Source organism: Pseudomonas sp. BF-B-30, assembly GCF_019956305.1.
GTDB classification, from domain to species: Bacteria; Pseudomonadota; Gammaproteobacteria; order Pseudomonadales; family Pseudomonadaceae; genus Aquipseudomonas; species Aquipseudomonas jessenii.
The window spans coordinates 1-55,292 of the sequence record NZ_JAHBDG010000034.1; the positions used below are offsets into that span (position 1 = coordinate 1).

At 61.9% G+C, this 55,292-nt stretch carries 50 protein-coding genes and 3 pseudogenes; 24 read left to right on the forward strand and 29 right to left on the reverse strand.

Annotated elements, in window-relative coordinates; all coding sequences use genetic code 11:
• From KGB29_RS18425 to paaF, 15 genes are all read right to left on the reverse strand, one after another.
• Positions 1–1,062 (reverse strand): aldehyde dehydrogenase family protein (locus KGB29_RS18425; RefSeq protein ID WP_223616469.1); only part of this gene is annotated, 1,062 nt, incomplete at its 3' end.
• A 56-nt stretch (positions 1,063–1,118) separates the two neighbouring features.
• Positions 1,119–2,372, reverse strand: a complete 1,254-nt coding sequence (locus KGB29_RS18430; protein WP_150814177.1) for an OprD family porin — start codon at positions 2,370–2,372, stop codon at positions 1,119–1,121.
• A 34-nt stretch (positions 2,373–2,406) separates the two neighbouring features.
• Positions 2,407–4,053: a cation acetate symporter gene (locus KGB29_RS18435; protein WP_150814176.1), complete on the reverse strand. Its 1,647-nt coding sequence runs from the start codon at positions 4,051–4,053 to the stop codon at positions 2,407–2,409.
• Positions 4,050–4,358 (reverse strand): DUF485 domain-containing protein, encoded by a 309-nt coding sequence (locus tag KGB29_RS18440; RefSeq protein WP_150814175.1) that lies wholly within the window; start codon positions 4,356–4,358, stop codon positions 4,050–4,052. Before KGB29_RS18440 ends, KGB29_RS18435 begins: the two co-directional genes overlap by 4 nt.
• A 182-nt stretch (positions 4,359–4,540) precedes the next feature.
• Positions 4,541–5,617: a 1,2-phenylacetyl-CoA epoxidase subunit PaaE gene (paaE, locus tag KGB29_RS18445; protein WP_150814174.1), complete on the reverse strand. Its 1,077-nt coding sequence runs from the start codon at positions 5,615–5,617 to the stop codon at positions 4,541–4,543.
• A gap of 34 nt (positions 5,618–5,651) precedes the next feature.
• Positions 5,652–6,185: a 1,2-phenylacetyl-CoA epoxidase subunit PaaD gene (paaD, locus tag KGB29_RS18450; protein WP_057713978.1), complete on the reverse strand. Its 534-nt coding sequence runs from the start codon at positions 6,183–6,185 to the stop codon at positions 5,652–5,654.
• A complete protein-coding gene (gene paaC, locus KGB29_RS18455; protein ID WP_150814173.1) occupies positions 6,172–6,933 on the reverse strand; it encodes a 1,2-phenylacetyl-CoA epoxidase subunit PaaC in 762 nt (253 codons plus the stop codon). Before paaC ends, paaD begins: the two co-directional genes overlap by 14 nt.
• A gap of 8 nt (positions 6,934–6,941) precedes the next feature.
• A complete protein-coding gene (gene paaB, locus KGB29_RS18460) occupies positions 6,942–7,223 on the reverse strand; it encodes a 1,2-phenylacetyl-CoA epoxidase subunit PaaB (RefSeq protein WP_007943393.1) in 282 nt (93 codons plus the stop codon).
• A 28-nt stretch (positions 7,224–7,251) separates the two neighbouring features.
• Positions 7,252–8,241 carry a 1,2-phenylacetyl-CoA epoxidase subunit PaaA gene (gene paaA, locus KGB29_RS18465; protein ID WP_057713980.1) on the reverse strand — a complete coding sequence of 330 codons (990 nt, stop codon included), beginning with the start codon at positions 8,239–8,241 and terminating at the stop codon, positions 7,252–7,254.
• Positions 8,242–9,465: 1,224 nt separating this feature from the next.
• Positions 9,466–10,791, reverse strand: a complete 1,326-nt coding sequence (gene paaK, locus KGB29_RS18470) for a phenylacetate--CoA ligase PaaK (protein ID WP_057713982.1) — start codon at positions 10,789–10,791, stop codon at positions 9,466–9,468.
• Positions 10,792–10,890: 99 nt separating this feature from the next.
• Positions 10,891–12,102, reverse strand: a complete 1,212-nt coding sequence (gene pcaF, locus KGB29_RS18475) for a 3-oxoadipyl-CoA thiolase (RefSeq protein WP_150814172.1) — start codon at positions 12,100–12,102, stop codon at positions 10,891–10,893.
• Entirely contained in the window at positions 12,095–12,544 is a 450-nt protein-coding gene (gene paaI / locus KGB29_RS18480; RefSeq protein WP_057713984.1) for a hydroxyphenylacetyl-CoA thioesterase PaaI, read from the reverse strand. Before paaI ends, pcaF begins: the two co-directional genes overlap by 8 nt.
• On the reverse strand, positions 12,537–14,054 hold the full coding sequence (gene paaH / locus KGB29_RS18485; RefSeq protein WP_150814171.1) for a 3-hydroxyacyl-CoA dehydrogenase PaaH: 1,518 nt from the start codon (positions 14,052–14,054) through the stop codon (positions 12,537–12,539). Before paaH ends, paaI begins: the two co-directional genes overlap by 8 nt.
• Before the next feature lie 3 nt (positions 14,055–14,057).
• Entirely contained in the window at positions 14,058–14,849 is a 792-nt protein-coding gene (gene paaG / locus KGB29_RS18490) for a 2-(1,2-epoxy-1,2-dihydrophenyl)acetyl-CoA isomerase PaaG (RefSeq protein WP_150814170.1), read from the reverse strand.
• Positions 14,850–14,891: 42 nt separating this feature from the next.
• Positions 14,892–15,665: a 2,3-dehydroadipyl-CoA hydratase PaaF gene (gene paaF / locus KGB29_RS18495; RefSeq protein ID WP_150814169.1), complete on the reverse strand. Its 774-nt coding sequence runs from the start codon at positions 15,663–15,665 to the stop codon at positions 14,892–14,894.
• Between the two features lie 348 nt (positions 15,666–16,013).
• Between paaF and paaY the strand changes: the two genes are divergently transcribed.
• The 3 genes from paaY (at position 16,014) to feaR (ending at position 18,708) form a co-directional block, all read left to right on the forward strand.
• Positions 16,014–16,610: a phenylacetic acid degradation protein PaaY gene (gene paaY / locus KGB29_RS18500; protein WP_150814168.1), complete on the forward strand. Its 597-nt coding sequence runs from the start codon at positions 16,014–16,016 to the stop codon at positions 16,608–16,610.
• 164 nt (positions 16,611–16,774) lie between these two features.
• Positions 16,775–17,698, forward strand: a complete 924-nt coding sequence (gene paaX, locus KGB29_RS18510) for a phenylacetic acid degradation operon negative regulatory protein PaaX (RefSeq protein WP_007972019.1) — start codon at positions 16,775–16,777, stop codon at positions 17,696–17,698.
• Positions 17,699–17,793: 95 nt separating this feature from the next.
• Positions 17,794–18,708 carry a transcriptional regulator FeaR gene (gene feaR / locus KGB29_RS18515; protein ID WP_150814167.1) on the forward strand — a complete coding sequence of 305 codons (915 nt, stop codon included), beginning with the start codon at positions 17,794–17,796 and terminating at the stop codon, positions 18,706–18,708.
• 141 nt (positions 18,709–18,849) lie between these two features.
• On the opposite strand, the gene tynA is transcribed toward feaR, so the two are convergent.
• A complete protein-coding gene (tynA, locus tag KGB29_RS18520; protein WP_150814166.1) occupies positions 18,850–21,138 on the reverse strand; it encodes a primary-amine oxidase in 2,289 nt (762 codons plus the stop codon).
• A gap of 233 nt (positions 21,139–21,371) precedes the next feature.
• On the opposite strand from tynA, the gene KGB29_RS18525 reads away from it, so the two are divergent.
• The 3 genes from KGB29_RS18525 (at position 21,372) to KGB29_RS18535 (ending at position 25,418) form a co-directional block, all read left to right on the forward strand.
• Positions 21,372–21,872 (forward strand): sigma-70 family RNA polymerase sigma factor, encoded by a 501-nt coding sequence (locus KGB29_RS18525; protein WP_057713991.1) that lies wholly within the window; start codon positions 21,372–21,374, stop codon positions 21,870–21,872.
• A 40-nt stretch (positions 21,873–21,912) separates the two neighbouring features.
• Positions 21,913–22,896, forward strand: a complete 984-nt coding sequence (locus KGB29_RS18530; RefSeq protein ID WP_150814165.1) for a FecR family protein — start codon at positions 21,913–21,915, stop codon at positions 22,894–22,896.
• 98 nt (positions 22,897–22,994) lie between these two features.
• Positions 22,995–25,418, forward strand: coding sequence for a TonB-dependent siderophore receptor (locus KGB29_RS18535; protein ID WP_223616470.1), 2,424 nt, complete (start codon positions 22,995–22,997; stop codon positions 25,416–25,418).
• Between the two features lie 100 nt (positions 25,419–25,518).
• On the opposite strand, the gene KGB29_RS18540 is transcribed toward KGB29_RS18535, so the two are convergent.
• Positions 25,519–26,670: an MFS transporter gene (locus KGB29_RS18540; RefSeq protein WP_218544050.1), complete on the reverse strand. Its 1,152-nt coding sequence runs from the start codon at positions 26,668–26,670 to the stop codon at positions 25,519–25,521.
• Positions 26,671–26,835: 165 nt separating this feature from the next.
• Between KGB29_RS18540 and KGB29_RS18545 the strand changes: the two genes are divergently transcribed.
• Complete coding sequence (locus KGB29_RS18545; protein WP_150814162.1) at positions 26,836–27,828, forward strand: diaminopimelate epimerase; 993 nt, start codon at positions 26,836–26,838, stop codon at positions 27,826–27,828.
• Positions 27,829–27,947: 119 nt separating this feature from the next.
• Here KGB29_RS18545 and codA read toward each other — a convergent pair whose 3' ends face one another.
• From codA to KGB29_RS18565, 4 genes are all read right to left on the reverse strand, one after another.
• Positions 27,948–29,192 carry a cytosine deaminase gene (codA, locus tag KGB29_RS18550; RefSeq protein WP_057713996.1) on the reverse strand — a complete coding sequence of 415 codons (1,245 nt, stop codon included), beginning with the start codon at positions 29,190–29,192 and terminating at the stop codon, positions 27,948–27,950.
• Positions 29,193–29,415: 223 nt separating this feature from the next.
• Positions 29,416–30,237: an alpha/beta fold hydrolase gene (locus KGB29_RS18555; RefSeq protein WP_150814161.1), complete on the reverse strand. Its 822-nt coding sequence runs from the start codon at positions 30,235–30,237 to the stop codon at positions 29,416–29,418.
• Positions 30,238–30,447: 210 nt separating this feature from the next.
• Positions 30,448–30,804, reverse strand: coding sequence for a 6-carboxytetrahydropterin synthase QueD (queD, locus tag KGB29_RS18560; RefSeq protein WP_008021670.1), 357 nt, complete (start codon positions 30,802–30,804; stop codon positions 30,448–30,450).
• A gap of 75 nt (positions 30,805–30,879) precedes the next feature.
• Positions 30,880–31,959 (reverse strand): patatin-like phospholipase family protein, encoded by a 1,080-nt coding sequence (locus KGB29_RS18565; RefSeq protein WP_150814160.1) that lies wholly within the window; start codon positions 31,957–31,959, stop codon positions 30,880–30,882.
• A 227-nt stretch (positions 31,960–32,186) separates the two neighbouring features.
• Between KGB29_RS18565 and KGB29_RS18570 the strand changes: the two genes are divergently transcribed.
• Genes KGB29_RS18570 through KGB29_RS18585 form a run of 4 tightly spaced genes read left to right on the forward strand, consistent with a single transcriptional unit; the run spans position 32,187 to position 34,800 of the window.
• A complete protein-coding gene (locus KGB29_RS18570; protein WP_102671823.1) occupies positions 32,187–32,495 on the forward strand; it encodes a PepSY domain-containing protein in 309 nt (102 codons plus the stop codon).
• Positions 32,495–32,815, forward strand: a complete 321-nt coding sequence (locus tag KGB29_RS18575) for a PepSY domain-containing protein (RefSeq protein ID WP_057714000.1) — start codon at positions 32,495–32,497, stop codon at positions 32,813–32,815. The genes KGB29_RS18570 and KGB29_RS18575 overlap by 1 nt, the downstream gene beginning before the upstream one ends.
• Positions 32,816–32,818: 3 nt before the next feature.
• Positions 32,819–33,487: a response regulator transcription factor gene (locus KGB29_RS18580; protein ID WP_057714001.1), complete on the forward strand. Its 669-nt coding sequence runs from the start codon at positions 32,819–32,821 to the stop codon at positions 33,485–33,487.
• Positions 33,484–34,800, forward strand: coding sequence for a sensor histidine kinase (locus KGB29_RS18585; protein ID WP_150814159.1), 1,317 nt, complete (start codon positions 33,484–33,486; stop codon positions 34,798–34,800). Before KGB29_RS18580 ends, KGB29_RS18585 begins: the two co-directional genes overlap by 4 nt.
• Positions 34,801–34,920: 120 nt before the next feature.
• Here KGB29_RS18585 and KGB29_RS18590 read toward each other — a convergent pair whose 3' ends face one another.
• From KGB29_RS18590 to KGB29_RS28950, 3 genes and pseudogenes are all read right to left on the reverse strand, one after another.
• Positions 34,921–36,597 carry an MFS transporter gene (locus KGB29_RS18590; RefSeq protein WP_150814248.1) on the reverse strand — a complete coding sequence of 559 codons (1,677 nt, stop codon included), beginning with the start codon at positions 36,595–36,597 and terminating at the stop codon, positions 34,921–34,923.
• 305 nt (positions 36,598–36,902) lie between these two features.
• On the reverse strand, positions 36,903–37,658 hold the full coding sequence (locus tag KGB29_RS28945; protein WP_371319477.1) for a methyl-accepting chemotaxis protein: 756 nt from the start codon (positions 37,656–37,658) through the stop codon (positions 36,903–36,905).
• A gap of 102 nt (positions 37,659–37,760) precedes the next feature.
• A pseudogene (locus KGB29_RS28950) lies at positions 37,761–39,050 on the reverse strand (HAMP domain-containing protein); the annotation flags it as partial.
• A gap of 360 nt (positions 39,051–39,410) precedes the next feature.
• On the opposite strand from KGB29_RS28950, the gene KGB29_RS18600 reads away from it, so the two are divergent.
• From KGB29_RS18600 to KGB29_RS18610, 4 genes and pseudogenes are all read left to right on the forward strand, one after another.
• Positions 39,411–40,727 carry a Na+/H+ antiporter family protein gene (locus tag KGB29_RS18600; RefSeq protein WP_056722503.1) on the forward strand — a complete coding sequence of 439 codons (1,317 nt, stop codon included), beginning with the start codon at positions 39,411–39,413 and terminating at the stop codon, positions 40,725–40,727.
• Positions 40,728–40,912: 185 nt separating this feature from the next.
• Positions 40,913–41,683 (forward strand): annotated as a pseudogene (locus KGB29_RS28955) (cache domain-containing protein); the annotation flags it as partial.
• A 315-nt stretch (positions 41,684–41,998) separates the two neighbouring features.
• Positions 41,999–42,589 (forward strand): annotated as a pseudogene (locus KGB29_RS28960) (methyl-accepting chemotaxis protein); the annotation flags it as partial.
• Between the two features lie 148 nt (positions 42,590–42,737).
• On the forward strand, positions 42,738–42,893 hold the full coding sequence (locus KGB29_RS18610; RefSeq protein WP_150814244.1) for a metallothionein: 156 nt from the start codon (positions 42,738–42,740) through the stop codon (positions 42,891–42,893).
• A 27-nt stretch (positions 42,894–42,920) separates the two neighbouring features.
• On the opposite strand, the gene KGB29_RS18615 is transcribed toward KGB29_RS18610, so the two are convergent.
• The gene (locus tag KGB29_RS18615; RefSeq protein WP_150814243.1) at positions 42,921–43,199 is read right to left on the reverse strand and encodes a hypothetical protein; all 279 of its coding nucleotides are present in this window, start codon (positions 43,197–43,199) and stop codon (positions 42,921–42,923) included.
• Positions 43,200–43,232: 33 nt separating this feature from the next.
• On the reverse strand, positions 43,233–43,460 hold the full coding sequence (locus KGB29_RS18620) for a DUF6555 family protein (protein WP_057714008.1): 228 nt from the start codon (positions 43,458–43,460) through the stop codon (positions 43,233–43,235).
• A gap of 145 nt (positions 43,461–43,605) precedes the next feature.
• On the opposite strand from KGB29_RS18620, the gene KGB29_RS18625 reads away from it, so the two are divergent.
• The 5 genes from KGB29_RS18625 (at position 43,606) to mnmH (ending at position 47,977) form a co-directional block, all read left to right on the forward strand.
• Positions 43,606–44,385, forward strand: coding sequence for an AraC family transcriptional regulator (locus tag KGB29_RS18625; protein ID WP_057714009.1), 780 nt, complete (start codon positions 43,606–43,608; stop codon positions 44,383–44,385).
• Positions 44,386–44,491: 106 nt separating this feature from the next.
• Positions 44,492–44,665 carry a DUF1427 family protein gene (locus KGB29_RS18630; RefSeq protein WP_079246732.1) on the forward strand — a complete coding sequence of 58 codons (174 nt, stop codon included), beginning with the start codon at positions 44,492–44,494 and terminating at the stop codon, positions 44,663–44,665.
• Positions 44,666–44,692: 27 nt separating this feature from the next.
• Positions 44,693–45,649, forward strand: coding sequence for a zinc-binding alcohol dehydrogenase family protein (locus KGB29_RS18635; RefSeq protein WP_150814242.1), 957 nt, complete (start codon positions 44,693–44,695; stop codon positions 45,647–45,649).
• Between the two features lie 190 nt (positions 45,650–45,839).
• Positions 45,840–46,874 (forward strand): selenide, water dikinase SelD, encoded by a 1,035-nt coding sequence (gene selD, locus KGB29_RS18640; RefSeq protein ID WP_150814241.1) that lies wholly within the window; start codon positions 45,840–45,842, stop codon positions 46,872–46,874.
• Positions 46,874–47,977 carry a tRNA 2-selenouridine(34) synthase MnmH gene (gene mnmH / locus KGB29_RS18645; protein ID WP_150814240.1) on the forward strand — a complete coding sequence of 368 codons (1,104 nt, stop codon included), beginning with the start codon at positions 46,874–46,876 and terminating at the stop codon, positions 47,975–47,977. The genes selD and mnmH overlap by 1 nt, the downstream gene beginning before the upstream one ends.
• Positions 47,978–48,114: 137 nt before the next feature.
• Here mnmH and KGB29_RS18650 read toward each other — a convergent pair whose 3' ends face one another.
• Positions 48,115–48,786: a histidine phosphatase family protein gene (locus tag KGB29_RS18650; protein WP_150814239.1), complete on the reverse strand. Its 672-nt coding sequence runs from the start codon at positions 48,784–48,786 to the stop codon at positions 48,115–48,117.
• Positions 48,787–49,153: 367 nt separating this feature from the next.
• Between KGB29_RS18650 and KGB29_RS18655 the strand changes: the two genes are divergently transcribed.
• Together KGB29_RS18655 and hemB are read left to right on the forward strand one after the other, a co-directional pair.
• Complete coding sequence (locus KGB29_RS18655) at positions 49,154–49,864, forward strand: glutathione S-transferase family protein (RefSeq protein WP_150814238.1); 711 nt, start codon at positions 49,154–49,156, stop codon at positions 49,862–49,864.
• Positions 49,865–50,020: 156 nt separating this feature from the next.
• A complete protein-coding gene (gene hemB / locus KGB29_RS18660; protein ID WP_090456805.1) occupies positions 50,021–50,995 on the forward strand; it encodes a porphobilinogen synthase in 975 nt (324 codons plus the stop codon).
• A gap of 124 nt (positions 50,996–51,119) precedes the next feature.
• Here the strand turns inward: hemB and KGB29_RS18665 are convergent, their stop codons facing one another.
• The gene (locus KGB29_RS18665; RefSeq protein ID WP_150814237.1) at positions 51,120–52,655 is read right to left on the reverse strand and encodes an FAD-dependent oxidoreductase; all 1,536 of its coding nucleotides are present in this window, start codon (positions 52,653–52,655) and stop codon (positions 51,120–51,122) included.
• Between the two features lie 137 nt (positions 52,656–52,792).
• Between KGB29_RS18665 and KGB29_RS18670 the strand changes: the two genes are divergently transcribed.
• Positions 52,793–53,884: a DUF1615 domain-containing protein gene (locus tag KGB29_RS18670; protein WP_090456802.1), complete on the forward strand. Its 1,092-nt coding sequence runs from the start codon at positions 52,793–52,795 to the stop codon at positions 53,882–53,884.
• Between the two features lie 77 nt (positions 53,885–53,961).
• Here the strand turns inward: KGB29_RS18670 and KGB29_RS18675 are convergent, their stop codons facing one another.
• A complete protein-coding gene (locus KGB29_RS18675) occupies positions 53,962–54,324 on the reverse strand; it encodes a hypothetical protein (RefSeq protein ID WP_150814236.1) in 363 nt (120 codons plus the stop codon).
• 261 nt (positions 54,325–54,585) lie between these two features.
• Between KGB29_RS18675 and KGB29_RS18680 the strand changes: the two genes are divergently transcribed.
• A complete protein-coding gene (locus KGB29_RS18680; protein ID WP_057714019.1) occupies positions 54,586–55,209 on the forward strand; it encodes a glutathione S-transferase family protein in 624 nt (207 codons plus the stop codon).
• The last annotated feature ends 83 nt before the right edge of the window (positions 55,210–55,292 follow it).

Sequence of the window (55,292 nt, forward strand, 5' to 3'; positions counted from 1 at the left end):
GGCCACGTCTTTCTGCTGATCGTGGGAAGCCAGTGCGCCCATGCGTACGCCTTCCACCGACGGGTCGCCGACCACCACTTTGGCCAGGCGATCACGCAGGCGCGTAGCCACGGCATCAATGTGCTTGGCCGGCACGATGGCGCGGCGGATGGCGGTGCATTTCTGCCCGGCCTTGGTGGTCATTTCCCGGGCGACTTCCTTGATGAACAGCTCGAACTCTTCGTCATCCGGGGTTACGTCCGGGGCGAGGATCGCGCAGTTCAGGGAGTCGGCTTCGGCGTTGAACGGCACCGAATTGCGGATCAGGTTCGGGTTGACCCGCAGCTTGGCCGCGGTGTCGGCGGAACCGGTGAAGGTCACCACGTCCTGGCCTTGCAGGCGGTCGAGCAGGTCGCCGGTGCTGCCGATGATCAGTTGCAGGCTGCCCGCCGGCAGCAGGCCGGACTCGTCCATCAGGCGCACCACGGCTTCGGTCAGGTAGCTGGTGGCGCTGGCGGGCTTGACGATGCACGGCATGCCGGCGAGGAAGCTCGGGGCGAATTTTTCCAGCATGCCCCAGATCGGGAAGTTGAACGCGTTGATGTGCACCGCCAGGCCGCCGCGAGGCACCAGAATGTGCGTACCGGCGAAGGTGCCCATTTTGCTCAGCTGCATGGCCGGGCCTTCGTGGACGATGTTGCCCGACGGCAGCTCGCGGGAGCCGAGGCTGGCGTAGGTGAACAGTGTGCTGTTGCCGCCTTCGATGTCGATCCAGCTGTCGGCGCGGGTCGCGCCGCTGTGGTGGGAAATCGCGTAGAGCTGTTCCTTGCGCTCGCTCAGGTACAGGGCCAGGGCCTTGAGACGCTGGGCGCGCTGCTGGAAGTCCAGCGCCATCAAGCCGCTGATGCCCTGGCGACGGCCGTGCTCGATGGCTTCGGCGAAGTCCGGACGCTCTTCGTGGGTGCGGGCGATTTCATGGCCGTCGATGGCGCTGCGCAGGACCTGCGCGCCGTGTTGGCCGATCCAGCGACCGGCGATGAAGCTTTGCAGGGTGGGGGCATGCAGTGCAGGTGAAGAGGACATCACGATTGCTCCTGGTTATGAGGGTTGTGGCGCGGTGGCGACCGCGCCTTTCGGAATTACCAAAGCGCCAGGGTGTAACCGACGATCAGCCGGTTCTCATCGAGGGCGGTAGTCAAGCCATTGCCGGAACGGAAGGTCACGTTGCGCCAGCGCAGGCTGACGTTCTTGAACACACCGCTCTGGACGACGTAGCTGATATCGGTGTCGCGCTCCCATTCGCGACCGTTGTCGACGGTGCCTGCCTTGACGTGGCGACCGTCGGTGTAGCGGGTCATGAAGGTCAGGCCGGGAATGCCTTGGGCCGCGAAGTCATAGTCGTAACGCAGTTGCCAGGAGTCCTCGTCGGCGCGGGTGAAGGTGTTGAACGTCACCAGGTTGACCACGTACGGATCGCCGCCGTTGAGGAACGGAAAGGCGCTGTCGCCGGACAATTGCTGGTAGGCGGCACTGACCTTGTGGGCACCGTGGGACACCGTGAACATGCCGTTGAAGTTACGGTTGTCGATGCGCCCGGCCTGCTCGGCGCCGTCGCCCCGGCTGTCGAAATAACGCAGGTCGCTGCGCAGGTTGAAGCCGTTGCCCAACGGTTGCGTATGCACCAGCCCGGCGAATTGCTGGCGATAGATCTGTTCGAGCTTGCCGTAGTAGTAGCTCGCATTCAGTTGCGGGCTGAACGCGTAGGTGCCGCCGCCGAAGTCGAAGTGATCGCTGGTGGCGGCGCCGAAGCCGATGTCATCGTTGCTGGAGGAGTCACGCAGGTTGGCCTTGGTCAGGCGTCCGGCATTCACCGTCAGGCCGTCGATTTCCTGGCTGGTCAGCAAGCCACCTTCAAATGTCGAACCAAGCAGGCGTGTGTCGTTGTAGGTGGCCACTGGCAACAAGGGTTGCAGGGTGCCGAGTTTCAACACGCTTTTGGATACTTTCAATTTGCCGGTCAGGCCCAGCTCACTGTACTCGTCGTCGGGCTCATGGCTCTGCGGGCCAAACGGCAGCAGCCCGGTGCCACGGTGGTCGGGACTGGAGTCGAGCTTGAGCCCCAGTTCGCCCAGCGCGTCGAGACCGAAACCGAAGGTGCCGTCGGTGAAGCCGGACTCGATGCGCGCAGTGAATCCCTGGGCCCATTCTTCGGCCTTGGATTGCGGCGCGTTGTCCTGACGGAAGTCGCGGTTGATGTAGTGGTTGCGCATATCAATGCGGGCCTTGCTGTCGCCGATGAAGTCGGCCATGGCGCTGGGGGCGATCATGGGCAGACTCAATGCAGCGGCCAGCGAAAACAGTGATTCACAAGACGTGGTACGTGCGGGTTTCATTATTTTTATTCCCTGCCAACTGATCGGTCGTCGTTTAGTGTTTGCTGGCGCCAGTGGCACCGATGCCGGTCATCGAGCGGATGAACTGCGCCAGATAACGGCGACGCTCAAGGGCTGCACGGGGCGAGGTGTCGGTGACGGAAAACAGCCATGCACTAAAGAACGCCAGGCTCATGGAAAACAGGGCCGGGTTGGAGTACGGGAACAGCGCCTTGTCGTGATGCATCACGTTGACCCACACCGCCGGGCTCAGCACCAGCAGGACAATCGCCGAGACCAGTCCGGACAGACTGCCGAGGACGGCGCCGCGGGTGGTCAGGCCTTTCCAGTACATCGAAAGGAACAGCACCGGGAAATTCACCGATGCGGCGATGGCCAGCACCAGGCCCGAGAGGAAGGCAATGTTCTGCGACTCGAACAGCAGGCCGAGAACGATCGCCAGCACACCGATGCACAGGGTGGCGATTCGCGACACGCGCATTTCCTGTTGTTCGCTGGCCTGGCCTTTGCGCATCACGCAGGCATACAGGTCATGGGACACCGCCGAGGCGCCGGACAGCGCCAGCCCGGCAACCACCGCCAGGATGGTGGCGAAGGCGACCGCCGAGATGAAGCCGAGGAACAGGTTGCCGCCTACCGCGTGGGCCAGGTGCACCGCGACCATGTTGCCGCCGCCGATGATCGCGCCGCTGGCGTCACGGAACGCCGGATCGGTGCCGACCATGACGATGGCGCCGAAGCCGACGATGATCAGCAGCAAGTAGAAGTAGCCGATGAAACCGGTGGCGTAAAACACGCTTTTACGCGCTTCCTTGGCATCGCTGACGGTGAAGAAACGCATCAGGATGTGCGGCAGGCCGGCGGTGCCGAACATCATGCCCAGCCCCAGGGAGATCGCATCGATCGGGTTGGACAGCAAGCCGCCGGGGGCCATGATTGCGTTGCCCTTGGCATGCACGGCGGTGGCACCGGCAAACATCGCCTCAGTGCTGAAGCCGAAGTGCTTGAGCACCATGAACGCCATGAAGCTGGTGCCGAACAGCAGCATCACCGCCTTGATGATCTGCACCCAGGTGGTGGCGAGCATGCCGCCGAAGGTCACGTAGAACACCATCAACACGCCGACCAGCATCACTGCATAGAGGTAGTCGATGCCGAACAACAGCTCGATCAGCTTGCCGGCGCCGACCATTTGCGCCACCAGGTACATCAGGGCCACGGTCAGGGTGCCGAAGGCCGAGGTCAGGCGCACCGGGGTTTGTTCCAGGCGATAGGACACCACGTCGGCAAAGGTGTATTTGCCCAGGTTGCGCAGGCGCTCGGCAATCAGGAACAGGATGATCGGCCAGCCGGCCAGCACGCCCAGGGCGTAGAGCAAGCCGTCGTAGCCATTGAGGAACATCATCGCGGAGATGCCGAGGAACGAGGCTGCCGAGATCATGTCGCCGGCAATCGCCAGACCGTTCTGGAAACCGGTCATGCCGCCGCCAGCGGTGTAAAAATCGCTGGTGGAGCGGGTACGCAGTGCCGCCCAGCGTGTCACGCCAAGGGTGAACAACACGAACACCAGGAACATGCCGATGGCGTTCCAGTTCAACGGTCGGGATGCGCCGTCGGCGGCCATCGCAACATCAGTGACAGCCGCCAGCGGCAGCAGGAACAGTGCAAGAAGGCGGTTCATCGGGCGCACTCCTGCTTGAGTTTTTCATTCAGCGGATCGATCACGTTGTTGGCGCGATAGACATAGAAACCGGTCAGCGCAAAGGCCAGCCCGACGATGACGACACCCACCAGCATGCCCACGGTGGTCACGCCGCCGCTCAGGGATTGGCCGAGGGTAGAAGGGGAGAAAGCCACCAGCAGCACGAAGCCGTAATAGATCACCAGCATGGCCAGGCTCAGCGACCAGTACAGCTTCTGTTTGCGACGAACCAGCTGGATGAAGTCCGGGTGCTGGCCGATGAGTTCTATTTCCTGGGGTGTCATGACGCGCGCTCCTTTGTTGTTTTTGTTTTGGGTGAAACAGTTTCGGGTTGGAACCGGATCAATGTGGGAGCGGGCTTGCTCGCGAAGGGGTCATCACATTCAACATGGATAGCGCCTGATACTCCGTCTTCGCGAGCAAGCCCGCTCCCACAGGTTTTGTGGTTGTTCCTGTAAACGGGGTTTCAGAGCTGATCGAAATCCAGCACCACCTTGTCGCTGATCGGGAAGGCCTGGCACGACAGCACGTAGCCGGCGGCCACTTCGTAGTCTTCCAGGGCGTGGTTGCTGTCCATTTCCACTTCGCCCTCGATGACCTTGCACTTGCAGGTCGAGCACACGCCGGCCTTGCACGAGTAGGGCAGTTCCGCACCTTGCTCGTTACCCGCATCGAGGATGCTCTGGCTGTTGCGTTGCAGGTCGAACGCCAGGGCGCGGCCATCGCTGATGACGGTGATCTGGCTGACCGCTGAATCCACTTGGCGCGCCGCCTCACGGGCTTCGCGTTTTTGCTGGCTGCCGACGGCGGCGAACAGTTCGAAGTGAATGCGTTCGGGCGCCATGCCCTTGGCCTTGAGGCTGTCGCGCACGGTCTCGGTCATTTCCTGCGGGCCGCAGATGAAGGCGGCGTCGAGGGCCTTGACGTTGAGCCAGCGGCTGAACAGCTGCTCGCATTTCTCGGCGTTGATCCGGCCGTTGTACAGGTCGACATCCTGCTGCTCGCGGCTGAACACGAAGATCAGGTTCAGGCGTTGCAGGTAGCGGTTTTTCAGGTCTTCGAGCTGTTCGCGGAACAGCGCACCGGAGCTGGAGCGGTTGCCGTACAACAGGGTGACGCGGCTGTGGGGCTCGGTTTCCAGAGTGGTCTTGATGATCGACAGGATCGGCGTGATGCCGCTGCCTGCCGCCACGGCCAGGTAGTTGCCATGGCGCGCCGGGTCGAGTTCGACGCAGAAATGCCCGGCGGGCGGCATCACTTCCAGGGTGTGCCCGGCTTTCAGCTGTTCGTTGGCAAATGCCGAGAAGCGTCCGCCGGTAACACGCTTGACGGCGATGCGCAGTTCACCGTCGTTGACCCCGGTGCAGATCGAGTAGGAGCGGCGTACTTCTTCGCCGTCCAGTTGGGTGCGCATCACCAGGTGTTGGCCCTGGGTAAAATGGAAGCTGTCTTGCAGGTCCTGCGGAATCTCGAAGGCGATGGACACCGCGTCACGGGTCTCGGCGCGCACGTCCTTGATGGTCAGGCTGTGAAATTTGCTCATTGTTGTTCTCCAGCTGGGACGGCCGATTCGCCGCTCAGATGCACTTGAAATAGTCGAACGGTTCCCGGCAATCGACGCAGCGGTACAGGGCCTTGCAGGCGGTGGAGCCGAACTCGCTGAGCACCTCGGTGTGGGCGCTGCCGCATTGCGGGCACACAACCTGCGGGTTCTCGCCGAGCAGGCTGCGCTTGCTGGTGCTGCCCTCGGGCGGCGCGATGCCGTAAGCGCGCAGGCGTTCGCGGCCGCTGTCGCTGATCCAGTCGGTGGTCCAGGCCGGGGTCAATTTGCGCTCCAGCTGCGGCGCCTTGAACCCGGCGAGCTCCAGGGCTTCGCGAATGTCGCTCTCGATCACTTCGGTGGCCGGACAACCGGAGTAGGTCGGCGTGACCACCACGTGCAAGTGACCGGCCTGCCAGTCCAGGTCGCGGACAATGCCGAGGTCGACCACGCTGACCACCGGCACTTCCGGGTCCATGACCTCTGCCAGGATCGCCCACGCGGCGGCCAGGTCGGTCGGTTGAGCCGGCCGGGCGCCGAGGTCGCTGGCGATCAGCTCACCAGGTTGCATCGGGGTACGCTCGTGGCAGGCACTGCATTTCGGCCAGCAGAATCCCTAAGTGTTCGGTGTGCAGGCCCTTGCGTGCATTCAGGTAGAAATAGCTCGGCGCCGCTGGAACGGGCAGGGTGGCGCTGCTGAAGATCTGCTCGACTTTGGCTTGCCACTGGGTGGCGACGCTGGCGATGTCCGGGGTGATGCCGGCGGCGCACAGACGCTGTTCGCTGTCATCGGCGGCGATCAGTTCAACGGTGAAGCGCCAGACTTCGGGAATCGCTGCGAGCATGCGCCGATTGCTTTCCTCGGTGCCGTCACCCAGGCGTTCGATCCATTCGCCGGAGCGACGCAGGTGATAGGTCACTTCCTTCACGGCTTTGGCGGCGATCCCGGCGATGCGCTCATCGCTGGACTGGCTCAGGCCCTGCAGCACCGGCAAATGCCAGGCGTCATAGAGGAACTGCTTGAGCATGGTTATCGCGAAGTCGCCATTGGGTTGTTCCACCAGCAGCAGGTTGCGATAGGCGCGCTCGTCACGACGAAACGCCAGGTGATCGGCATCGCGGCCGTCGTCCAGCAGTTCGGCGGCGTACTCCAGCCAGTTGCGCGCCTGGCCCACCAGGTCGAGGCCGACGTTCATCAGCGCCAGTTCTTCTTCCAGCGCCGGGGCCTTGCCGCACCATTGGCACAGGCGCTGGCCCTGGATCAGGGCGCTGTCGCCGAGGCGCAGCAGGTATTCGATCAGATCGGTCTTGTTATTCATGGTCGACCTCACATGTGCCCGACTTCGGCCGGCAGCTCGTAGAAGCTGGCGTGGCGGTAGACCTTGTCGTCCGACGGATCGAACAGCGGGTCTTTTTCATCCGGCGACGAGGCGGTGATCAACGCCGAAGGCACGACCCACAGGCTCACGCCTTCGCTGCGACGGGTGTAGAGCTCGCGCGCGTTTTCGATGGCCATGGTGGTGTCGGCGGCGTGCACGCTGCCGACATGCTTGTGGTTCAGACCGTGCTTGCTGCGCACGAAGACTTCGAAGAGGGTCCACTCGGACATTTCAGTTACTCCACATCAGGTGGCCGGATCAGGCGGCGTTCTTGTTTTGTTTTTTGCGGGCGTGGGCGACGGCGGCTTCACGAACCCAGGCGCCGTCTTCGATCGCCTTGCGGCGGGTGGCGACGCGTTCCTGGTTGCACGGGCCGTTGCCCTTGAGCACTTCGTAGAATTCGTTCCACTGGATTTCGCCGAAGTCGTAGTGGCCGCGTTCGGCGTTCCACTTCAGGTCCGGGTCGGGGCAGGTGCAGCCCAATAGCTCAAGCTGCGGGATGGTCTGGTCGATGAAGCGCTGGCGCAGTTCGTCGTTGCTTTGGCGCTTGATTTTCCAGGCCATGGATTGCGCGCTGTTCGGCGAGTGTTCGTCGCTCGGGCCAAACATCATCAGCGACGGCCACCACAGGCGGTTGATCGCGTCCTGGACCATGTCTTTTTGCGCCTGGTTACCGTGGCGCATCATGGTCAGGAGGATTTCGTAGCCCTGGCGCTGGTGGAAACTCTCTTCCTTGCAGATGCGGATCATCGCCCGGGAATACGGGCCGTAGGAGGTGCGCTGCAGCACCACCTGGTTGACGATCGCCGCGCCATCCACCAGCCAGCCCACCGCGCCCATGTCGGCCCAGTTCAGCGTCGGGTAATTGAAGATGCTCGAGTACTTGGCCTTGCCGCTGTGCAGCTTGGCGATTTCTTCATCGCGGTCGGCGCCCAGGGTTTCCATCGCGCTGTACAGGTAGAGGCCGTGGCCGGCTTCGTCCTGGATCTTGGCCATCAGTTGCAGTTTGCGTTTGAGGCTTGGCGCGCGGGTGACCCAGTTGCCTTCGGGCAGCATGCCGACGATTTCGGAGTGGGCGTGCTGGGAAATTTGCCGGATCAGGGTCTGGCGGTAGGCATCTGGCATCCAGTTCTTGGCTTCGATCTTGATTTCTGAATCGATTTTTTCCTGGAAGGCGCGTTCCTGTTCGGACATTTCCGAGAGGTCCTTGATGCGCTTTACGCCGGTTTCTACGAGCTGTGCGTACATTTTTGAGTTCCCGCCTTGAATCTGTTCTGGGGCATGGAGAACTTTATAAGCGATACAGAATTTAATATCAAACACAAAATGACGTGTCGTAATTGTTTTTTGTATCGCTTTGGGATGAATGGGGGAGGGAGGTCGGCGTACATATCCATTTCTTCGGTAACGGCCACTGGCGGTTTCGCCCTTACGGCGACTCACTTTTTTTTCAAACGCCAAAAAAAGTAAGCAAAAAAAGGCTCGCCCCGAGCGTCCGGCCCCTCGCTAAGGCTCGGCGTTCCTTCGCTCCGGCATTCATCCGGGTGCATTGCCCTCCGGTTTGCTTCGCTGCACCTACATGCAATGTGTTCGACTGCGTCGAACGGCGCGGCGCGCCAATCCCCGGATGAACACCTCCACTCAGCCTGCCGAGGGGGCGGGTGGATCAAGATCAAGAGCTGCAGGCGAGCTAACGCTCGGCCTGATGAGTGGTGAAGAGCGTGGGGCGACGCGGCCCTGCTTTTGCTCTGCTCTTCTGTGGGAGCGAGCTTGCTCGCGATGGCGGCCTGACAGCCGACTTGGTTTTTGCAGATGTCCCCAACCCCTGTGGGAGCGGGCTTGCCCGCGAAGGCGGCCTGCCAGCCGACCAATCCCTTGCAGACCTACCCGGATCAACTGTAGGAGCGAGCCTGCTCGCGAAGACGGCCTGCCAGCCGACCGAAATCTTGCAGATGTACTCGATACCTGTGGGAGCGAGCTTGCTCGCGATAGCGACCTGCCAGTCGACCAGGTACATCACAGCCGAACGAACCCAGCAAACAGGCCGGCCGGTAGGCCGCCTCGGGCGCTGTTGCGGTGTACGCCCCCTCGTGAGGCCGAGTGGAGGTTCTGCGCAGTGGGCAACCCGGCAGGGATGCCGGGTTAGCCGCCCCCGGCCATGGATGGCCGATGGCGGCGGGCCCACGGAGCAGGACCGGAGCGAGGGCATGCCGAGCCTAAGCGAGGCACCGAACGAAAGGGGCAAGAGCCCTTGGTTACTTGGGGCTTTTCCAAGTGACCCGCCGTAAGGGCGGAACCCTAAGCGGCCGTTACCGCAGCATTGGATATGTACACTCTCAAAAATCCATGTCGCCTGACACAAAGCCATCGCGAGCAAGCTCGCTCCCACAGGAATAGTGGTCGGCGCCAAAGTCGGTAAAGCCCTGGCAAAAAAAAGCCCCGCAAAAAGCGGGGCCATAAAGGGTGCAGCAGTCATGCTTTCGGACGTTTATCCACCACGTGGCAAGCCTTGCCCTCGGATCGCTTGATCGAATGGAACGGCTGCAAAACGATCCGTGAACTGATCCCGATGTACGTCTTGATATGCCGGCTCAATTCCCCGCAAACAGCCTTCTGCTGTTCATCGCCCAGGTGCTGGTGCTCAGCCTTGAGCTCGACATGCACATCAACGCTGTCCAGGTTGCCATTGCGATACAGATGAATCTCATAACACTCGGCAAGTTGTTTGACTTTCAGAACCTGCTCCTCGATCTGCGTCGGAAACACGTTAACGCCGCGGATGATCAGCATGTCATCGCTGCGCCCGGTGATCTTGTCGATGCGCCGCATGGGACGCGCGGTGCCCGGCAGCAGGCGCGTCAGGTCGCGGGTGCGGTAGCGGATCATCGGCAGGGCTTCTTTGCTCAGGGAGGTGAACACCAGTTCGCCCATCTGCCCGTCCGGCAGTACTTCGCCCGTGACCGGGTCGATGATTTCCGGGTAGAAGTGGTCTTCCCAGATGGTCGGGCCGTCCTTGGTTTCGGCGCATTCCATGGCCACGCCCGGGCCCATGATTTCCGAGAGGCCGTAGATGTCCAGGGCGGTGATGCCCATGCGTGCTTCGATGGCGCTGCGCAGTTCGGCGGTCCACGGCTCGGCGCCGAAGATGCCCAGGCGCAGGGCCAGTTTGTGCGGGTCGATGCCCTGGCGCTCGATTTCATCGGCGATGTTGAGCATGTAGGACGGCGTGACCATGATGATGTCCGGCTGGAAATCCTTGATCAGCTGCACCTGTTTTTCGGTCTGGCCACCGGACATCGGGATCACCGTACAGCCGAGGCGTTCGGCGCCGTAGTGCGCGCCGAGGCCGCCGGTGAACAGGCCGTAGCCATAGGAAATGTGCACCTTGTCGCCACGATGGCCACCGGCGGCGCGGATCGAGCGCGCAACCACGTTGGCCCAGGTGTCGATGTCGTTCTGGGTGTAGCCGACCACGGTCGGTTTGCCGGTGGTGCCGCTGGACGCGTGCAGGCGCACGATGTCGTGCATCGGTACGGCAAACATGCCGTAGGGGTAGTTGTCCCGCAGGTCGGACTTGGTGGTGAAAGGGAATTTCGCCAGGTCGTCCAGGGACTTGATGTCGTCGGGGTGTACGCCCAGCGCATCGAAGCGCTGACGGTACAGCGGCACGTTGTTGTAGGCGTGGTTCAGGCTCCAGCGCAGGCGCTCCAGCTGATGCTGGCGCAGCTCGTCGATGCTGGCGGTTTCCAGCGGGTCCAGCACAGGGTTCAGCACGGCTTGGGCAATTGGCATGTTCATGTGTTCACTCGAATTGTTTTTGTGTTCCAGCCCTTTTGCACAAGGGCTTTGAGTGCATGCCCCAAGGATACCTCTCGGCTCCCCGGGAATCGCGATTCTTTAGTGGGATAGACGCTCGATGATCAGCGCGATCCCCTGGCCGACACCGATGCACATGGTGCACAGGGCGTAGCGGCCATTCCGCTCCTCAAGCTCATGCAGGGCGGTGGTGACCAGGCGTGCGCCGCTCATGCCCAGCGGGTGGCCCAGGGCGATGGCGCCGCCGTTGGGGTTGACCCGCGGATCGGTGTCGCTCAGGCCCAGTTCGCGCAGCACCGCCAGACCCTGTGCGGCGAAGGCTTCGTTGAGCTCGATCACGTCCATGTCGGCCAGGCTCAGGTTGGCCACCTCCAGCACCTTGCGGGTGGCTGGCACCGGGCCGATGCCCATGATCCGTGGTTCAACGCCAGCCGTGGCCATGGCCACGACCCGGCCACGGGCGGTCAGGCCGTGGCGCTTGGCGACTTCCGGGCTGGCCAGCAACAGCGCGCAGGCCCCGTCATTGACCCCGGAGGCGTTGCCGGCGGTGATGCTGCCGCCTTCGCGGAACGGCGTGCCGAGTTTGGCGAGCTGCTCAAGGGTAGTGTCGCCGCGTGGGTGTTCGTCGTGCTCGACCACCTTGGTCGGGCCTTTGCGCTGGGGGATTTCCACCGCGACGATCTCTTTGGCCAGACGCCCGCTGGCCTGGGCAGCGGCAGCGCGTTGCTGGCTGCGCAGGGCGAAGGCGTCCTGGTCGGCCCGGGAAATGTTGAACTGTTCGGCGACGTTCTCTGCCGTTTCCGGCATGGAGTCGATTCCGTAGGCCTTTTTCATCAGCGGATTGACGAAGCGCCAGCCGATGGTGGTATCGAAGATTTCGGCCGCACGGGAAAACGCCTGCTCGGCCTTGCCCATTACCAGTGGCGCGCGGGACATGGATTCAACGCCACCGACCAGCATCAGCCCGGTTTCGCCACTGCGAATGGCGCGGGCGGCGGTGCCGATGGCATCGAGCCCGGAACCGCACAGGCGATTGAGGGTGGTGCCCGGCACGCTGACCGGCAACCCGGCCAGCAGTGCGGACATGCGCGCGACGTTGCGGTTGTCTTCGCCGGCCTGGTTGGCGCAGCCGTAGATCACGTCGTCAACCGTGTTCCAGTCCACTTGCGGGTGGCGGCGCAGCAGCTCGCGCAGCGGCACCGCGCCGAGGTCGTCGGCGCGCACGCTGCTCAGGACACCGGCGTAACGGCCAATCGGGGTCCGGACTGCGTCGATGATCAGGGCGTCATTCATTCGGGTTCTCCTGCGTCAGCACCGGGCCGCGCACTTTGTAGGATTTGCCATGGAACAGGGCGATCAACTGGCCCTGCTGGTTTTCGATGCGCACGTCATAGTTGCCGGTGCGACCCGAACGGCTCTGCTCGATGCAGTCGGCGTTCAACGTGTCACCCAGGCGCGCCGGGGCGATGTAGTCGATGCTGCAACCAATGGCCACGGTGGCTTCGTTGTAACTGTTGCAGGCAAAGGCGAATGCCGAATCGGCGAGGGCGAACAGGTAGCCGCCGTGGCAGGTGCCGTGACCCTGGATCATGTCGGCCCGCACCGCCATGCCCACTCGCGCGCAACCGGGGCCGGCCGAGAGCAGGCGCATGCCCATGGCCTGGCTGGCTGCGTCGCGCTGGAACAGCGATTGCGCGCATTCACTGGCCAGGGTCATGGCTTCATGGTTAGTCATGGAAGTTTCTCCCTTCGGCGACGCGACGGCGCAGCAGCAGCGACGGCCGGTAGCGTTCTTCGCCATAACTGGCTTGCAGGTTTTCCAGCGTTTCAAGAATGTGCGAAAGGCCAATGGCATCGGCCCAGGCCAGTGGCCCCTGTGGATAATTGACCCCGGCGCGCATGGCCAGATCGATGTCGGCGGCCGAGGCCACGCCTTGCAGCAGGGCGTCGGCGGCTTCGTTGGCGAGCATGGCCACAGTGCGCAGGACGGCGAGAGCCGGGCTGTCGCTGAGCAGGCTGACCATGAGGCCGGCCCGTTGCAGCAGGGCAACGCCTTGTTCGAGGGCCAGCGGATCAATGCCTGCCGCATGGCTGATAGCGATGCGTTTGGCGTTGCCGTAATCGAACGCCAGATCCAACAGGATCAGGTTGCGCAGCCCGTCTTCGCGAGCCCGCTGGCAGGCCATGCGTCCGTCGCTCAGGGCCAGCACCGCGTCACCCACTCGCAGCAATCCGCGGCCGTCGCGCCGGATGACTTCGACACCTTGCTCGCTCAAGCGCGCCAGCAAACCCTGGGCGATGCCAAGGTCACCTTCGGCGATACAAGTCTCGACGCTTGCGTTGGTGCTGATTTCACCTGCTTGCGGGCGTTCGGCGCCTTGGGCGTAGCTGTAGAAACCCTGTCCGCTTTTACGTCCCAGACGCCCGCCATCCACCAGTTCTTTCTGGATCAGCGACGGCAGGAAGCGTGTGTCCTGGTAATAAGCGTCGAACACCGAGCAGGTCACGGCGTAGTTGACGTCATGGCCGATCAAGTCGGTCAGTTCGAACGCGCCCATGGCAAAGCCGCCGGCCTCGCGCATCAACGCATCCAGGGTTGGGCAGTCGGCCGCGCCTTCCTGCAGCATCCGCAGGCTTTCTGCATAGAACGGCCGGGCCACGCGGTTGACGATGAAGCCCGGTGTGGAGCGGGTGTGTACCGGTTTTTTGCCCCAGGCTTTGGCGGTGTCGTACAGGCACTCGGCGAGTGCCGGATCGCTGGCCAGGCCGCAGACGACTTCCACCAGCGCCATCACCGGTGCCGGGTTGAAGAAGTGCAGGCCGAGCAGGCGCTGTGGATGATCAAGCTGCGCGGCGATGCTGGTGATCGACAGCGACGAGGTGTTGCTGGCGAGGATGCAATGCTCGCCGCAGATGCCTTCGAGCTGGCGGAACAGCGCGCGTTTGACCTCAAGGTTCTCGACGATGGCTTCGATGATCAGATCGCAGTCGGCCAGGGTTTCGATGGCTTCCACCGCTTGCAGGCGCGCAACGGTGGCGCTGCGCGACTCGGCCGACAGCTTGCCGTTCTCGACTCGCTTGCCCAGTTGTCGGTCGATGCCTTCAATCGCTTGGGCGGCTGCGCCGGGACGATTGTCCAGCAGCAAGACCGGATGGCCGGCCTGGGCCGCCACCTGGGCGATACCGGCACCCATGGCCCCGGCGCCGATCACGGCGATGCGTGCAGATGTGTTCAATGCGGTCATGGCTCAGCGTCCCTTGAAGCTTGGGGTGCGTTTTTCCATGAAGGCGCCGACGCCTTCGCGGTAGTCCTCGCTGCGCCCGGCCAGACGTTGCAGGTCTTTTTCCAGTTCAAGCTGTTCGTCGAAGCTGTTGCTCAGGCTGGCGTTGAGGCTGCGCTTGATCAGTGCCAAGCCATAGGTCGGCTGGGTCGCCAGGTGGCGGGCCAGCTTCAGGGCTTCATCGCGCAGTTCGGCGTCTTCCACACACTGGTAAATCAAGCCCCATTGCTCGGCTTGTTCGGCGGTTAGACGGTTGCCCAGTAGTGCCAAAGCCTTGGCCCGGGCCATGCCCACAAGACGCGGCAGGGTCCAGGTGCCGCCTGAATCAGGGATCAGACCAATCTTGCAGAACGCCTGGATGAAACTGGCCGAACGCGCCGCCAGTACCAGGTCGCAGGCCAGCGGAATGTTGGCGCCAGCGCCGGCGGCCACGCCGTTGACCGCGCAGATCACCGGCATCGGCAGGTCGCGCAACTGGCGGATCAGCGGGTTGTAGAACTTCTCGATGGACTCGCCCAGATCCGGCACGGCGCTGCCTGGCGCGACATTGCGGTCGCTCAGATCCTGCCCGGCGCAGAAGCCGCGACCTTCACCGGTCAGCAGCAGCACGCGCACGTCCGGGTTTTGCCGCACTTGCTTGAGCGCTTCCTTCACTTCGCCATGCATCTGGGTGTTGAAGCTGTTGAGCTGGTCCGGCCGGTTGAGGCTGAGCAGGGCGACGCCGGCGTCGATGGAAAACAGGATGTGTTCGAAGTTCATGGTCTTGGCGCTCTCTCGGAGGTCATTCGAATTCGTTGCGGATTACTGGCCGGTGAAGGTCGGCGAGCGCTTTTCCTGGAAGGCCGCAATGCCCTCGTCGCGGTCGCGGGTGCCGGCCAGCACGGTGAAGGCGTGACGCTCGAAACGCAGGCCGCTGGCCAGGTCGGTGTCCATGGCCTTGAGCAGCGCTTCCTTGGCCAGGCGCACCGCCAGTGGCGCCTTGGCCGCAATGCTGCGAGCGATGTGCAGGGCGCGCTCGACGGTAAATTCCGGCTGGGTCACTTCGCTGACCAGACCGACGCGCTGGGCCTGACGGGCGTCGATCGACTCGCCCGTCAGCACCATTTGCATGGCCATGGATTTGCCGACGGCGCGCAGCAGACGTTGGGTACCACCGGCGCCGGGCATGATCCCGAGGTTGATTTCCGGCTGGCCGAAGCGGGCGTCTTCGCCGGCAATAATGATGTCGGCGTGCATCGCCAGTTCGCAGCCGCCGCCGAGGGCAAAGCCGTTGACCGCGGCGATCAGCGGTTTGCTGAAGCGGGTGATGGCTTGCCACGAGGCCTGGCGCGGGTCGTCGAGGATGCCGACCAGATTGCGTTCAGCCATTTCCTTGATGTCGGCACCGGCGGCGAAGGCTTTGCGGCTGCCGGTGAGCACCACGGCGCGGGTGTCGGGGTCGGCTTGCGCGATGTTCAGTTCGGCGGCCAGTTCGCCCAGCAACTCGGTGGTCAGGGCGTTCAGGGCTTGCGGGCGCTGCAGGGTAATCAGGCGGACGCCAGGCTCGATCAATTCGACGGCAAGGGTCAGAGGCATGGCGGATGCTCTCACGGTGCACGCTCGGCGGGGTGCCGGCTCGTTATTGGATCGGCCGCAGGGGCCGGTTTTGCCCAAGTATAGCTATAACGTGATACGTAAATGCAATACAAAAATTGATTTAATGTGTCTTATTTGTGTGCATTTGGATTTTCAATCTTCCCGCTGAAGGAGTGCTGATTGCGAGTTTTGCCTAGAAAACATTGGGTTTTATGGTGATTTTGGAGGCGTGCTGGCATTCGTTGGAAAGGTGTATTTCAAGTGATACGGTTTTTAGTCTTTGTGCTGTTAAAAGTGATGTGATACAAAATGAGTCATTATTTGCATCGCTTTGTGAAGGAAGCTTCCATGACCTGCTACAGCCTTGATGGCCTGACTCCGGTGGTTGATCCGAGCGCTTATGTGCATCCGTCCGCCGTATTGATCGGTGACGTGATCATCGGCCCCCATTGCTATGTCGGCCCGCTGGCCAGCCTGCGCGGGGATTTCGGGCGGATCGTGCTGGAAGAGGGCGCCAACCTGCAGGACACCTGCGTGATGCACGGTTTCCCTGACAGCGACACCGTGGTCGAGCGCAATGGCCACATCGGCCACGGTGCGGTGCTGCACGGTTGCCGGATTGGCGCCGATGCGCTGGTGGGCATGAATGCGGTGGTGATGGACAACGCCCGGATCGGCCCGCGTTCATTCGTTTCGGCGGCGGCATTCGTCAAGGCCGGTTTCGAATGCCCGGAGCAGTCGCTGGTCATGGGCGCACCGGCCAGCGTCAAGCGCAGCCTCAGCGATCAGGAAGTGGCGTGGAAGCAGGCGGGCACACGTGAGTATCAGGAATTGGCCAAGCGTTGCCTCACGCAGATGCAGGTCTGCGAACCGCTGAGCGAACCGGAAGCCGATCGCCCACGCATCAGCGACAGGGGGTTGCGGCCCAAGGGCGCCAGCCTGTGAACACGGTCCATTGTGGGAGCGGGCTTGCTCGCGAAAGCGGTGTGTCATTTAGCATTAATGTCGACTGACACGCCGCCTTCGCGAGCAAGCCCGCTCCCACAAGGGATTGGGATTAACCCCACAGCTTTCGGTATATTCCTTTTCTTTTTTTACACGGAACGCCCATGTCGTCCCTGACTCCCTTGAACCATCTGATTACCCGCTTCCAGGAGCAGACGCCGATCCGCGCCAGTTCCTTGATCATCACGTTGTACGGGGATGCCATCGAACCCCATGGCGGCACCGTCTGGTTGGGCAGCCTGATTCAGTTGCTCGAGCCCATCGGCATCAACGAGCGGCTGATCCGTACGTCGATTTTTCGCCTGACCAAGGAAGGCTGGCTGACCGCCGAGAAGGTCGGTCGCCGCAGTTACTACAGCCTGACCGGCACCGGTCGCCGGCGTTTCGACAAGGCCTTCAAGCGGGTCTACAGCACCACGATGCCGGCCTGGGATGGCTCCTGGTGCCTGGTGATGCTCTCGCAGCTGACCCAGGACAAACGCAAACAGGTGCGTGAAGAACTGGAGTGGCAGGGTTTCGGCGCGATTTCGCCGGTGGTGCTGGCCTGTCCGCGTAGCGACCGTTCCGACGTCAACGCGACCCTGCTCGACCTCGGCGCGCAGGAAGACACCATTGTCTTCGAAACCACCGCCCAGGATGTACTGGCCTCCAAGGCCCTGCGCCTGCAGGTGCGCGAGAGCTGGAACATCGAGGAGCTGGCCGCGCACTACAGCGAGTTCATCCAGCTGTTCCGGCCGCTGTGGCAAGCCCTGCGCGAGCAGGAAAACCTGCAACCGGCCGACTGCTTCCTGGCGCGGGTGCTGCTGATTCACGAGTACCGCAAGCTGCTGCTGCGCGACCCGCAACTGCCGGACGAGTTGCTGCCCGGCGATTGGGAAGGTCGCGCCGCCCGCCAGTTGTGCCGCAACATTTACCGTTTGATTTACGCCAAGGCCGAAGAATGGCTGAACGCCGCACTGGAAACGGCCGACGGCCCGTTGCCGGATGTGGGTGAAAGCTTCTATCGGCGTTTTGGCGGACTGAAATAGCACGTCATTGTTCAGGGAGTGGTGCGGTTCAGGAGAGCATCCGATGTCGTGTGGATTGACGTAGACAATAAAAATAAGCCTGCGTGAGGCCTGACATGATTTCTACAACAGCACAGCGCCATGATGGGTTCGACCAGTGGATCCATCAGATCAACCAGATCTGTGGCGCCTTCAACGCACAACCCCTGGGCAGCGAATTTTCCGGACGTATCCGCGAATACCAGAGCGATGCGCTCAAACTCAGTTTCGTCGACGTGTGCCAGGCGCGTTTGTACCGTACGCCCCAGGAGGTCGCGGCGGGCGAAGGCGGCAAGTATTTTGCGGTGTTCCAGCTCGACGGCACGGCGGGCATGGCCCAAGGCGACGACAAGGTCTTGCTGTCCCCCGGCGACATCACGCTGATCGATGCTTCGCGGCCCAGCGACTTCACCTACGGCGAAAACTCCCGGCAGTTGTCGCTGATCCTGCCGTATCAACTGGTCGAGCAAACCCTGCGCTTCAATCAGGTCAGGTGCGGCCACCGGATTGCCGCAACCTCGCCCATCGCGATGCTGTCGCACCGACTGATCCTCGATGCCACCCGCCAGCAGCACCTGACCCGGCAGGAAAGCGAAGCGACCCTGGAGGCGATTGTCAGTCTGCTGCGCCCGGCGATCAGTCAGGCCGACGATTGCACCGATGCCCATGAGCGGATCTTTCGCAAGACGCTCACCTGCATCGACGAAAACATTCGCTCCGAAGACCTGTGCCCGGAATGGCTGGCGCGGGAAGTCGGCATATCGACCCGAGGCCTGTACCGGATGTTTGCCAAGAAAGGCCTGGTGGTGGCGCGCTACATCAAGAACCGCCGCCTGGACCTGTGCGCCGAATCCCTGCGCCAATCGGGCAAGGAGGAGAAGTTGTCGGTGCTGGGGTATTCGTGGGGGTTTTCCGATTCGAGCTACTTCTCGACAGCGTTCAAGTCGCGCTTCGGCATTGCGCCGGGGGAGTATCGCAAGCGGCATGCGTGATCGGTTGAACACCGGTCAACCCTGTAGGAGCGAGCCTGCTCGCGATGGTCGTCAACGATAACGCGCGAATTCTGGAGAAACGCGGTGTCCTTGAGATCTTCGCGAGCAGGCTCGCTCCTACAGGTATTGCGTTCGACCTGGTTATTTCGGTGAGCTGAGGTTCAACGTCGGCGTTTCATCGAAGAAATTCCACGGCTTCAAGAGCACATGCACCCATTCGGTCGGCATGATCGGCCACTCTTCGGCGCGGGCGATGTGGGTGGTGCCGGTGGTCAGCCAGACCACGTCGTCGGTGTTCTCGATGGAGTGGTTGTCCTGGGTGAACTGCCCCAGGCCCGAGTCCTTGTCCGAGCGGTTCGGGTATTTGCCTTCCGGGTACTTTTCCTCCGGGTTGTATTGCGTCACCCACAGCTGCTTGTCCATGAAACTCAGGCGGTGGTAGAGCCATTCGTCCTTGCCGAAGTTGGCGCCCTTGGCCACCGGGTGCGTGCCGCCGGCATAAGGGATCAGCTGATAGGAAACCGGGTTGCCGACCTTGTTCTCCTTGCTGAAGTTGGTCAGCAGGCGCACGGTCGACGGGTCGAACTTCTGCGCCGCCTGCTGCTCGTTGCCGACCACTTTGGTTTCAGTCTGCATTGTGCTGGTGCGTGGCCCGCCACGGTCGTTGGGCAACACCACCGGGTTCACTTCCACCAGCGAATTTTGCTCGCCGTCCACGTCCATATCGAGACGGAAGTTGTAGATGTGCTGGTGCGTGGTGCCGACGATGTTGTGGTCGAGCAGGGTGCCGTAGCGCGTGTCTTCCCTGGCGGTGTCTTCGTGCATGGTTTTCGATTTCACGCCCTTGACCGCTTCGATACCGGTGGCGCCGGCGTCGATGCCGATGGTGCCGTTCTGCTGGAAGACCCAGTCGAAGATGTAGTCGTAGTTGCCCACGGTGCTGATCCAGCGCACCACCAGCTCACGGCGCTCGGTGCTGAGGTTGGGCTGGCCCATTTCCTGGTGTTTGTATTCGGGGCCGGCGTAGCGTTCGAACACCGCCATGGCGCGCGGGATTGCGGTCGGTGCGCCGGTGTAGTCGGCGATGGTGGCGTCCAGCAGCACGGCGTTTTGCGGGGCGTCTTTGCCACGGGCAATCGGCGAGGTCAGGGTGCCCATGCCGTAGTCGCCGGAGTCGAGGTAGGCCTTGAAGTACCAACCGACGTCCGGGTCGCCGTAAGGCACGATCATGCCGCCCAGCGAGCCTTCGTACATGATCTTGCGTTTCTTGCCTTTGTCGTCGTAGGTGACGGTGGACAGGATCGGCCCGACCCGCGAATCGAGGCGAACATGGAAGTCCCAGTTCTGCCAGTGAATGCTGTTGCCGCTGATGGTGTAGTTCTTGCCCTCGGGCTCGATGATTTCCAGCGGTTTGACTGCGACGCCCTGGCGTCCGCGACCGTCATACGGCGTCGGATTCATCGGCACCGGAATGAGCGCGTCGTCTTCGATCTTGATCAGCTTCTTCTGTTCCAGGTCGACAATCGCCACCAGGCCTTCAATCGGGTGCGCCCAGTAGTTGCCGTCACCGGTGTTGAGGTAGCTGACGATTTTCAGCAGGCGCTTGTCCTGCGCCAGGCCGTCCTTGCCGTCGAAGAAACCGACAGTCAGCGGCGTGGCCACAACCTTTTTCACATCGTTGATGCCGCGCTTGGCCAGGGCCTGGGCGTATTCCGGGCTGGTTTCCACAGCCGTCTGCACCGTTGCGAAATCGTCCAGCAGCACCATGCCGTGGGCGCCTTCGATCGGCTTCCAGGACTTGAGTTCTTTCGTGTCGAGGTCGACCAGGGCTTCGATCACGTGCTTGCCGTCGAGCACCACGATTGAGGCCTCACGCGGCTGGGCGACGTTTTGCCCGGTGAAGACGAAGTTCCACACCTGATCCTTCGGCGGTTCCTTGACCGAGACTTCGGTGAAGCGGAAGCCAGGCTTGTAGTTTTCCGATTTCTTGACGATGTCCACGGCCGTGGTGATTTCAGCCGCACTCAGGGGGTTGAGCGGGTTAGGGCGGGTCTCGACGACGAAGGTCTTGTCCAACCCGGACTGGAACACCTGGTTGATAAAGTCCTTGGACATGAACGCCGTATGGTCCTTGAACACCACCGGCACCGTCAGCTCGATACGCTTGCCGTTGAGCATCGCCACTTTGCTGTCGGGCTTGACCTTGAGGTAGACCCCGTCCTTGGCAATGGTGAACAGGTTGGCGTAATCGTCCCATTTCACCGTGGCGCCAAATTCCTCAAGACCCGCTTGCAGCGGCACCATTTCGGCGTGACCGCCGTGGGCCTGGGCATTACCCGCCCAGAACGGCAGGCCGAGGGTGCTCAGGGTGATGGCCAGGGCGAGGCGGGCCAGCGGTGTTCTCTTGGGCGATGCTTTGGGGCTGAACATGTGTGAATTCCTGGGTGAAAGCCGGGTACGGGCATTTCTGCACTTTGTTACAACCAGTCAATGGCTGCATTTGAATGCCTGCCAGATTTCTTTGGTTCCGTGCCGCAATTGAGCTTTCCTGACGAAATGCACAATGGCAAGGGGATAAAGTGCCCTGTGTGGCGGACGCAAACCATTGCTTCAAGTTAATAGGAAGCATTACTATTCACGCCCCGTCTCCACAGCACACCGCAATGACCCTCAAGCTGCCCCGCAGACACGGCTTTTTCGAGCATTACGAAGAGTTGGTTGGCACCTGGACCCGTCGCCTGAGGAATCGTCAGCAGGCCGAGGACCTGGCCCACGATACCTTCGTGCGGGTGCTTGAGTCCGATTCGGCGGTGGTGCAGCAGCCCCGGGCGTATTTGCACCAGACCGCGCGCAACATTGCCGTGGATGGTTATCGGCGTGAGGACCGGCGGGGCGCCATGGAGTCAGAGGCGATCGATCTCAGTGAGTCGCCGACCGGCGACCCGGAGCATTTCATGCACGCGATCCAGCTGGCTGATTCCATCGAACGGGCGCTCACCGAGCTGCCGGTCAACTGCCGCAAGGTGTTTGTCTGGCAGAAAATCGAGGGCCTGACCCAGGCCGAAATCGCCGAACGCCTGGGGCTGTCCAAGAACATGGTGGAAAAGTATATGATCCGCACGCTTCGGCACCTGCGCGATCGCCTGGACGGGTTGCAGTCATGACCGGCCGCGCCTTCTCCTCCCCAGCCAAACAGGAACTTCCATGATGGATACTCGTGATTGTGCGTGCGGGCAAACAGCGGTTCGCGATGACGCGGCGCAGTGGTTTGTGCGTTTGCAGGAGCCTGTTGCCGATGTCGAAGTGCGGCGTCAGTTTCAACTCTGGCTGGAGCAGCACCCCCAGCACCGCAACGAATTCGAAGTGCTCCAGGGCTTGTGGAGCGCCGCCGACCTGCTACCGGCGGCGCGTTTGCGTGCTTTGTGTGAAACCCCGCCAGCCCTGAAAAAACGTCGTCCCGTGCTGCGTTACGCGGTGGCTGCCAGCGTGTTGGCGGTAGCGCTCGGCCTGGGTTTGTTCAGCGGCCTGAATCATCCGGCGCCTTATACCGCCGAGTTTTCAACGGCCCTGAATGAGCGACGCCAGGTGGCGTTGCCCGATGGCTCGGTGGTCGATCTGGACAGCCGCAGCCGGATTCAGGTGCGCTTTGAAAAGGATCGCCGCAACGTCGAGCTGACCGAAGGCGAAGCGATGTTCAGCGTCGAGCATGACACTGGCCGGCCTTTCGTGGTCGCGGCGGGCAGCGGCAAGGTCACGGTCACCGGCACCCGATTCGACGTACGTCATGGCGCCAGCGAAACCCGGGTGGTGGTGGAGCAGGGCAGCGTCAAGGTTCAAGGTCGCGACGCCGCCGAAAACGATTTCATCAATCTGACGGCAGGCCTTGGCACCCACGTCGATTCCCAGGGCAAAGTTGCCGCCGCCTATGCCGTCAACCCGGCGGAAATGACTGCCTGGCGCAACGGCAAACTGGTGTTCAACAATGCCAGCCTGGCCGATGTCGCCGAGCAGGTCTCGCGCTATCGCGAGAAGCCACTCAAGGTCGCCAGTGCAGCGGTGGGCGATCTGCGCCTGACCAGCGTGTTCAAATCCGACAACACCGATGCGCTGCTCAAGGCCTTGCCGAGCATCCTCCCCGTGGCCGTGCGCACCCTTGGCGATGGCAGTCAGGAAATAATTTCAAAATAAAATTCAGGTTTTTTTCGAGTTCATCGTCTTCCTGTTCAACTGCAACTGGTTTGCATTAACAAGCGCACACTCTTGCGATCCACAGGATTACGTTCGACGTGAAAAACTCCACCGCTAAAAACAACAAACTCCCCTGGTTACCGCTGGCCCTCGCGCTGGCGGTCAACGTTGCGCTGCCCCAGGCCTTTGCCGCCGATGCCATCCGCATCCCGGCGCAACCCTTGGGACAGGCCCTGAGTCAGTTGGGCCAGCAAACCTCGCTTCAGGTGTTCTTCAGCCCTGAACTGGTCGCCGGCAAGCAGGCTCCGGCGGTGGATGGCAACCTTTCCCCGGAAGATGCGCTGCGCCAGTTGCTGCAAGGCAGCGGCCTGCAATACCAGATCGATGAAGGTTCGGTGACGCTGATGCCGGCACCAGCATCGGCGGCCAACGGTCCACTGGAACTGGGCGTGACTGACATCAAGGTCGTCGGTAACTGGCTCGGCGACGCCGATGCCGCCGTGGTGCAGAACCACCCCGGGGTACGAACCGTGATCCGCCGCGAAGCCATGGTCGAGCAGGGTGCGATGAACGTCGGCGACGTGTTGAAGCGCGTTCCTGGTGTGCAGGTGCAGGACGCCAACGGTACCGGTGGCAGCGACATTTCCCTCAACGTCGGCGTGCGCGGCCTGACTTCGCGCCTGTCGCCTCGCTCCACCGTGCTGATCGACGGCATCCCGGCGGCGTTCGCTCCTTACGGTCAGCCGCAACTGTCCATGGCGCCGATTTCCTCCGGCAACCTCGACAGCATCGACGTGGTGCGCGGTGCCGGTTCCGTACGCTACGGACCACAGAACGTGGGCGGCGTGATCAACTTCGTGACCCGCGCGATCCCGGAACAGGCCTCCGCGGAAATCGGCACGACCCTGGAAACCTCGCAGCACGGTGGCTGGAAGCACATAGACACGGCGTTCATGGGCGGCACCGCCGACAACGGCATGGGCGTGGCGCTTTTGTATTCCGGCGTGAACGGCAACGGTTACCGTGAAAGCAACAATGGCAACGACATCGACGACGTGATCCTCAAGACCCATTGGGCGCCGACCGATGTCGACGATTTCAGCCTCAACTTTCACTACTACGATGCCAAGGCCGACATGCCCGGCGGCCTGACCCAGGCGCAGTACGACGCCGACCCGTTCCAGTCCGTGCGCGACTACGACAGCTTCAGCGGCCGCCGCAAGGATGTGTCATTCAAGTGGGTGCGGCAGATCGACGATCGCACCCAGGCCGAACTGCTGACTTACTACACCGACAGCTTTCGTGGCAGCACCATTGCCTCGCGGGACCTGAGCACACTCAATTCCTATCCGCGCAGCTATTACACCTACGGTATCGAACCACGGGTGTCTCACGTCTTCGATGTGGGCCCTACCACCCAGGAAGTCAGCGTCGGTTATCGCTACCTGAAAGAGGCCATGCACGAAGAGGCCAGCCGTGTGGCGCTGGTCAACAATGAGCCGGTCGTGCGTCCGGGGGCGGACGGCCATGTCTATCAGGACCGTACCGGTGGAACCGAGGCCAATTCGGTCTACGTCGACAACAAGATTGACGTTGGCAACTGGACTGTCACGCCAGGCATTCGCTTCGAGCACATCAGCACCGACTGGCACGACCGCCCGGTGCTTGATAATGCCGGTAAACGGGTGCCGGAGAAAAAACGCAGCATCGAGAGCAATGAGCCGCTGCCGGCCCTGAGCGTGATGTATCACATGTCCGATGCCTGGAAGTTGTTCGCCAACTACGAAACCTCGTTCGGCGCGCTGCAGTATTTCCAGCTGGGGCAGGGCGGTATCGGTAATGAGCCCGCCAACGGCCTGGAGCCGGAAAAGGCCAAGACCTACGAAATCGGTACGCGTTACAACGATGACGTGTGGGGCGGTGAAGTGACGCTGTTCTACATCGACTTCGACGACGAACTGCAATACATCAGCAATGACGTGGGCTGGACCAACCTCGGCGCGACCAAGCACCAGGGTATCGAAGCCTCGGTGCACTACGACATGGCTGCGCTGAACCCGATGCTGGACGGCCTGACCGCCAACGCCGGTTTCACCTACACCCGCGCCACCTACGAAGGTGAGATCCCGGGCTTCAAGGGCCGTGACCTACCGTTCTACTCCCGCCAGGTGGCCACCGCCGGCCTGCGTTACGACGTCAACCGCTGGACTTACAACCTCGATGCGTTCGCCCAGTCCAAGCAGCGTTCGCCGGGCACCGGCGTGAACGCCGATGGCAGCTTCAACGGCGACTACATCACTGAAGGCACCGCTGATGGCCAGTTCGGTGATATCCCGGGTTACGTGCTCTGGAACGCACGTGCCGGCTATGACTTCGGTCCGCAGGTGTCGAACCTGAAACTGGGGGCGGGGGTGAAGAACATCTTCGACAAGCAGTATTTCACCCGTTCCAGCGACAACAACTCGGGTATGTACGTCGGTGCGCCGCGCACGTTCTTCGTGCAGGCCAGTGTCGGGTTCTGATAGACCTGTGGCGAGGGGGCTTGCCCCCGTTGGGTTGCGCAGCAGCCCTGAAAGAAGGCCTGCTACGCAGTCCAACGGGGGCAAGCCCCCTCGCCACAATTCAGACCTTCAACACCTTCCCGCCAATCGCCACCGCCACCAGCAGTACCGCCATCAGGGCAAAGGCGAAACTCAAGCTGCTGCCATGGGCGACGAAGCCGATGACGGCGGGGCCTGCCAGGATGCCCGCATAACCCAGGGTGGTAATGGCCGGCACGGCGATGCTTTCGGGCATGACCGTCTGCTTGCCGACTGCGGTGTACAGCACCGGCACAATGTTCGAGCAACCGGCACCCAGCAACGCATAACCCACCAGCGCCGCTTCCCAGCTCGGTGCGAACGTCGCCAGAAACAAACCTGCGGCGGCGGTCAGCCCGCCGGACACAATCACCCGCGTCGCGCCCAACCGTCGTACGATTTTGTCACCGGTCAAACGCCCGGCCGTCATGGTCAAGGCAAACGCCGCATAACCGAGCCCCGCATACGCTGTGTCGATGCCACGTTCCTGTGTCAGGAACACCGCGCTCCAGTCCAGCGCAGCGCCTTCGGCGAGGAACACGATGAAGCACATGCCGCCAATGAACAGGACGATGCCATGGGGCACGGCAAACGCCGGCCCCGAACTCTCGCTGCCGTAGGGCAACAGATGCGGCACGGCCTTGGCCAGCGCGATCAGCAGCAACACGATCACCACCAGCGTGGCCCCCAGGGGGGAGATCCCCAGGCCAAGCAATCCGCTGACGCCTGCCGCGCCGACAATCCCGCCCAGGCTGAACAGGCCATGGAACCCCGACATCATGTTTTTGCCGCTGGCGCGCTCGACGATCACCGCTTGCAGGTTGACCGTCGAATCCACGGTGCCCAGCCCCGCGCCGAACATGAACAATGCGGCGATCAGCGCCGGAATCGACGACACCGTCGCCAGCAGCGGCAGGGCGGCACAGATCAGCAGGGTCCCGCCGGCCGTCACCCGCCGGCAGCCGAAACGTGTGGACAGGATCCCGGCCAGCGGCATCGCCAGGATCGAACCTACCCCCAGGCACAGCAGCAACAATCCCAGGGTGCCTTCATCCAGTCCGGCCCGGGCCTTGGCATAGGGCACCAGCGGTGCCCACGCGGCGATGCCGACCCCGGCGATGAAAAAGGCGATGCGCGTGGACATCTGTTCCAGGCGCCCGGGTACGAAGGTGGTTTGGCTGTTGAGGCTGGTCATGACAATCCTTGGCAAAAAGCGTCGCGTCCTCAACGGACAGTGATCGGCCTGTGAGGGTTCGATCAGTGCCCGGAAAGTTTTACGGTCAAACAGGGCGATATGGTTGCACAGCGTCGGTGTTTTTCGCGATATGTTGAGCCATTCCAATGACACACGGAGGGCGCCATGGCTCAGAGGTACGATGCACGGGGCAACATTTACATCGTGGTAACGCCCGAAGAGCTGCGCCGTCAGGGCATCGACCTGCCCGACCAGGCCAGCCAGGCAGCGCAAACCCTTGAAGCCTGGGCGCCAGCCGCGATCGAGGCTTGCTGCAGTTGGGCTCCAGGCACTCAAGCGTCCGGTAGCAAGGATCATCGCAGCGACGGTTTGCTGGTCGGACCGTTTCAGTCGTCGCCTCCCTTTGATCTGTTGATCGTCAACACCGACGGTACCCTGGCCGAGCGCAGTGGCAACGGGCTGACGATTTTTTCCCAGGCCCTCAGTGATCAAGGGCTGTTGCCGCAGAACGAAGCCTGTCTGCTCAGGGTTCACCACGACAAGGCTGATTCGCCTTCGCCGGGGCAGACTTCAGTGAAAGCCGCAGAGGTCGAGGGCGTGAAGGGTTTTTGGCTCGATCTGGGCCAGCCGGGATTCGGGCCGTCGGCGGTCAGTGCTCACGGGGTTGAAGCGGCGATGTTCAATGGTCGCGAACTCAGCCACGTTGAACAATTGTCGGCACTCAATAGTGCATGGTCGCACAGTCAGTTCGCGCGGGTCGGCAATCCCCATTGCGTGACGCTGGTGGAAAGTGCCGAGGACCTGCCGAGCAACGAGCAGATGCGCGAGCCGGCACTGGGTGAAGGGCTGACGCGAATCGCCTACGCCATGCCGGTCGGCGCAGGCAAGCCTTGTCCGGCGGGAGTCAACCTGCAATGGGCAATGCGCGTGTCCGAAGGACACATCGCCGCGCGGGTATTCGAGCGGGGCGAGGGGCCGACGGCGTCGTCGGGGACCAGCGCCAGCGCGGTGGCCTGTGCGGCCTGGCGGGCAGGTTGGGTAAGCGCCGGGGAGGTGAAGGTGACGATGCCGGGTGGCACGGCGCCGATCTTGCTGGCGGAAGAGTTGGGGGAGTTGAGTCGGGTCAGTCTGTTTGGTACGGCTCGGTTAATTGATTGACTTCAAAATAGCTTTCGCGAGCAAGCCCGCTCCCACAGTTGACCGAGTTGTCCAGACAAACGCGATTAAATGTGGGAGCGGGCTTGCTCGCGAAGAGGCCAGGCCAGACAACACCAAACTCAGTCCAGCCCACTGAACTCCACCACCGGCATCGTCCGCTTCATCAAGACCTTGCCATCGCGCACTGAGTACAGCGGCAACCCCTGGCTGCGGATCATCTCGTAATCACTCTCCGCCGACAGAATCAGCAGGTTCGCCGGCCGCCCGCGCTCCAGGCCATAGCGATCGCCGAGGTTCATGGCTCGGGCGCTATTGTCCGTCACCAGGTCCAGCGCACTTTGCAGATTGCGATAACCGAGCATGTGGCAGATGTGCAGGCCGGCTTCGAGAACCCGCAGAATGTTGCCGTTGCCCAGCGGATACCACGGATCGACGATGGAGTCCTGGCCGAAGCACACGTTCATGCCTGCTTCCAGCAACTCGTTGACCCGGGTCACGCCCCGGCGTTTCGGGAAACTGTCGAAGCGACCTTGCAGGTGGATGCTTTCGGTGGGGCAGGAGACAAAGCTGATCCCCGAATGCCCGAGCAAGCGAAACAGTTTGGCGCAGTAGGCGTTGTCGTAGGAGCCCATGGCCGTGGTGTGGCTGGCCGTGACCCGCGAACCCATGTCGCGGCTGCGGGCCTCTTCGGCGAGCACTTCGAGAAAGCGTGAATGCGGGTCGTCGGTTTCGTCGCAATGCACATCCACCAGGCAACCGCTGCGTTCGGCCAGGTCCATGAGAAACTTCACCGAGCTGACGCCCTGATCGCGGGTGTATTCGAAATGCGGAATGCCACCTACCACGTCGGCGCCCATGCGGATCGCTTCTTCCATCAATTCGCGGCCATTGCGGTAGGACTCGATGCCTTCCTGAGGGAATGCGACGATTTGCAGGTCGACCAGGTGCCGGCTTTCCTCGCGTACTTCGAGCATCGCCTTGAGCGCGGTCAGTTGCGGGTCGGTGACGTCAACGTGGGTGCGCACATGCTGGATGCCGTGGGCGGCGAGGGTCTGGATGGTTTTCTTTGCCCGGGCCTTGGTGTCTTCCTGGGTGATGGTCGCCTTGCGTTCGCCCCAGCACTCGATGCCTTCGAACAGCGTGCCGCTCATGTTCCAGCGCGGCTCGCCGGCGGTCAGGGTTGCGTCGAGGTGGATGTGCGGCTCGACAAAAGGCGGTACCACCAGGTTGCCGCCGGCATCCAGATCGTCAGGGCCCAGGGTCGGGGCTTCGATCTGGCGGCCGATGCTGCTGATCAGGCCGTTTTCCAGGTTCAACTCATGCAGGCCTTCCTGGTTGCGCAGACGGGCATTGATGATGTGCATCGGGCAGATCCTTTTGGCGAATCGTTTAGGCAATACTCTTACGTTAGCTCGCCAGCGGCGATTCCCGCCAGTGACATTGATCACCACCGTTCAAATGTGGGAGCGGCGGTGCGGCGATCCGACTTGCTCGCGAAGACGGTGTGTCAGCTACATAGATGCTGGATGTACTGCCGCTTTCGCGAGCAAGCCCGCTCCCACAGGGGATTGGGTTTGTTCTGGAGGATTACTGCAGGGGCAAAAACCGCAGCAGCGCCGCGACTACCGCTTCGGGCGCGTCTTCCTGAACCAGATGACCGGCGTTGGGAATCGGATAAAACCGCGATCCGGGAATCATCTGCTGCAAGGCCCGCCCGCGTTCGATGGGAATCCACTGGTCATCTTCACCCCAGAGAATCTGCACCGGGCAGCGAATCGTCGAGTACAGGCCCTCGGCCTCGCAGGTATAACGCTCGTTCATCTGCGCGATCTGCCGGTAGAACGCCGCTTGCCCCGGCTCTCCCAGCCACGGCTGAACATAGGGGGCGAGTTCGTGGTCCGGGATTTTCCGCTTGATCGCCCCGCGGATGTAAGCCGGCACGATCGCTTGCTGGATGTAATCGGGCAGTCCGCTGAAGGCGGCTTCATGCTGGCGCACATGCTGCACGAACGGCGAACCCCAGGGCGTGAGCGCCACCGGGTCGATCAGTGTCAGGCTGCGGTAATCCTTGCCGTTTAGCAGGTGCGTTCGCAGCGCCGTGGCACCGCCAAAGTCATGGGCCACCACGTCGGGGCGAACCAGGCCCCAATGATCCAGCAACTGCGTCAGCAATTCGTTCTGCACACCCAGGGACACGTCACCATCAACTTTCTCGGATTGCCCGTAGCCCAGCAAATCGAAATAGTGCACCCGGTGCGTGGTGATGAAGTGCGGGGCAATCCGGTGCCAGACATAAGAGGAGAAGGGCGTGCCATGCACGAACACCAGCGGCGGGCCGTCGCCGCGCACGGCGTAGCGCACGGAGTGCCCTTTGAAGCGGTAGGTCTGGGGCAGTGGCCAGTCAGTCATAGGTGTGTCCTCTTGGCGGGTGCGAGGCAAAAAGCATAGGCATAAAAAAACAGCCGATGAAGGCTGTTTTCTTTTTCTCTGACAAAACGCTGTTCCATTGTGGGAGCGAGCTTGCTCGCGATGGCGTTGTGTCAGTCACATCGATGTTGAATGTGGCGCCGTCATCGCGAGCAAGCTCGCTCCCACAGGGTTCTGCAATTGTCTGCCGGCTTATTCGCCGCGATAGATGCACCCGCTGGTGCAGGTCTCGTGGATACGGATCGCGCTGAGTTCCGGCAGCAGAGGCTTCAATTCCTGCCAGATAAACTTGGCCAGCACTTCGCTGGTCGGGTTTTCCAGGCCAGGAATGTCGTTCAGGTAGTTGTGGTCCAGACGCTCGTACAGCGGCTTGAAGATCTCTTTGATTTCCGAAAAATCGCGGATCCAGCCGGTGTGCGGGTCGAGGTCGCCGCTCAGGTGGATTGCCACTTTGAACGAGTGACCGTGCAGGCGCCCGCACTTGTGGCCGTCCGGTACGTGGGGCAGGCGGTGGGCGGATTCGAAGGTAAACTCTTTGAAAATTTCCACAGTATCTTCAGCTCTGTTCAGGTGGCGTTCGCCGCAGCGATTCGGGCAGGTGGCGAGTTTACCAGTTTGTCCTGACTAAAGGGTCAGCAAGCGCTCGCCCAGGCGACCGTTGGCGGCCAGTTCGAGGAATTCGTCGCCCAGGCGGCGGCTTTCGTCCATGGTCGTGCGCCAGTATTTCTGCCGGCTCGGGGCGTCGCCCATGAAACGCTTGAAGTCGTTACGGTCTGGCAGTTTGCCGTAGGGCAGGCGCGCCAGGTATTCCTTCGACGGCGCCAGCAACAGCACGTTCTGCAAGCGAGCCGGGCAGGCGCGGCGCCACGGCAGGGTCTTGTCGAACCAGCCGGGAATCACCCGGTCGGTGAAATGCGGGTAAAGCACGATGTCGTTGCCGCTGTAGGGCAGGTCCAGGTGGTAATCCAGCAGACCGCCGTCGCGGAAGGTACCGGCGCCGGCGCCCGGCAGATCGCGCACGCCTTGCATCACCATCGGGATCGAGCCCGAGGCCAGCAGGGCCTGGCGCAAGTTGCCGGCATTGAGGGCGACGAAGCGCGACGGGAAGTCATTCAAGGCATTGACTGGCGGCGCCAGGCGCGGGTCGTGGATGATCAGGCGTTCGAAGTGTCGTGCCAGCCGCGCCCGGCCGCGCAGGTTGTCGGCGATGACCGACGACAGGCCCAGCCCGAGGCGGCCGCGATGATCGTCGGCCAGCAGGCCGTGGCTTTTGACCACCATGATGTTCAGGCGGTAATGGTTGTTGTCGAGGATCGAGGCATCGCGACCGTCGAGCAGGTCATTGAGCATTCGCTGTGAGCTCTGGCTGATCTGCGCCATGGTCACGCCCTTGGCAAAGTGTTGCTCGGTGTAGAGCTGTCCGAGACGCCGGATGCCCTCGGCGGCGTCCGGCAGGCAGGCGCTGGCGAAGCGCCAGGAACCCACCGATGCGCCAATCAGCGAGCGTTCCCGCGGTGCCGCCGGCAGCCACTCGCCGAACAGCGCCAGGTCCAGACCCTGAATCCCCAGTGCCTTCGGACCGCCAGCGGCGCCAGGCAAGGTGCCGACGTCGGCGGCGTTCAAGCCGCTGTCACGAATGCGCGCAAAGGCACCTGGACCGGCCTTGAGGGTCAGGGAAGGGAACTTGATGTGGATGGCGGTCATTAAAGTCTCGAAGTCTGTTCAGCGGGCAGATTATGTGGGAGCGGGCTTGCTCGCGAAAGCGGTGTGACCGTCAACACATTAATGGCGACTGACACGGCCTCTTCGCGAGCCAGCCCGCTCCCACAGGGCATTTGCGGTGTTGCCAATGATGGCAATTCAGTTTCAATTAAGTTCATCCGGTTAAGGTGGCGCCCACAGGCAGCACCTGAAGAAATACGGAGACACCCATGAAAACCCTGACCACCCTGTTCACCGCGTCGATCCTCGGCATGACCGCAAGCCTCGCCCACGCCCGGGAACTTGGCCCGGATGAAGCGCTGAGATTGCGCGACGCTGGTACCATTGTGTCGTTCGAGACACTCAATGCCAACGCGGTGGCCAGGCATCCGGGTTCCACCGTCAGTGAAACCGAGCTGGAACAGCGTTATGGCAAATACCTGTACAAGGTCGAGCTGCGCGATCCTCAGGGCATCGACTGGGATGTGGAATTAGACGCTGTCAGCGGGCAGGTTCTCAAGGATCATCAGGATTCGTAATGAAGGTGTTTTTATTCAAGCGATGCACCGGTAGCCGGATGGCGCTGTTGCTTCTGGCGTTTTGCTCGGCAGTGTTGGCCCGCGACCTGGATCAGGATGAGGCCCTGAGCCTGCGTCAACAGGGCGTGATCCTGCCGCTGGAGCAACTGCTGCAGCAGGCGATGGGTCACTACCCCGGTGCGAAGCTGCTGGAAGCCGAGCTCGAAGAAAAACACGACGTCTACATTTATGAAGTCGAGCTGCTGACCCCTGAGGGCGTGGTCCGCGAACTGGGCATCGACGCCACCACCGGCCGTTTACTCAAAGACAAGGAAGACTGATCCATGCGTTTGCTCCTGGTGGAAGACCATGTGCCCCTGGCCGACGAACTGCTGGCCGGCCTCAATCGCCAGGGGTATGCGGTGGACTGGCTGGCCGATGGTCGCGATGCGGTACATCAGGGCAGCACCGAGCCTTACGACCTGATCATCCTCGACCTCGGTTTGCCCGGCGTGCCGGGGCTTGAGGTGCTGGCGCAATGGCGCGCGGCGGGGCTGGCCACGCCGGTGCTGATCCTGACGGCCCGAGACTCCTGGGCCGAACGCATCGAAGGCCTCAAGGCCGGCGCCGACGACTACCTGACCAAGCCATTCCATCCCGAAGAGTTGTTTTTGCGCATCCAGGCGTTGTTGCGCCGCTCCCATGGCCAGGTCAACCAGCCAACGCTCAAGGCTGCCGGGTTGCATCTGGACGAAGGTCGCCAGTGCGTTGTGCGCGACGGCGCGGACATTCAATTGACCGCAGCGGAGTTTCGCCTGTTGCGTTATTTCATGCTGCACCCCGAGCAGATCCTCTCCAAAAGTCACCTCGCCGAACACCTCTACGACGGTGAAACCGAGCGCGATTCCAATGTGCTGGAAGTCCACGTCAACCACTTGCGCCGCAAGCTCGGCAAAAGTGTGATTGAAACCCGTCGCGGCCAGGGTTATCTGTTCGGCGGGCAAGCCCGGTGAGATCGATCCAGCGCCGCTTGAGCCTGGGCCTGATCAGCGTGATGGTGGTCGTTGGCCTGGTGCTGGCGCAAACCAGCCTGTGGCTGTTCGAATTGGGGTTGCAGCGCTACCTCGAAGCCGGGTTGCGCAATGACAGCGAGAACCTGCTGGCGGCACTGGTGCGCGGGCCGCAAGGCTTGCAACTGGATGAGCGACGCCTGTCACCGGCTTATCAACGGCCGTTCTCCGGGCATTATTTCCGCATCGATTTCGCCGACGGCCATTGGCGTTCCCGTTCTTTATGGGATCAGGAACTGCCGGTGCTCGATCACCCCGGCCTGCATGGCAACTTGCAACTGGGTCCGGAAGGGCAACAGTTACTGGTGCTGCGTACGGACTATCGACGTTCGGGGTTGCCGATCTCCATCAGCGTCGCCGAGGACTACACGCCAATTCGCGAAAGCTTCCGGCGCATGCAACAGCTCGGGTTTGGTCTCGGTTTGACGGCGTTGCTGCTGATTCTGCTGCTGCAACGGATTACCGTGCGCCGGGCCTTGCGTCCGCTGGAGCAGGCCCGCGAGCAGATTGCGCAGCTTCAGCAGGGCCAGCGTTCGCAACTCGATGATCAGGTGCCGGTGGAACTGGAACCACTGGTGGCGCAGATCAACCATCTGCTGGCCCACACCGAGGACAGCCTCAAGCGCTCACGCAATGCCCTGGGCAACCTCGGCCACGCCTTGAAAACTCCGCTGGCGGTGCTGTTGAGCCTGGCTTCAAGCGAGCAACTCGACGCGCACCCGCAATTGCGCAAGGTCCTCAAGGAGCAACTGGAGCAAGTCCAGCAACGGCTCAATCGGGAACTCAATCGTGCGCGGTTGTCCGGCGATGCGTTGCCGGGCGCACTGTTCGATTGCGATGCGGAACTCCCCGGGTTGCTGGCCACCCTGAACATGATCCATGGCGAACACCTGGCGCTGAGCTACCGCGCACCCACCGGCCTGCAATTGCCCTGGGATCGCGAAGACCTGCTGGAACTGTTGGGCAATCTGCTGGATAACGCCTGCAAGTGGGCGGATGCCGAGGTTCGCCTGAGTGTGGCCGAGACTGCAGAGGGCTTTGAACTCAACGTGGAAGATGACGGCCCGGGCATTCCCGAAGAACGTCGCGATCAGGTGTTCGGCCGAGGTACGCGGCTGGATGAGCAAACCCATGGGCATGGTTTGGGGCTGGGCATCGTGCGCGACATCGTCGATAGCTGGGGCGGCAAACTGTCGTTGCTGGAAAGCGAATGGGGCGGGTTGAAGGTCGTCATCGAGTTGCCTAAACATACTTGATGTCACACCAGGAACCCTGTGGGAGCGAGCTTGCTCGCGATGGCGATCTGTCTGTCACATTGATGTCGAATGTGCTGACGCTATCGCGAGCAAGCTCGCTCCCACAGTACCGGGCGCCGGTCAGGTGTGATGAATCTCCCGATCCTTGGTTTCCGGCATGAAGAAAATACCCAGCACCGCCGTCATCACCGCGATGACAATCGGATACCACAGCCCGTAGTAGATATCCCCCGTGGCCGCCACCATGGCGAACGCCACCGTCGGCAGGAAGCCACCAAACCAGCCATTGCCGATGTGGTAGGGAAGCGACATCGAGGTGTAGCGGATGCGTGCCGGGAACAGTTCCACCAGCCAGGCGGCAATCGGCCCGTAGACCATGGTCACGTAGATCACCAGGATCGTCAGCAGTAGCAACACCATTGGGTAGTTGGTCTTGGCCGGGTCGGCCTTTTCGGGGTAGCCGGCGTCCTTGAGGGCGGTGGCGAGGGTGGTGGCAAAGGCGTCGTTCCTGGCCTTGAAGTCGGCGGCCGGCATGCCGGTGCCCTCGAAGCTCTCGATCACTTTATCGCCAATGCGCACCTGCGCAACGGCGCCCGGCTCGGCATCCACGTTCTTGTAGGGTATTGCCCTTTTGGCCAGCACGGTCTTGGCCAAGTCACAGGAACTGGTGAATTTGGCCTTGCCCACCGGGTCGAACTGGAACGAACACTGGGCGGGATTGGCGACGACCGTGACCGGATTCTTCTCCTGCGCGATGAACACGTCGGGGTTACCGTACTGGGTCAGCGCATGGAAGATCGGGAAGTAAGTCAGGGCCGCGAGGATGCAGCCGGCCATGATGATGCCCTTGCGCCCGATACGGTCGGACAGGCTGCCGAAAATGACGAAGAACGGCGTGCCGATCAACAGGGAGCCGGCAATCAGCAGGTTCGCGGTTTGCGGTTCGATCTTCAGCGTCTGCAACAGGAAGAACAGCGCATAGAATTGCCCGGTGTACCAGACCACCGCCTGGCCGGCGGTGCCGCCGAGCAGGGCCATGATCACGATCTTCAGGTTCTCCCAGCGTGCGAAAGATTCAGTCAGCGGCGCCTTGGAAGACTTGCCTTCGGCCTTCATTTTCACAAACACCGGCGACTCGTTGAGCTGCAAGCGGATGTACACCGAGATAATCAGCAGCAGGATCGACAGCAGGAACGGAATCCGCCAGCCCCAGGCTTCGAAAGCTTCGGTGCCCAGAGCGGTACGGCAGGCGAGGATCACCAACAGTGAAAGAAACAGGCCGAGGGTTGCTGTGGTCTGGATCCACGAGGTGAAGAAGCCGCGTTTGCCCTTGGGCGCATGTTCGGCCACGTAGGTCGCTGCGCCGCCGTACTCACCGCCCAGCGCCAGGCCTTGCAACAGGCGCAGGCTGATCAGGATGATCGGCGCGGCGACGCCGATGGTCGCATAGCCGGGCAGCAAACCCACCACGGCCGTGGAGATACCCATGATCACGATGGTGATGAGAAACGTATGCTTGCGCCCGATCATGTCGCCCAACCGGCCGAACACGATGGCACCGAAGGGCCGCACGGCAAAGCCTGCGGCGAAGGCGAGCAGGGCGAAGATGAAGGAGGTTGTTTCGTTGACACCGGCGAAGAAGTGCTTGGCGATGATCGCCGCGAGGGAGCCGTACAGGTAGAAGTCGTACCATTCGAACACGGTGCCCAGGGACGAGGCGAAGATGACCTTGCGCTCCTCCCGGGTGAGCCCGCGGTTGGGCGTGCTGCCCGTGGTTGCATTGTCGATTGCTGCCATGAGTATTCTCCGTCTTGCTCTTGTTGTAGGCCGGAGTTCCCACCAACACTTACCGTACCCAGGCCCTGGGGCTGAAGTCATTGGATTACGTGGTTTGCATTCAGGTTGACGCCCGAAGGCGCTGCAAGGTTCCATGAAGCATAATCGGCTTGCGGCAGATATCCACTTGCCATCATTTGATGAGTGGGTGCAGAAACAAATGTGGGAGCGGGCTTGCTCGCGAAGGCGGCGGCACATTCAACATCTATGTGTCTGATACACCGCTTTCGCGAGCAAGCCCGCTCCCACAGGGGATGTTGCCGGGTTTAAACGCGGAACTGATCCATCAGGCTCTGCTGCTGGTTCGCCAGGCTATTGAGCGACTGGCTGACCCGCGCCGATTCATTGGCCTGGCCCGACAGCGACTCGGTCACGTCGCGGATGGTCGCCACGTTGTTGTTGATCTCCTCGGCCACCGCGCTTTGCTCTTCGGCGGCACTGGCGATCTGCATATTCATGTCGTTGATCACGGTCACCGCGTCACCGATCTGGCGCAGCGCCGTCACGGCCTGGCCAACCTGCTCGACACTGCCCTGGGCCTGACGATGGCTGTTGTTCATCGAACCCACCACCTCCTGGGTGCCGTTTTGCAGTTGTTCGATCACCAGACGGGTTTCTTCCACGGATTCCTGGGTACGCCGGGCCAGGTTGCGCACTTCATCGGCCACCACGGCAAACCCGCGCCCGGCCTCACCGGCACGGGCCGCTTCGATCGCTGCGTTGAGGGCCAGCAGGTTGGTCTGCTCGGCAATCGCACGGATTACTTCCAGCACCGTGCCGATCTTCTCGCTGTTGGCCGCCAGACCTTCGACCTGAACCATGGCCGCGCTCATGTCGGCGGCGAGGTTGTCGATACTGGCGGTGGTGCGGTCGATCACGGTCAGGCCCTGACGGGTCGCCTGGTCGGCATCGCGGGCGGCGTGGGCCGCCTGTGCGGCGCTGCGGGCGACGTCCTGGGCGGTGGCGCTCATTTCATGGGAGGCGGTCGCCACCTGGTCCACCTGGCGGTACTGCTGCTCCATGCCGGCGCTGGTCTGTGCGGCGATGGCGGACGACTGATCAGCGGTGCTGCGGGCGTCCTGCACCGAGCGCTTCACTTCGGCAATGATCGGTTGCAGCTTGTCGAGGAAACGGTTGAACCAGCCGGCCAACTGGCCCAGTTCATCCTGCTTGTCGTAGGCCAGGCGGCGGGTCAGGTCACCTTCGCCGCTGGCGATGTCTTCGAGCATGTGCGCCACGCCGAGGATCGGTCGGGTGACGCTGCGGGCCATCAGCCACACCAGCAGCAGACCGAGCAGCGCGGCGAGCACCCCCAGGCCGAGCTCGACCAGGGTACCGGCGGTGTTGCTGTCGTCGAGTTGCTTTTTCAGGGCTTCGGCCGGGCCGACCAGGACTTTCTCCGGCACGTCGAGCAGCACGCCCCAGGATTTACCGTCGGGAATCGGCTGGAAGGGTGCCAGCACTTTCAGTTGCTGATGGCTGTGCAGGCTGCCGGTCTTGCTGCTGGCGGCAAGCATGCGCAGCAGTTCGGCGCCATTGGCCTTATCCACGGCGTCCAGGCGCTGGCTGAGTTTGCCGGCGTCCGGGCTGTAGCCGGCGAGCAGGCCGGCCGGGCTGATGATGCTGACGCTGGTCTGGCCGTCATAGAGCTTCTTGCTCGCGCCCAGGCTGACCGCTTGCAGGCTGTTGAGGTTGATGTCCACGGATAGCGAGGCGATCACCTTGCCGTTGACCATCAGCGGGAAAACGATACTGGTCATCAGCACGTTCTGACCGTCGATCTCATAGAAGTAAGGTTCGATCACGCACGGCTTGAGCGTGGTGCGCGGACAGGTGAACCAGGCGTTGGCCGCTTCGCCGCTGGGGCCGGTGCTGGTGTCGGCCATGTCCTTTTCCGGCAGCGCCATGGACGTTACCTTGCCCGGCGTCGGCTGCGACCAGTAGAGGGCGAAACGACCCTTGTCGTTGCTGCCAAGCTCGGCCTGACCGGCGAACAGTTCGTCCTTGCCGTCCAGCCCATTGGGTTCGAACACCAGGGACAGGCCGAGCAGGTCCGGGTTGGCTTGCAGGGCTGACTTGACCTGGCGGGTCAGGTCTTCGCGCAGGTCGAAGGCATCGAGAAAGCGCTTCTCGGCCTGGTCACGCAGGAACAGCACCTGCCGGGAGAAGCCGTGGCCGTACTGATAAGCGTCCATGAACTGCTGGCGTATCCCCAGCGCCTGGTTTTCGCCTTGGGACTCGATCCGGGCCTGGGCCGCCTCTGTCAGCATCTCCATGCTCGAGGCTTTCACCAGCTCGGAGCTGTGCTCCATGCGGTACAGCGAAAGACCCACCAGCAGGGTCACGATACCCGCCAGGCACAGCCCGGCCAGCAGGGTGATTTTCCATTGAATGGAAAGTTGTCTGAGCGACATGGAGACGTCCTTATTCGATAAATATCTGAGACTTTGCACTGTAACGGCCGGGATTTTGGTTTCTTTATCCCGTCTATCGGCTATCAAACACTTCCCCCTGTAGGAGCGAGCATGCTCGCGATGGTCGTCAACGATGATGATGGAAACCTGATCCCCCCCGGTGCTCTCAGGTGCATCGCGAGCTCGCTCGCTCCTACAGGTCTTCACATGTCGTTACATCTCGACAGCGCCGAGGTGCTTTGACAAGGAGGTGACGCTGCGGCACAGTGCGCGCCCTCTAATAAAACCCATTCCTTAATCCGCTGGTGGCTCTTCGCAGACTGCCGGACGGAGTCTTTTCGTTTGTATCGAGGTAATGAAATGAATGCAGTAATTGCCGCGGTCGGCATCATGCTGATCCTCAGCCTGTCCCGCGTGCATGTGGTGATCGCCCTGATCGTCGGTGCGCTGGTCGGTGGCTTGACCGGTGGCCTGGGAATCGAGGCGACGCTCAAGGCTTTCAACAGCGGCCTCGGTGGCGGGGCGACGGTGGCGTTGTCCTACGCCTTGCTCGGTGCTTTCGCCGTGGCCATTGCCAAGTCCGGCATGGCCCATGCGCTGGCCGACAAGGCCCTGGCCATGGTCGATCGCCAGCACGCCAGCGGCGGTGGCCAGGTCAAGTGGCTGCTGATTGGCCTGCTCTGGGTCGTGGCCATCGCCTCGCAGAACATCTTGCCGATACATATCGCGTTTATTCCGTTGCTGGTGCCGCCACTTCTTTATGTGCTGACCAAGCTGCAACTGGACCGTCGACTGATCGCCTGCGTCATGACCTTCGGCCTGATCACGCCCTACATGTTCCTGCCGGTGGGCTTCGGCAACATCTTCCTCAATGAGATCCTGCTGGCCAACGTCGCCCGCAGCGGCGTGGACATCAGCGGCATCAACGTGACCCACGCCATGGGCATTCCGGCCCTGGGCATGGTGGCGGGCCTGCTGATCGCGTTTGTCAGCTACCGCAAGAAGCGTGTCTACGACCTGGCGAAGATCGAACAGGTCGAGCAAGTGGCGGTGCAATACAACCCGCTGAGCCTGATGGTGGCCGGCGTGGCCATCGCGGCGGCGTTCATCATTCAGTTGTTGCTCGATTCGATGATCATCGGTGCGCTGGTCGGCTTCCTGATCTTCTCGGTGTCGGGCATTGTCAAATGGCGTGACACCGACGACCTGTTCACCGAAGGCATGAAAATGATGGCGATGATCGGCTTCATCATGATCGCCGCCTCGGGGTTTGCCGAAGTGATGAAGGCCACCGGTGAGGTGCAGACGCTGGTCGAGTCGTCGGCGTCGTACATCGATCACAGCAAAGGCATTGGCGCCTTGCTGATGTTGCTGGTGGGGTTGCTGGTGACCATGGGCATCGGCTCGTCGTTCTCCACCGTGCCGATCCTGGCGGCGATCTTCGTGCCGCTGTGCGTGCAACTGGGCTTCAGCCCGTTGGCGATCGTGTGCATCGTCGGCACGGCCGGTGCCCTGGGCGACGCCGGTTCACCGGCTTCCGACTCGACCCTGGGCCCGACTTCCGGCCTGAACATCGACGGCCAGCACCATCACATCTGGGACACCGTGGTCCCGACCTTCCTGCACTACAACCTGCCGTTGCTGGCGTTTGGCTGGGTGGCGGCGATGGTCCTCTAACCCCGATACCCCTGTGGGAGCGGGCTTGCTCGCGAAGACGGCGGCACATCCAGCATCGATGTGTCTGGCACACCGCCTTCGCGAGCAAGCCCGCTCCCACATTGATCGCATTCAACTTTTGACCCGGCGTGCCGTTAAAGCTTTTAACCACGCCAACAAAAATCAAAAGAGTGAACGTCATGCGCATGAGCCTCAAGGCAAAAGTCCTGTCCCTTGCCGTCCTCCCGGTGTTGCTGTTTGCGCTGGTCATCAGCCTGACCACGCTGTTCATTCTTCAGGATCAGGCGCGCAAGGAAGTCGAGCAGACCCGCGAGCGCCTGCTCAGCGATGCCAAGGCAACCTTACAAAGCTACGTGGCCGTGGCCATGACCACGATCAAACCGCTCTACGACGCCGCCGCCCCCGGCGATGAGGCGGCGCGGGCCCAAGTGATCAAGCTGCTGTCGAGCATCACCTACGGCAAGGACGGCTACTTCTTCGGCTACGACTCCAACACCGTGCGCCTGTTCAAGGCCAATAGCCCCGAGGGCGTGGGCCAGAGCTTCAAGGACAACCGCGACCCGAACGGTGTCTACGTCAACCGCGACCTGGTGAAAGTCGCCAAGGACGGTACGCACTACCTGCAATACAGCTCGCCATTGCCTGGCAACACCCTGGTGCTGGTGCCCAAGCTCGGCTACACCGAATACCTGCCGAAGTGGGACATGGCGGTCGGCACCGCGGTCAACCTCGACGGCATCGAAGCACAAGTGGCCGTGGTCGAAGCCAAGGTCCAGGAGCGCATGCAAGGCATGGTGCTGAGTATCGTTGGCGTAGCAGTCGTGGTGCTGTTGGTGATCGCTGCTGCCGGGATGCTGCTGGCCAACACCATTGTGCGTCCGCTGCATCTGATGAAAGCCAACCTCGACGACATCGCGGCGGGCGAAGGCGATCTGACCCGCCGCCTGACCATCACCAGTCAGGACGAGCTCGGTGAACTGGCCGGTTCGTTCAACCGTTTCGTCGACAAGATCCACGGCCTGGTACGGCAGATCACCGAAATGACCTCGCAGCTGACCGGGCTGGTGAACCAGGTGTCCGACCAGGCCAACCGTTCGGACCAGGCCATGGAACGCCAGCGTCACGAAACCGATCAGGTGGCCACAGCGATCAACGAAATGTCGGCGGCGGCCCAGGAAGTGGCCAAGAGCGCGCAGAACGCCGCGGTAGCAGCCCAGCAGACCGACGAAGAAGGGCAGGCGGCCAAGCGTGTTGTGGCCGGCAGCATCGAGAAGATCCATGCCCTGGTGGACGACATCCGCAGCAGCGGCGTGTCCCTGGACAGCCTGCAAAAAGACGTGTCGTCGATTGTCAGCGTGCTCGGGGTGATCCGCTCGATTGCCGAGCAGACCAACCTGTTGGCGCTCAACGCGGCCATCGAAGCCGCCCGCGCCGGCGAGGCCGGGCGCGGCTTTGCGGTGGTGGCCGATGAAGTGCGGGCGCTGGCCAGCCGCACGCAAATCAGCACCCAGGAAATCCAGGGCATGATCGACCGTTTGCAGGCCGGCACCCAGTCGGCGGTGGAGGCGATGCGTCGCTCCAGCGAGGCCGGCGACGGCACCTCGGCCCAGGCCAACGAGGCGGGGGCTTCGCTGGACACCATGGCTCAGCTGATCGCGACCATCAACTCGATGAACGCACAGATCGCCAGTGCCGCCGAAGAGCAGACCGCCGTGGCCGAAGAGATCAATCGCAGCGTGCACCAGATTGCCGTGGCGGTGGACAGCGTCGCCGACGAAACCCAACTCGGCGCGCAAACCTCTCGCAGCCTGGCCGACCTCGGTCAACGCCTGGGCAGCCTGGTCGGGCAGTTCCGTATCTGACGGAGCAGAGACAAAGCCTGTGGGGTTCGGAACCTGCCGGGTAATCAGCCTGGACGGAGTTCCACGCACCTTTCGGCTCAACTCCTACACTTGGTAAGACGGGTTACATCGCAAGCCCCCGACGACCACTACCCAAGGAGTCAACCCCATGACCGACCGTAAATGCGATTGTCCGAAGTGTTCCTGCAAGCTCGGCGAGCACCCGATCGTGCGTCACGGCAAGCACTATTGCTGTGAAGCCTGTGCCAAGCATCACGAGCACGGCGAGGAGTGCGCTTCCCAAGGCTGCAAGTGTGCCCACTGAAAACCACGGCATACGCAAAAGTGGAGCCTAGTCCGGCTCCACTTCCAGCCTGAGGCTGTCATCTTCCAGGCGTTCGCTGTGGCGGACGGTGCCTTGCAAGCGCCGCCCTTCGACCCGCAGCACCAGGGTCTTGGCTTGCTCCAGATCTTCCGGCAGTGGCGCCGGGACGCGTATGGCGAAGCAGAATGGGTCATTTTCGACCTGTTCCAGTCCGACCCGGCACTCGGTGCTCATGGTGATGCGGCCGCTCGGCGTGTCCAGATCGTAGTCCAGTTGCACAGGGCTGTTGACGGGTGTTGCGCTCATATCCCTTCCCCCGAACCTGATGGTTACCGGATATTAGTTCGCCGGCCGCCACTTGACGTTTTCCACGCCGAATTTTTCAGCCATCGGCTTGCTGGTCTTTTGCACCTTTTCGCGTCCGAATCGGGGGATTCGCCCCACCCCCGCGTCACAACTCGCCCAATGCCAGGCTTCTGCGTTATCCATTTTTTCCAGTCGGATGATGAATGATTTCGGAGCACCATGGAGGGTGTACTCGATGACGAATAATTTTGCACTGTTCATAAAGCCCCGGTTCCTCCCTGTTGTACATAAAAGGATCGCGCGCCATCAGAAAAATTCACTCGGATTGTCGGATACCGGCGGTTGCTGGCGACACGTTCGGCGCCTCGTTACCATGGAGCCTTCCCGTACCCAATGAACATAGACCATGGCCCTCGCCGCACCGCCTGACCTGAGTGACACCGATGTGCCTGTGCAACCGCTGGCCCGCACCTATCCGCGCGGGTTGTACATCGAGCCCCATGAGCACGTCTGGGGCCAGTTGCTGTATGCGATGAGCGGGGTGATGTGGGTCGAGACGCCGCATGAGGCGCTGGTGGTGCCTCCGCAACGGGCGGTGTGGTTGCCGCCCGGCGTGCCGCATGGCATTCGTGTGGTATCGGACCTGCAAATGCGCAATATCTACCTGCGACCGTCCCTGGCGGCGACCCTGGATGACAGCGTTCAGGTGATCGAGGTCGGGGGTTTGTTGCGCGAACTGATCGTCGGGCTGGTGGAGCAGGGTAACGACGGGGCGCCCGAGTATTACGACGCGCTGGTGGGCCTGGCGCTGCTGGAACTCAAGCGGGCCAGGCGTTCGCTGCTGAAAATTCCGCTGCCGGACGATTCCGACCGACGGCTGATGAACCTGTGTCAGGCGGTCATGGCCGCGCCTTCACTGGACATTCCTTTCGAACAACATGCGGATAACGCCGGAGCCAGCGTGCGCACCCTGGCGCGGCTGTTCAAGGACGGTTTGGGCATGGGCTTCGCCGAGTGGCGGCGTCAGGTGCAATTGGCGACGGCGGTGGCCGAGCTGATCCAGGGCGTACCGGTCAGCGCGATTGCCCGGGAGCTGGGATATTCTCCGAGCAGCTTCAGCGACATGTTTCGTCGTGAGCTGGGCGTTGCCCCTTCGCAGTTTCCTGCGGCGCAACGCCAGGACTGATTTCCTCGAAAACCAGGCTTTGGCCGAAATTCAGAAGCACTTGACCGATGATCAAAGGCGTCGCCCCCTAGACTTGGCGCATACCTCAATTGCCCCGGAGTCTGCCATGAACTACCTCGTGTCATTGGCCATCGGTCTGGGCGTCGGTCTGCTCTACGGCGCCCTGGATTTTCGTTCTCCCGCACCCCCGGCCATCGCCCTGGTGGGCCTGCTCGGCATGCTCGCCGGCGAAAAACTCTGGCCGATGGGGCGGGGGCTGGTGGCTGGCTGGATCTCCTGAACCCTTTTCGACTCGATGGATACGCCCATGAAAGCTCTGCAATTCGATAAAACCGGTGATCTCTCGGCCCTGCGCTACGTTGAGGTGCCTACCCCCGTTCCCGGCGCCGATGAAGTGCTGGTCGAGATCAAGGCCGCTGGCCTCAACCCCAGCGATGTGAAGAATGTGCTGGGACGTTTTCCCTACACCACCTTGCCGCGGATTCCCGGTCGTGACTTTGCCGGTGTTGTCGTGGCCGGCCCGCAGGCGATGATCGGTCGGGAAGTCTGGGGCACGGGCAAGGAACTGGGCTTTTTCGCCGACGGTTCCCACGCGCAGTTCGTCAAGCTGCCGGCCAACGGCGTGGCGCTCAAACCTACGCATCTGAGCTTTGCCCAGGCCGCCAGCCTTGGCGTGCCGTACACCACGGCGTGGGATGCGCTGGAGCGCAGTCTGGTGACGGCCGAAACCCGATTGCTGGTCATCGGTGGCGGGGCAGTCGGCAGTGCCGCGCTGGCCTTGGCCAAGGTGCGCGGTGCCCGGGTGTTGGCGGCCGCGCGGCGTCCGGAGCAGGTCAAGGATTTGCAGGACCAGGGCTACCAGACCCTGCAACTGGATAAACCCGAAGACCTGGGCGCACAGGTCAACGCGGTGTATGCCGGCGGCGCCGACGTGATTTTCGACACCACCGGTTTCTGGCTGCCGGCCTCGGTAGCGGCCCTGGCCACGTTCGGCCGCATCGCGATCATCGCGGCACCCGTGGACGGTCACGTGCAGTTGCCGGCCCTGGCGTTGTATCGCAAGGGGGGCTCGGTTGTGGGGATCAACTCGTTGCTGTACGGGGTGCAGGCGTGTGCGGCGATGCTCGAACAGTTCGGCCGGTTCTTCGATCAAGACCTGTTGCCGTTGCCCCAGGGCTTGTTCGAGTCGCCATTGGCCGAAGGCCTGGAGCGTTATGCCGAGGTGAATCAGGGCAGTGGTGACAAAGTGATTCTATTGCCATAACCGCGATCAATGTGGGAGCGAACTTGCTCCGGGCGGCGTTCCGACGATGGCGGAGTATCAGCCGGCATGGATGTCGGCTGTGAAGGCCTCTTCGCGAGCAAGCCCGCTCCCACAAGGTCCATGGCCGCGCAACGCCTTGCGCATGCCTCGCTCTGCTAGAATCGGCCCATTGACCCAATGAGGTACCCCTATGAGCGAGCCGATTCGCCTGACTCAATACAGCCACGGCGCTGGATGCGGTTGCAAGATTTCCCCCCAGGTGCTGGAAGTGATCCTGGCCGGCAGTGGGACGCAGAACCTCGACCCGAAACTTTGGGTCGGCAATGCCTCGCGCGATGATGCGGCGGTGTATGCAATCGATGATGAACGCGGCGTGGTCTCGACCACCGACTTTTTCATGCCGATCGTCGACGATCCCTTCGATTTCGGTCGAATTGCCGCCACCAATGCCATCAGCGACATCTATGCGATGGGCGGCGATCCGTTGATGGCGATTGCGATTCTGGGCTGGCCGGTGAACGTGCTGGCCCCGGAAGTTGCCCGGGAAGTGATACGCGGCGGTCGTTCGGTGTGTGACGCGGCGGGTATCCCGTTGGCAGGTGGGCACTCCATCGACGCGCCAGAACCGATCTTTGGCCTGGCCGTCACCGGTCTGGTGGAAAAGCGCCACATGAAGCGCAACGACACCGCCACGGCCGGTTGCCTGCTTTACCTCACCAAGCCCCTGGGGATCGGCATCCTTACCACGGCCGAGAAAAAGGGCAAATTGCGCAACGCCGACATCGGCCTGGCCCGGGACTGGATGTGCACCCTGAACAAACCCGGCAGCCGTTTCGGCAAGCTCGACGGTGTGACCGCGATGACTGACGTCACCGGTTTCGGCCTGCTCGGGCACCTGGTGGAAATGGCCGACGGCAGCCAGCTCACGGCGCGCATTGAATATGACCGCGTACCGCGCCTGCCGGGGGTGGAGTATTACCTGGAACAAGGCTGCGTACCGGGCGGGACTCTGCGCAATTTCGACAGCTACGCCAGCAAGCTCGGACGCCTTCAGGAGCTGCACAAACGTGTGCTTTGCGACCCGCAGACCAGCGGTGGCCTGCTGATTGCCGTGACGCCTCAAGGCAACGAGCAATTCCTCTCGGTGGCCGCCGAACTGGGCCTGAGCCTGGAACCGATCGGTGAACTGGTCGAGCGACAGAGCAACGCAGTCGAGGTGTTTTGATGTTCGTCGACTGCACTGATTACCGCGACATCTTCCTCAACGACCGTCCCATGATGGACGCCCGCGCGCCGGTCGAATTCAACAAAGGCGCGTTTCCCGGCGTGATCAACCTGCCGTTGATGAATGACCATGAACGCCAGCGGGTCGGCACCTGCTACAAGCAGCACGGCCAGCAAGCGGCCATCGTGCTGGGGCATCAACTGGTGTCGGGCGCGGTCAAGGCCGAACGCATCCAGGCCTGGGCCGATTTTGCCCGGGCGCATCCGGATGGCCTGTTGTATTGCTTTCGCGGCGGCCTGCGCTCGCAGATTGTCCAGCAATGGCTCAAGGACGAGGCGGGCATCGACTATCCACGGGTGGGCGGTGGCTACAAGGCCATGCGCACCTTCCTGCTGGACACCCTCGATCAAGCCGTGACCCAGTGCAATTTCGTCTTGCTGGGCGGGATGACCGGCACCGGCAAAACCGAGGTGCTCACGCAACTCGACAATGCCGTGGACCTTGAAGGTCATGCCAATCATCGCGGCTCCAGTTTCGGCAAGCGCGCCACGGGCCAACCCTCGAATATCGACTTCGAAAACCGCTTGGCCGTAGACGTACTGAAAAAACGCGCCCGGGGCATCGAGCAATTCGTATTGGAAGACGAAAGCCGTGCGGTGGGCAGTTGTGCCTTGCCGTTACCGCTTTACCAGGGCATGCAGCAGTTTCCGATGGTGTGGCTTGAAGACAGCCTGGAAGGGCGGGTCGAGCGGATCCTGCGCGATTACGTGGTGGATCTGTGTGCCGAATTCATCGACGTGCATGGCGAGGAGGGCTTTGCGCTGTTTTCCGAACGCTTGCTGGCAAGCCTGAACAATGTGCAGAAGCGCCTGGGTGGCGAACGTCATCGGCGCATGCTGGTTTTGATGGAGGATGCATTGGCCGAGCAGGCCCGCAGTGGCGCGGTGGATCTGCACCGGGGCTGGATCGAAGGCCTGCTGTGCGAGTATTACGATCCGATGTATGCGTTTCAGCGGGAGAAGAAAGACGCGCGGATCGAGTTTTCCGGGGAGCGGGGGGCGGTTCTCGAGTATCTGCGTGAGCGAGTGAAGCAGAAGGCTTGAGGGTGCTTTTGCCGGCCCTTTCGCGAGCAAGCCCGCTCCCACATTGGATCTGCGTCGTACACAAAATCTGTGTTCACTGAAGATCTGCTGTGGGAGCGGGCTTGCTCGCGAAGGCGCCCGCTCAGACAACGCATGCCTCAGGTCGGGCAGGTTTCGGCACCATTATCCAGGCCTTGCTTGTACACATGGCTCTGCAAGCTGGCCTTGCCGTTGTGCCAGGTCAGGGTGAGTACATACAGCGAGTCGTAGTCGCTGGACTCCCAGTCATCCGTGATGGTCATTTTCTTGCCGGTGGCGTCGCCGGCAACCTTGTTGATCAGCTCCGGCAGATAGCCGTGGGACCAGGCCGTGTAGATGACCGCATTGTGGTACTTGTCGTGGAGCAGTTCATCGGCCAGGTCACTGGTGTCATTGGCGGAAAAGTTGATGTTCACCGGCAGGCCAAGCTTGATGGCGCTAGGGCTGATGGTCATCAGTGGGCGGATGTAGCTGTAGGAATTGTCGAGCTCGCCTTCCTCGACGTTCCGCGTCGGGTTCGCCGCAAACACATAGTTGGCCTTGCCGAACTTGTCCGGCAGCAGCGTGGCCAGGTCGATGGCGCGGTTCAGTCCCTGGCAATTGAGCTGGCCCAGGCCTCCGGCGGGTTTTTCCCCGTGACGCAGGAAGACCAGCGTCTGGGTGCCATCCATTGGTTGGGCGCGACTCAGGCCGGACTCCAGCGTCAGGCACACCGCGCTAACCACCAATAAGGCGGGCAACAAAAGGTAAGCGCGATGTTTGAAGCGTTTGGCAAAATTGAACAGATTCATGTGTAAAGGGTCTTCAGCGCAATTCGGTTAAGGCTGACAAACCTCTACACCACGATTGTCCTGCGTCGGGTGTTTTCCATGTCATTGAAGCCGGTCCGTCATCAAAGGGGTGGTTCTCAGAGTCCCCTGAGCCCGTTTGGTTCGATTCCGGCCGAGTGGGCGGCAATGTACCGGTAACCTTCACGGGTTTGCAGCGAAGGTTATCGACAGGATGTTGCACAATTGTGGACACGCTACACCGGAGGGCGTTGAAACAGTCGTGATTTCTTTTGATCTCGCCTATCAGCGAGATCGATGGCTTCAAGGGATCGCTGAGCCGATATCTACATTATGATCGTCACTCTCAATGTCTTCGTGGATCGTGCCCATGACCGATTTGTCCGCATTCCCCATCACCCGCAAATGGCCTGCCCAGTATCCGGAGTGGATTCAGCTGTACTCCTTGCCGACCCCCAACGGCGTCAAGGTCTCGATCATGCTCGAAGAGATCGGCCTGCCGTATGAACCTCACCGGGTAGGCTTCGACACCAACGACCAGATGTCCCCGGAATTTCTTTCCCTGAATCCCAACAACAAGATTCCGGCGATCCTCGACCCCCACGGACCGGACGACCGGCCGCTGGCGCTGTTTGAGTCGGGCGCGATTCTGATCTACCTGGCCGACAAGAGCGGGCAACTGCTGGCCCAGGAGTCGGCACCGCGCTACGAAACGATTCAGTGGCTGATGTTCCAGATGGGCGGTATTGGTCCGATGTTCGGCCAGCTCGGGTTTTTCAACAAATTCGCCGGTAAGGACTATGAAGACAAGCGTCCCCGTGACCGCTACGTCGAGGAAAGCAGGCGCCTGCTCAAGGTGCTGGACGGTCGTCTGCAAGGGCGCGACTGGATCATGGGCGAGCGCTACACCATCGCGGACATCGCCATTTTCCCGTGGGTGCGCAACCTGATCGGCTTCTATGAAGCGGGCGATCTGGTGGGCATCCAGAACTTCCCTAACGTCACGCGGGTGCTGGAACGCTTCCTGGCGCGACCGGCGGTGGTGCGCGGGTTGCAGATTCCAGGCCCCGTCTCCAGCTGATCCACCGCATTACCTGTGGGAGCGAGCTTGCTCGCGAAAAACGTAAGGGCAACGCGAACATTCAGACAATGCGCGTTATCGTTTACGACCATCGTCGGAGCGCCGCCCGGAGCAAGCTCGCTCCTACATCTCGTCCTCTGAAATTCAGGAAAACCCATGTCCAGTCAGTTCCCCGAAGCACGCCCACGCCGTCTGCGCCGCAATGCGAGCCTGCGCAGCCTGTTCCAGGAGACCGAGTTCAGCCTGAACGACCTGGTACTACCGATTTTCGTCGAAGAAGAAATCGACGACTTCGTGCCGATCAACAGCATGCCCGGCGTGATGCGCATTCCCGAGTCGAAGCTGGCCGGCGAGATCGAGCGCTACGCCCGTGCCGGGATCAAGTCAGTGATGACCTTCGGCGTCTCCCACCACCTGGACAGCAGCGGCAGCGACACCTGGCGCGAGGACGGCCTGGTTTCGCGCATGTCGCGCATCGCCAAGGACGCGGTGCCGGAAATGATCGTAATGTCCGACACCTGCTTTTGCGAGTACACCGACCATGGCCATTGCGGCGTACTGCACAACCATGAAGTCGACAACGACCAGACCCTGATCAACCTCGGCAGGCAAGCCGTCGCGGCGGCGCGGGCCGGTGCCGACGTGATCGCACCCTCGGCGGCCATGGACGGGCAAGTCCAGGCGATTCGCCGGGCGCTCGATGACGCCGGGTTTACCCAGACGGCGATCATGGCCTATTCGACCAAATTCGCTTCGGCGCTCTATGGCCCGTTCCGCGAGGCCGGCGGCAGCGCGCTCAAGGGCGACCGTAAAAGCTACCAGATGAACCCGATGAACCGCCGCGAAGCGATACGCGAATCGTTGCTCGACGAACAGGAAGGCGCCGATGCGCTGATGGTCAAACCGGCCGGTGCATACCTGGACATCATCCGCGACATCCGTGAAGCCTCACGCCTGCCGCTGTCGGCCTATCAGGTGAGCGGTGAGTACGCGATGATCAAGTTTGCCGCCCAGGCCGGGGCCATCGATGAAGACCGTGTGGTGCGCGAGAGCCTGGGGGCGATCAAACGCGCCGGGGCAGACCTGATCTTTACGTACTTTGCGATGGACCTGGCGCTGGCGGGGATCTAAGGACCACCGCATACCCCCTGTGGGAGCCGGCTTGCTCGCGAATGCGGAGTGTCAGTGACAGATGTATTGACTGACACACTGCATTCGCGAGCAAGCCCGCTCCCACATTTTGATCGGTGTTGCATCAAGGCGCGCCGAAAAACGGCCGGATCCCGTGATCACGGAAATACCGTTCGATCACTTTCGGGTCCGCACAAGTTTCGGCAATCGCCACATAGGTATCGGGCCGCAACAGATAAAAGCCGTTGCGCCCCAGGCCCGCGGTTTCGAACGCCGGTCGCCAGTCGAACACATGCAGTGGCAAATGGTGCTCGTGGCACCAGGCGATCATCTCGTCGCTGGTGTCGCCATAGACATGTACCTGCCAGGTCAGGCACTTGAGCGACTCAAAATTATCCCCCTCACCGTCATGGGCCCAGGGCAGGCGATCGCCACCATGCACGTGCCCGGCAACGCCCGTGCTCAGCGGCATTCCACGATAATTGAGGGTGATCTGCGACACCGTGCGAAACATGAATTCGCGAGAGGTTTCGAACGAGGTTATTTTCGGTATCAAGAACGGGGCCAGGCGTGTACGCAGCAAGTCGGCAATTCGCCCATCGGCAGTGACGAAGTTAAATACCCGGTCGGTGGTGGCCACCAGTTTGCGTGCAAACGCGATGCGCTCGGTTTCATAGGTGTCGAGCAGTCCGGCCTCTGCGCCGCCGCTCAACACGGCCGCCAGTTTCCAGGCCAGGTTGATGGCATCGCCAATCCCGGTGTTCATGCCCTGGCCGCCCGCCGGGCTGTGCACGTGGGCGGCATCCCCCAGTAGAAACGCCCGGTCTTTGCGGAAGTGATCCGCCACCCGGTGATGTACGCGATAGGTCGAAAACCAGTTCAGTTGCTCGACCTTCACCTTCATGTGCTCGATGGCCCTGCTGCTGACGTCCTCGAAGCGCAGGGTCTCGGCGTGTTCGGCGCGTTCGTCGCGTACCGTGCCGATCAAGCGCGCGCGACCACTGCCGGCCAGCGGGAACACGGCGAGGAAGTCTGCCTCGTCGAGGTCCACATGCAGTTCGCCGTTGAATGTCGGGCCGCTGCCCTGTACGTCGGCGACGTAGAAAATCTGCTGGTAAGTCCCGCCGGGAAACCCGGTATCCAGGGTTTTGCGCACAATCGACCGGGCACCATCGCATCCAGCCAGGTAACAAGCCTGGCAGATTTCCTGCTGACCGTCGGGCAGGTGCAGCGTAGCTGTTATGCCGTCTGCGGTTTGCTCGAAGCCCGCCAGTTCGGTGTTACGTTCCACTGTGATACCGAAAGCGTTCAGGCGCTCGATCAGCAGCCGTTCGTGTTCATCCTGGGGAAAAATCTCGAGAAACGAGTAGGGCGTCAGGCCTTCACCGATCTGAGACAGGGGCAGGCGCGCCACGGGCTCACCCTTTACCCAGAAGTTGCCGGCCGTTACTTGATGTCCGTTTTGCACCACGGCGTCGTCCAGTCCGAGCTGGCGATACAACTCCAGCGTCCGTGCCTGGACGGCCAGCGCCCGGGACGTGGTGCCGGGGGCGGAGGTTTTGTCGACGATCCGCACGCGCACGCCGAGTTTGCTCAGCCACAACGCCAAGACCAGCCCGGTGGGGCCGGCGCCGATGATCAACACGTCGCTGCGGTGCATGAACCTGTCCTCCTCGCGGTGTGAATCAAGTATGGTCCAGTCGGGGAGGGCGGCAACCGTCGGACTGTCACGGACGTAGCCGCTGACCTGCCATTGGTCGTATGGTTGGCCCGGACCAACGGATTAGATGGAACGACATGCAAATCAGATTGATCACAAGCGTCGCCGTGTTGCTGGTATTGACCGGTTGCGGCAGCCAACGGACCCAGGAACCGGTGGCGCGCAGCCCGGCCGAAGTGAAGGCCGAGATTGTGCGTTTGCTGCCGGCCAAGGCTGCCGATCGCCAGGGTTGGGCCACGGATATCCAGGTGGCGTTTACCGCGCAAGACATCTCGCCGACCACGCAAAACCTGTGCTCGGTGCTGGCGGTGACTGAACAGGAGTCGACCTTTCAGGTCGATCCGAGCGTACCGGGCCTGGGCAAGATCGCCCGCGACGAGATCGATCGCCGTGCCGCCAAGGCACATATTCCCGGGCTGTTGGTGAGCGGTGCGTTAATGCTCGATTCGCCCAACGGCAAAAGCTACAGCAGCCGCCTGAATGCCGCGCGCAGTGAAAAGGAACTGAGCGCTGTTTTCGATGACTTCATCGGCATGGTGCCGATGGGCAAGACCCTGTTCGGCGGCTTCAACCCGGTGCATACCGGCGGGCCGATGCAGGTCAGCATTGATTTTGCCGAGCAGCAGGCCAAGGGCTATCCGTACCCGGTGAAGGGCTCGATTCGTCATGAAGTGTTCACCCGGCGCGGCGGCATGTATTTCGGCATTGCGCATCTGCTCGGGTATCCAGTGAGCTACCCACAGCCGTTGTACCGCTTTGCGGACTTCAACGCGGGTTGGTACGCCAGCCGTAACGCCGCGTTCCAGAACGCGGTGAGCCGGGCTTCCGGTATCTCGTTGGCGCTGGATGGCGACCTGGTGCGCCACGGTTCGATCATGCCCGGCACCACGGAACTGGCCGTGCGTACCCTCGGCAAGCAACTGGACATGCGCAATCCGACGATCCGGGAACAACTGGAAGAGGGGAACACCCTGGCGTTCGAAGACAGCAAACTCTATCGGCGGGTTTTCGAACTGGCCGAACGGGCCGAGGGCCGGCCGTTACCCCGTCAAGTGTTACCCGGGATCGTGCTGCAAAGCCCGAAAATCACCCGCAAACTCACCACCGCGTGGTTCGCCAAGCGAGTCGATGAACGCTACCAGCGCTGCATGGCGCGGGCAGGGCAGTAATCGCGGCGCAAAAAAAGCATAAAAAACCCGGCGGGTGAGGCCGGGTTTTCATTGAGTCCTGCGGTCAGGCACTGCATTCAGACAGCGCGGCTTTCGATCAAACGATCCGAACCACCTTCGGCGACGCGGTTTTGCAGGAGCTTGTCGGAACCGCCTTCAGCGACACGGTTTTGCAGCAGTTTGTCGGAACCGCCTTCAGCGACACGGTTTTGCAGCAGTTTGTCGGAACCGCCTTCAGCGACGCGGTTTTGCAGGAGCTTGTCGGAACCACCTTCGGCGACGCGGTTTTCGATCAGGCGATCCGAGCCACCCTCGGCCACACGGCTTTCAATCAGACGATCCGAGCCGCCTTCAGCGACTACAGGTTGAGCAGAGTTTGCGGCGAAAGCGTTAACTGCGAAAACCGAGAAAGCGATGCTGAGGAGGGTTTGGCGTTTCATGATGGTGTGCTCCGGGGTGCTTATGGGTTGGTATGGAGCAGATGTTACGCCGGGGATTTTTTAAGAGAACTTCATTGAGATGATGGTGAACATCGACGGCAATGATAGGACCGACACCAAACCCCAAGTGAACGTGATGGTGCGATCGTCGGATGGTCGTGGTGTGGCGGGTGGTGGCTTCTACACTGGTTAGCTGGCGCGATCCTCAGCCGCGACGCTTGATGCGGCACTGCAGAGGTTACGGTATGCAAGGAGACGTTTATGTACCAGCTCTACGGCCATCAGAACTCCGGGGCGGCGGCCATCGAAGCCGCCCTTGAGCTCTGTGATGTTCCTTATCGCTTCATCGATGTCGAGACGTCCGCGGAGGCGGCCCAGGCGCTGGAGAAGCTCAACCCGCTCAAACAGATTCCGACCTTGCAGCTACCCGATGGCGCTGTCCTGACCGAGAGCGCGGCGATCCTGATCCACCTCGGGCTCACCTTTCCCGCATCGGGATTGTTGCCGCAGGATCCGGCCGAGCGGGACCAGGCCATTCGCGGCATGGCGTACATCGTCAGCAATTGCTATGCAGCCATCGGCATCATCGATTACCCCGAACGCTGGCTGGCCGAGGCGGATGAGTTGTCCAGGCAGAACCTCATGGAGGGCGCCCGCCGGCGCCTGCACTGGAGTTGGGAGGTGTTTGCCGATCAGTTTTCGGGTGAGTTGTACCTGGGCAGCGAAAAACCAGGGGGCCTGGATGTGCTGGCGGCGGTGATCTCGCGATGGGCGGGCAGCCGGGAACATTTGCGCAACGCCCGGCCGGGGTTTTTCGCCTGGCTGGAACGCATCGACCGCCACCCGGCACTGGCACCGGTGTTCGCCCGGCATTGGCCGGCCTGAACACTGAAAAACCAATGTGGGAGCGGGCTTGCTCGCGAAGGCGGTGGGTCAGTCAACATTGATGCTGCCTGACACTACGCCTT

What these genes read in the sequence shown, in the direction of transcription:
- KGB29_RS18600 (WP_056722503.1), top strand. Translation starts at nt 39,411, where the DNA reads ATGAATGCAGTAATTGCCGCGGTCGGCATCATGCTGATCCTCAGCCTG.
- KGB29_RS18580 (WP_057714001.1), top strand. Translation starts at nt 32,819, where the DNA reads ATGCGTTTGCTCCTGGTGGAAGACCATGTGCCCCTGGCCGACGAACTG.
- mnmH (WP_150814240.1), top strand. Translation starts at nt 46,874, where the DNA reads ATGTTCGTCGACTGCACTGATTACCGCGACATCTTCCTCAACGACCGT.
- KGB29_RS18665 (WP_150814237.1), bottom strand. Translation starts at nt 52,655, where the DNA reads ATGCACCGCAGCGACGTGTTGATCATCGGCGCCGGCCCCACCGGGCTG.
- KGB29_RS18440 (WP_150814175.1), bottom strand. Translation starts at nt 4,358, where the DNA reads ATGACACCCCAGGAAATAGAACTCATCGGCCAGCACCCGGACTTCATC.
- KGB29_RS18680 (WP_057714019.1), top strand. Translation starts at nt 54,586, where the DNA reads ATGTACCAGCTCTACGGCCATCAGAACTCCGGGGCGGCGGCCATCGAA.
- KGB29_RS28945 (WP_371319477.1), bottom strand. Translation starts at nt 37,658, where the DNA reads ATGGAGCAGCAGTACCGCCAGGTGGACCAGGTGGCGACCGCCTCCCAT.
- selD (WP_150814241.1), top strand. Translation starts at nt 45,840, where the DNA reads ATGAGCGAGCCGATTCGCCTGACTCAATACAGCCACGGCGCTGGATGC.
- paaY (WP_150814168.1), top strand. Translation starts at nt 16,014, where the DNA reads ATGACCTGCTACAGCCTTGATGGCCTGACTCCGGTGGTTGATCCGAGC.
- paaE (WP_150814174.1), bottom strand. Translation starts at nt 5,617, where the DNA reads ATGAGCAAATTTCACAGCCTGACCATCAAGGACGTGCGCGCCGAGACC.
- KGB29_RS18430 (WP_150814177.1), bottom strand. Translation starts at nt 2,372, where the DNA reads ATGAAACCCGCACGTACCACGTCTTGTGAATCACTGTTTTCGCTGGCC.
- hemB (WP_090456805.1), top strand. Translation starts at nt 50,021, where the DNA reads ATGTCCAGTCAGTTCCCCGAAGCACGCCCACGCCGTCTGCGCCGCAAT.
- codA (WP_057713996.1), bottom strand. Translation starts at nt 29,192, where the DNA reads ATGCACATCATCAATGCCCGTCTGCGCAACCAGGAAGGCCTGCATGAG.
- KGB29_RS18650 (WP_150814239.1), bottom strand. Translation starts at nt 48,786, where the DNA reads ATGAATCTGTTCAATTTTGCCAAACGCTTCAAACATCGCGCTTACCTT.
- KGB29_RS18540 (WP_218544050.1), bottom strand. Translation starts at nt 26,670, where the DNA reads ATGACCAGCCTCAACAGCCAAACCACCTTCGTACCCGGGCGCCTGGAA.
- KGB29_RS18655 (WP_150814238.1), top strand. Translation starts at nt 49,154, where the DNA reads ATGACCGATTTGTCCGCATTCCCCATCACCCGCAAATGGCCTGCCCAG.
- KGB29_RS18570 (WP_102671823.1), top strand. Translation starts at nt 32,187, where the DNA reads ATGAAAACCCTGACCACCCTGTTCACCGCGTCGATCCTCGGCATGACC.
- paaF (WP_150814169.1), bottom strand. Translation starts at nt 15,665, where the DNA reads ATGCCTCTGACCCTTGCCGTCGAATTGATCGAGCCTGGCGTCCGCCTG.
- paaH (WP_150814171.1), bottom strand. Translation starts at nt 14,054, where the DNA reads ATGACCGCATTGAACACATCTGCACGCATCGCCGTGATCGGCGCCGGG.
- paaD (WP_057713978.1), bottom strand. Translation starts at nt 6,185, where the DNA reads ATGCAACCTGGTGAGCTGATCGCCAGCGACCTCGGCGCCCGGCCGGCT.
- KGB29_RS18565 (WP_150814160.1), bottom strand. Translation starts at nt 31,959, where the DNA reads ATGACCGCCATCCACATCAAGTTCCCTTCCCTGACCCTCAAGGCCGGT.
- paaB (WP_007943393.1), bottom strand. Translation starts at nt 7,223, where the DNA reads ATGTCCGAGTGGACCCTCTTCGAAGTCTTCGTGCGCAGCAAGCACGGT.
- paaX (WP_007972019.1), top strand. Translation starts at nt 16,775, where the DNA reads ATGTCGTCCCTGACTCCCTTGAACCATCTGATTACCCGCTTCCAGGAG.
- KGB29_RS18630 (WP_079246732.1), top strand. Translation starts at nt 44,492, where the DNA reads ATGAACTACCTCGTGTCATTGGCCATCGGTCTGGGCGTCGGTCTGCTC.
- paaA (WP_057713980.1), bottom strand. Translation starts at nt 8,241, where the DNA reads ATGTACGCACAGCTCGTAGAAACCGGCGTAAAGCGCATCAAGGACCTC.
- KGB29_RS18675 (WP_150814236.1), bottom strand. Translation starts at nt 54,324, where the DNA reads ATGAAACGCCAAACCCTCCTCAGCATCGCTTTCTCGGTTTTCGCAGTT.
- KGB29_RS18620 (WP_057714008.1), bottom strand. Translation starts at nt 43,460, where the DNA reads ATGAACAGTGCAAAATTATTCGTCATCGAGTACACCCTCCATGGTGCT.
- KGB29_RS18530 (WP_150814165.1), top strand. Translation starts at nt 21,913, where the DNA reads ATGATGGATACTCGTGATTGTGCGTGCGGGCAAACAGCGGTTCGCGAT.
- KGB29_RS18525 (WP_057713991.1), top strand. Translation starts at nt 21,372, where the DNA reads ATGACCCTCAAGCTGCCCCGCAGACACGGCTTTTTCGAGCATTACGAA.
- KGB29_RS18635 (WP_150814242.1), top strand. Translation starts at nt 44,693, where the DNA reads ATGAAAGCTCTGCAATTCGATAAAACCGGTGATCTCTCGGCCCTGCGC.
- feaR (WP_150814167.1), top strand. Translation starts at nt 17,794, where the DNA reads ATGATTTCTACAACAGCACAGCGCCATGATGGGTTCGACCAGTGGATC.
- KGB29_RS18615 (WP_150814243.1), bottom strand. Translation starts at nt 43,199, where the DNA reads ATGAGCGCAACACCCGTCAACAGCCCTGTGCAACTGGACTACGATCTG.
- KGB29_RS18590 (WP_150814248.1), bottom strand. Translation starts at nt 36,597, where the DNA reads ATGGCAGCAATCGACAATGCAACCACGGGCAGCACGCCCAACCGCGGG.
- paaI (WP_057713984.1), bottom strand. Translation starts at nt 12,544, where the DNA reads ATGACTAACCATGAAGCCATGACCCTGGCCAGTGAATGCGCGCAATCG.
- paaG (WP_150814170.1), bottom strand. Translation starts at nt 14,849, where the DNA reads ATGAACTTCGAACACATCCTGTTTTCCATCGACGCCGGCGTCGCCCTG.
- KGB29_RS18670 (WP_090456802.1), top strand. Translation starts at nt 52,793, where the DNA reads ATGCAAATCAGATTGATCACAAGCGTCGCCGTGTTGCTGGTATTGACC.
- KGB29_RS18435 (WP_150814176.1), bottom strand. Translation starts at nt 4,053, where the DNA reads ATGAACCGCCTTCTTGCACTGTTCCTGCTGCCGCTGGCGGCTGTCACT.
- KGB29_RS18575 (WP_057714000.1), top strand. Translation starts at nt 32,495, where the DNA reads ATGAAGGTGTTTTTATTCAAGCGATGCACCGGTAGCCGGATGGCGCTG.
- KGB29_RS18545 (WP_150814162.1), top strand. Translation starts at nt 26,836, where the DNA reads ATGGCTCAGAGGTACGATGCACGGGGCAACATTTACATCGTGGTAACG.
- pcaF (WP_150814172.1), bottom strand. Translation starts at nt 12,102, where the DNA reads ATGAATGACGCCCTGATCATCGACGCAGTCCGGACCCCGATTGGCCGT.
- paaC (WP_150814173.1), bottom strand. Translation starts at nt 6,933, where the DNA reads ATGAATAACAAGACCGATCTGATCGAATACCTGCTGCGCCTCGGCGAC.
- KGB29_RS18610 (WP_150814244.1), top strand. Translation starts at nt 42,738, where the DNA reads ATGACCGACCGTAAATGCGATTGTCCGAAGTGTTCCTGCAAGCTCGGC.
- KGB29_RS18625 (WP_057714009.1), top strand. Translation starts at nt 43,606, where the DNA reads ATGGCCCTCGCCGCACCGCCTGACCTGAGTGACACCGATGTGCCTGTG.
- tynA (WP_150814166.1), bottom strand. Translation starts at nt 21,138, where the DNA reads ATGTTCAGCCCCAAAGCATCGCCCAAGAGAACACCGCTGGCCCGCCTC.
- paaK (WP_057713982.1), bottom strand. Translation starts at nt 10,791, where the DNA reads ATGAACATGCCAATTGCCCAAGCCGTGCTGAACCCTGTGCTGGACCCG.
- KGB29_RS18555 (WP_150814161.1), bottom strand. Translation starts at nt 30,237, where the DNA reads ATGACTGACTGGCCACTGCCCCAGACCTACCGCTTCAAAGGGCACTCC.